45 protein-coding genes (2 of these 45 cut by a window edge) are annotated in these 57,671 nt (G+C 56.3%); 19 read left to right on the top strand and 26 right to left on the bottom strand.

Going from position 1 to position 57,671, the window contains the following annotated elements; translation table 11 throughout:
- The 9 genes from E6C51_RS11990 to E6C51_RS11950 all read right to left on the bottom strand — a co-directional run.
- On the bottom strand, positions 1–529 hold the 5' portion of the coding sequence (locus tag E6C51_RS11990; RefSeq protein WP_190236119.1) for an NAD-dependent epimerase/dehydratase family protein. The gene continues 389 nt to the left of window position 1, outside the view; only the first 529 of its 918 coding nucleotides appear in the window; it begins with the start codon at positions 527–529; its stop codon lies off the left edge, out of view.
- Entirely contained in the window at positions 529–1,506 is a 978-nt protein-coding gene (locus E6C51_RS11985) for a fumarylacetoacetate hydrolase family protein (RefSeq protein WP_190236118.1), read from the bottom strand. Before E6C51_RS11985 ends, E6C51_RS11990 begins: the two co-directional genes overlap by 1 nt.
- 54 nt (positions 1,507–1,560) lie before the next feature.
- On the bottom strand, positions 1,561–2,142 hold the full coding sequence (locus E6C51_RS11980; RefSeq protein WP_190236117.1) for a cupin domain-containing protein: 582 nt from the start codon (positions 2,140–2,142) through the stop codon (positions 1,561–1,563).
- The gene (locus E6C51_RS11975; protein WP_190236116.1) at positions 2,139–3,257 is read right to left on the bottom strand and encodes an MFS transporter; all 1,119 of its coding nucleotides are present in this window, start codon (positions 3,255–3,257) and stop codon (positions 2,139–2,141) included. The genes E6C51_RS11980 and E6C51_RS11975 overlap by 4 nt, the downstream gene beginning before the upstream one ends.
- Positions 3,258–3,331: 74 nt before the next feature.
- Complete coding sequence (locus tag E6C51_RS11970; RefSeq protein ID WP_190236115.1) at positions 3,332–4,459, bottom strand: FAD-dependent oxidoreductase; 1,128 nt, start codon at positions 4,457–4,459, stop codon at positions 3,332–3,334.
- Positions 4,456–4,833, bottom strand: coding sequence for a Rieske (2Fe-2S) protein (locus E6C51_RS11965; protein WP_190236114.1), 378 nt, complete (start codon positions 4,831–4,833; stop codon positions 4,456–4,458). Before E6C51_RS11965 ends, E6C51_RS11970 begins: the two co-directional genes overlap by 4 nt.
- Positions 4,834–4,836: 3 nt before the next feature.
- Positions 4,837–5,784 carry a VOC family protein gene (locus E6C51_RS11960; protein ID WP_190236113.1) on the bottom strand — a complete coding sequence of 316 codons (948 nt, stop codon included), beginning with the start codon at positions 5,782–5,784 and terminating at the stop codon, positions 4,837–4,839.
- A 30-nt stretch (positions 5,785–5,814) separates the two neighbouring features.
- Positions 5,815–6,465, bottom strand: a complete 651-nt coding sequence (locus tag E6C51_RS11955) for an EthD domain-containing protein (protein WP_190236112.1) — start codon at positions 6,463–6,465, stop codon at positions 5,815–5,817.
- On the bottom strand, positions 6,462–7,634 hold the full coding sequence (locus tag E6C51_RS11950; protein ID WP_190236111.1) for an alpha/beta hydrolase family protein: 1,173 nt from the start codon (positions 7,632–7,634) through the stop codon (positions 6,462–6,464). The genes E6C51_RS11955 and E6C51_RS11950 overlap by 4 nt, the downstream gene beginning before the upstream one ends.
- A 186-nt stretch (positions 7,635–7,820) precedes the next feature.
- On the opposite strand from E6C51_RS11950, the gene E6C51_RS11945 reads away from it, so the two are divergent.
- Both E6C51_RS11945 and E6C51_RS11940 read left to right on the top strand, forming a co-directional pair.
- A complete protein-coding gene (locus E6C51_RS11945) occupies positions 7,821–8,762 on the top strand; it encodes a LysR family transcriptional regulator (protein ID WP_190236110.1) in 942 nt (313 codons plus the stop codon).
- Positions 8,763–9,044: 282 nt separating this feature from the next.
- Entirely contained in the window at positions 9,045–9,932 is an 888-nt protein-coding gene (locus E6C51_RS11940; RefSeq protein WP_190236109.1) for a SphA family protein, read from the top strand.
- A gap of 297 nt (positions 9,933–10,229) precedes the next feature.
- On the opposite strand, the gene E6C51_RS11935 is transcribed toward E6C51_RS11940, so the two are convergent.
- Together E6C51_RS11935 and E6C51_RS11930 are read right to left on the bottom strand one after the other, a co-directional pair.
- Positions 10,230–12,017, bottom strand: a complete 1,788-nt coding sequence (locus tag E6C51_RS11935; RefSeq protein ID WP_190236108.1) for a CocE/NonD family hydrolase — start codon at positions 12,015–12,017, stop codon at positions 10,230–10,232.
- A 511-nt stretch (positions 12,018–12,528) separates the two neighbouring features.
- On the bottom strand, positions 12,529–13,434 hold the full coding sequence (locus E6C51_RS11930; RefSeq protein ID WP_190236107.1) for a LysR family transcriptional regulator: 906 nt from the start codon (positions 13,432–13,434) through the stop codon (positions 12,529–12,531).
- Positions 13,435–13,885: 451 nt separating this feature from the next.
- Between E6C51_RS11930 and E6C51_RS11925 the strand changes: the two genes are divergently transcribed.
- The 3 genes from E6C51_RS11925 to E6C51_RS11915 are packed head-to-tail and all read left to right on the top strand — an operon-like array spanning position 13,886 to position 17,011.
- A complete protein-coding gene (locus E6C51_RS11925; RefSeq protein WP_190236106.1) occupies positions 13,886–15,103 on the top strand; it encodes a hypothetical protein in 1,218 nt (405 codons plus the stop codon).
- Complete coding sequence (locus E6C51_RS11920) at positions 15,084–15,923, top strand: DUF4198 domain-containing protein (RefSeq protein WP_190236105.1); 840 nt, start codon at positions 15,084–15,086, stop codon at positions 15,921–15,923. The genes E6C51_RS11925 and E6C51_RS11920 overlap by 20 nt, the downstream gene beginning before the upstream one ends.
- A complete protein-coding gene (locus E6C51_RS11915; RefSeq protein WP_190236104.1) occupies positions 15,923–17,011 on the top strand; it encodes a HupE/UreJ family protein in 1,089 nt (362 codons plus the stop codon). Before E6C51_RS11920 ends, E6C51_RS11915 begins: the two co-directional genes overlap by 1 nt.
- A gap of 200 nt (positions 17,012–17,211) precedes the next feature.
- On the opposite strand, the gene E6C51_RS11910 is transcribed toward E6C51_RS11915, so the two are convergent.
- Genes E6C51_RS11910 through E6C51_RS11900 form a run of 3 tightly spaced genes read right to left on the bottom strand, consistent with a single transcriptional unit; the run spans position 17,212 to position 24,595 of the window.
- Positions 17,212–20,076 carry a patatin-like phospholipase family protein gene (locus tag E6C51_RS11910; RefSeq protein WP_190236103.1) on the bottom strand — a complete coding sequence of 955 codons (2,865 nt, stop codon included), beginning with the start codon at positions 20,074–20,076 and terminating at the stop codon, positions 17,212–17,214.
- A gap of 23 nt (positions 20,077–20,099) precedes the next feature.
- On the bottom strand, positions 20,100–21,998 hold the full coding sequence (locus E6C51_RS11905) for a GMC family oxidoreductase (protein ID WP_190236102.1): 1,899 nt from the start codon (positions 21,996–21,998) through the stop codon (positions 20,100–20,102).
- A 59-nt stretch (positions 21,999–22,057) separates the two neighbouring features.
- Positions 22,058–24,595 carry a c-type cytochrome gene (locus tag E6C51_RS11900; protein WP_190236101.1) on the bottom strand — a complete coding sequence of 846 codons (2,538 nt, stop codon included), beginning with the start codon at positions 24,593–24,595 and terminating at the stop codon, positions 22,058–22,060.
- A gap of 527 nt (positions 24,596–25,122) precedes the next feature.
- Between E6C51_RS11900 and E6C51_RS11895 the strand changes: the two genes are divergently transcribed.
- Complete coding sequence (locus E6C51_RS11895) at positions 25,123–27,198, top strand: carboxy terminal-processing peptidase (RefSeq protein ID WP_190236100.1); 2,076 nt, start codon at positions 25,123–25,125, stop codon at positions 27,196–27,198.
- 124 nt (positions 27,199–27,322) lie between these two features.
- Here the strand turns inward: E6C51_RS11895 and E6C51_RS11890 are convergent, their stop codons facing one another.
- Together E6C51_RS11890 and E6C51_RS11885 are read right to left on the bottom strand one after the other, a co-directional pair.
- Positions 27,323–29,161: an ABC transporter ATP-binding protein gene (locus E6C51_RS11890; protein ID WP_190236099.1), complete on the bottom strand. Its 1,839-nt coding sequence runs from the start codon at positions 29,159–29,161 to the stop codon at positions 27,323–27,325.
- Between the two features lie 21 nt (positions 29,162–29,182).
- A complete protein-coding gene (locus E6C51_RS11885) occupies positions 29,183–30,379 on the bottom strand; it encodes an aminotransferase class V-fold PLP-dependent enzyme (RefSeq protein WP_190236098.1) in 1,197 nt (398 codons plus the stop codon).
- 97 nt (positions 30,380–30,476) lie between these two features.
- Between E6C51_RS11885 and E6C51_RS11880 the strand changes: the two genes are divergently transcribed.
- A complete protein-coding gene (locus E6C51_RS11880) occupies positions 30,477–31,307 on the top strand; it encodes an IclR family transcriptional regulator (protein ID WP_190236097.1) in 831 nt (276 codons plus the stop codon).
- A gap of 11 nt (positions 31,308–31,318) precedes the next feature.
- On the opposite strand, the gene E6C51_RS11875 is transcribed toward E6C51_RS11880, so the two are convergent.
- The 9 genes from E6C51_RS11875 to E6C51_RS11835 all read right to left on the bottom strand — a co-directional run bounded on the left by E6C51_RS11875 (position 31,319) and on the right by E6C51_RS11835 (position 43,447).
- Complete coding sequence (locus E6C51_RS11875; RefSeq protein ID WP_190236096.1) at positions 31,319–31,816, bottom strand: RidA family protein; 498 nt, start codon at positions 31,814–31,816, stop codon at positions 31,319–31,321.
- 47 nt (positions 31,817–31,863) lie between these two features.
- A complete protein-coding gene (locus tag E6C51_RS11870) occupies positions 31,864–33,066 on the bottom strand; it encodes an amidohydrolase/deacetylase family metallohydrolase (protein ID WP_190236095.1) in 1,203 nt (400 codons plus the stop codon).
- Between the two features lie 2 nt (positions 33,067–33,068).
- The gene (locus E6C51_RS11865) at positions 33,069–33,953 is read right to left on the bottom strand and encodes an ABC transporter permease (RefSeq protein WP_190236094.1); all 885 of its coding nucleotides are present in this window, start codon (positions 33,951–33,953) and stop codon (positions 33,069–33,071) included.
- Positions 33,953–34,894: an ABC transporter permease gene (locus E6C51_RS11860; RefSeq protein WP_190236093.1), complete on the bottom strand. Its 942-nt coding sequence runs from the start codon at positions 34,892–34,894 to the stop codon at positions 33,953–33,955. Before E6C51_RS11860 ends, E6C51_RS11865 begins: the two co-directional genes overlap by 1 nt.
- Positions 34,895–34,936: 42 nt before the next feature.
- Positions 34,937–36,265, bottom strand: a complete 1,329-nt coding sequence (locus tag E6C51_RS11855; protein WP_190236092.1) for a GH1 family beta-glucosidase — start codon at positions 36,263–36,265, stop codon at positions 34,937–34,939.
- 85 nt (positions 36,266–36,350) lie between these two features.
- Complete coding sequence (locus tag E6C51_RS11850; protein WP_407920802.1) at positions 36,351–37,895, bottom strand: ABC transporter substrate-binding protein; 1,545 nt, start codon at positions 37,893–37,895, stop codon at positions 36,351–36,353.
- Between the two features lie 174 nt (positions 37,896–38,069).
- Positions 38,070–41,270 (bottom strand): efflux RND transporter permease subunit, encoded by a 3,201-nt coding sequence (locus E6C51_RS11845; RefSeq protein WP_190236091.1) that lies wholly within the window; start codon positions 41,268–41,270, stop codon positions 38,070–38,072.
- 141 nt (positions 41,271–41,411) lie between these two features.
- Complete coding sequence (locus E6C51_RS11840; protein WP_190236090.1) at positions 41,412–42,596, bottom strand: efflux RND transporter periplasmic adaptor subunit; 1,185 nt, start codon at positions 42,594–42,596, stop codon at positions 41,412–41,414.
- Positions 42,597–42,631: 35 nt separating this feature from the next.
- Positions 42,632–43,447 carry an alpha/beta hydrolase fold domain-containing protein gene (locus E6C51_RS11835; protein WP_190236089.1) on the bottom strand — a complete coding sequence of 272 codons (816 nt, stop codon included), beginning with the start codon at positions 43,445–43,447 and terminating at the stop codon, positions 42,632–42,634.
- A 392-nt stretch (positions 43,448–43,839) separates the two neighbouring features.
- On the opposite strand from E6C51_RS11835, the gene E6C51_RS11830 reads away from it, so the two are divergent.
- Positions 43,840–44,772 (top strand): LysR family transcriptional regulator, encoded by a 933-nt coding sequence (locus E6C51_RS11830; protein WP_190236088.1) that lies wholly within the window; start codon positions 43,840–43,842, stop codon positions 44,770–44,772.
- 73 nt (positions 44,773–44,845) lie between these two features.
- Here E6C51_RS11830 and E6C51_RS11825 read toward each other — a convergent pair whose 3' ends face one another.
- On the bottom strand, positions 44,846–45,757 hold the full coding sequence (locus E6C51_RS11825; RefSeq protein WP_146935448.1) for a LysR family transcriptional regulator: 912 nt from the start codon (positions 45,755–45,757) through the stop codon (positions 44,846–44,848).
- A 110-nt stretch (positions 45,758–45,867) separates the two neighbouring features.
- Between E6C51_RS11825 and E6C51_RS11820 the strand changes: the two genes are divergently transcribed.
- From E6C51_RS11820 to E6C51_RS11770, 11 genes are all read left to right on the top strand, one after another.
- Positions 45,868–46,950, top strand: a complete 1,083-nt coding sequence (locus tag E6C51_RS11820; RefSeq protein WP_190236087.1) for a 4-oxalomesaconate tautomerase — start codon at positions 45,868–45,870, stop codon at positions 46,948–46,950.
- A 45-nt stretch (positions 46,951–46,995) separates the two neighbouring features.
- Positions 46,996–47,994 carry an ABC transporter substrate-binding protein gene (locus E6C51_RS11815; RefSeq protein ID WP_190236086.1) on the top strand — a complete coding sequence of 333 codons (999 nt, stop codon included), beginning with the start codon at positions 46,996–46,998 and terminating at the stop codon, positions 47,992–47,994.
- Between the two features lie 17 nt (positions 47,995–48,011).
- Complete coding sequence (locus E6C51_RS11810) at positions 48,012–48,842, top strand: ABC transporter ATP-binding protein (protein WP_146935443.1); 831 nt, start codon at positions 48,012–48,014, stop codon at positions 48,840–48,842.
- Entirely contained in the window at positions 48,826–49,602 is a 777-nt protein-coding gene (locus E6C51_RS11805) for an ABC transporter permease (RefSeq protein WP_190236085.1), read from the top strand. The genes E6C51_RS11810 and E6C51_RS11805 overlap by 17 nt, the downstream gene beginning before the upstream one ends.
- Positions 49,603–49,922: 320 nt before the next feature.
- Entirely contained in the window at positions 49,923–51,146 is a 1,224-nt protein-coding gene (gene repA, locus E6C51_RS11800; protein WP_146935439.1) for a plasmid partitioning protein RepA, read from the top strand.
- A complete protein-coding gene (repB, locus tag E6C51_RS11795; protein ID WP_146935437.1) occupies positions 51,143–52,177 on the top strand; it encodes a plasmid partitioning protein RepB in 1,035 nt (344 codons plus the stop codon). The genes repA and repB overlap by 4 nt, the downstream gene beginning before the upstream one ends.
- 370 nt (positions 52,178–52,547) lie before the next feature.
- On the top strand, positions 52,548–53,024 hold the full coding sequence (locus tag E6C51_RS11790) for a MarR family winged helix-turn-helix transcriptional regulator (protein ID WP_190236084.1): 477 nt from the start codon (positions 52,548–52,550) through the stop codon (positions 53,022–53,024).
- Positions 53,021–54,436 (top strand): chloride channel protein, encoded by a 1,416-nt coding sequence (locus E6C51_RS11785; RefSeq protein WP_190236083.1) that lies wholly within the window; start codon positions 53,021–53,023, stop codon positions 54,434–54,436. Before E6C51_RS11790 ends, E6C51_RS11785 begins: the two co-directional genes overlap by 4 nt.
- Before the next feature lie 137 nt (positions 54,437–54,573).
- Positions 54,574–55,770 (top strand): HPP family protein, encoded by a 1,197-nt coding sequence (locus E6C51_RS11780; RefSeq protein ID WP_190236082.1) that lies wholly within the window; start codon positions 54,574–54,576, stop codon positions 55,768–55,770.
- Between the two features lie 296 nt (positions 55,771–56,066).
- Positions 56,067–57,239: a transporter substrate-binding domain-containing protein gene (locus tag E6C51_RS11775; RefSeq protein WP_190236081.1), complete on the top strand. Its 1,173-nt coding sequence runs from the start codon at positions 56,067–56,069 to the stop codon at positions 57,237–57,239.
- On the top strand, positions 57,236–57,671 hold the 5' portion of the coding sequence (locus tag E6C51_RS11770; RefSeq protein ID WP_190236080.1) for an ANTAR domain-containing response regulator. Its footprint extends 155 nt past the window's final position; only the first 436 of its 591 coding nucleotides appear in the window; the start codon lies at positions 57,236–57,238; its stop codon lies beyond the right edge, outside the window. The genes E6C51_RS11775 and E6C51_RS11770 overlap by 4 nt, the downstream gene beginning before the upstream one ends.

Raw genomic sequence — 57,671 nt, 5'->3', positions numbered from 1 at the left:
CGTTGATTGGTCGGGCGACAATGCCGGGAAATCGCAGGCTGATGGCCGAGAGCGCCCCGCGCCGTGTCATGTCGCAGAGGTATGTCTCCATCATCAGCTTATGAGCGCCATAGGTGAGAAGCGGCATAGGCTTTGTTTCCGCCGTCACCGTGTCTCCATTCAGGTTGCCGTATACTGCGATTGATGAGGCAAAGACGAAGCGGGCACCTGGACACGTTGCGGCGGCTGCGCGGGCCAGAGCCAAAGGGGCCAACAGATTGGCCTGATGGCCGAGATCCTGTTCCCGTTCGGCCAGACCGCCCGGAACACTTGCCAGATGGAAGACAAGATCGAAACCCGGTGCCATCAGCTGTTCGAGAAAGGCCTGATCGCCGAGATCACCGGCGATCGTTTCCAGGCCGGACGGAGCCTGTCCCGCAAAGACCAGGTCTGTCAGCACCAATCGCCGCGCTGTCGGGTATGCTTCAGCAAGCACAGCCGCAAGTCCCCGTCCCAGAAAACCGTCGGCACCCGTGACCAGAATACGCATCACGCCCGCACCACGCTTTGATCAACCACCCCAAAGGGCGCAAAGCCATCGGGCAGACGCGCCTCCATCCGCACGCGGTCGCCCCACGTCAGAAAGGGGGTGCGTGCAGCCCCTTGGTCCAGAAGCTCGATCACGCGAATTTCCGAAATGCAGGAAGAGCCTGCCGCCCGATCCGCATTGGAAACAGTGCCCGAGCCGATGATCGTGCCAGCCGTCAGCCGTCGGGTGCGAGCGCAATGAGCGATCAGGTCGCCGAAGGAGAAATGCATTTCGTCACCACGGGCACGTCCGACCTCACGACCGTTGATGTCGACATGCAGGGAGAGCTTGACGCGTCCACCTTCCCAGTGTGAGCCGAGTTCATCCGGCGTGATTGCGACGGGCGCAAAGGCGGTGGAGGGTTTGGCTTGCAGGAAGCCGAAGCCAGCGCGCATTTCGCGCGGACCAAGGGCGCGCAGCGACCAGTCGTTGATCTGCACCAGCAGGCGGATATGCGCTTTGGCCTGCTCAGCGGTGGTTCCCATCGGCACATCCGAGAGAATGATGCCGAACTCACCCTCCATGTCGATTAACAGCCCGTCATCGGAAAATTCGACATCGGCAAGCGGGCCACGAAAGTCGTCACTGGCACCTTGATAGATCAACGGGATTGTCTCAAATTCCGGATTGGGTGGATTGTCGAAGGCCTTGTCCATCAGCCGCCCGTGATTGAGAAATGCCGATGCATCCAGCCATTGCGGCGCGCGTGGCAAGGGTGCCAGGCAACGCTGCGGCTCGAAACGGGTCGCAAACGATTCTTCGCCTGCGTTCAGTCGATCATAGAGGCTGGCGAGCGGCTGAGAAACACGATCCCAGTCTTCAATGGCTGAGAGCAGCGTGTTTGCAATGCCGGTTGCTGGTATTGCCAGCGTCAGATCACGAGAGACGACCCACAATTGGCCGTCGCGGCTTCCGTCATGGTAGGTTGCGAACTTCATGGGATCCTTCCTTGGTTTCATTCGAGGCCAGCCAGGCCTTTGGGACATTGCACCTCATTGCTTGGCGAGGCTGGCAGCGAGTGCGGGATCGTAAGTGCCTGAGACAAGCACGAAGAGCATTCGGCACATCTTGCCCGATCGGTTCGCCCAGGCATGGTTGGTACCACGCTGGATCACCACCGAGCCGGGTTTCAGCAGAGCCTCGCCCTCGTCCAGCACCAGAGTCATTTCGCCCTCGATGACAATGCCGTAATCGATCGACTCCGTCCGGTGCATCAGCGGATGCGGTGAGCTTTCCTTGACCGTCGAAGCGGCCTTGTCACCGATTTGCTCGAACGCCTCGCCCATCTGTTTGGCCCCCGATTTCAGAAAATCCTCGGTGTCTGGCGGAATATCGACAAAGCGAATGCGGGTGCCGCCCCGCGGCGGTGGCAGCACAAGCGGGCCGAGCGTTGGGTCATCGTCATTGGCGACGCGCGCCGGGCTTTCAGCCGTAGACCAGACCTCATGGAATACGGTGCCCGGAATAGCGGCGACTTCCACGACGGTTGGCAATTCTCCAACCTCTGTGAGGATAGAGCGCCCGTCCTTGCTGTGTCCGGTAACAATACGGGTAATGGGAGGAAAGTTTGTCATGCGCTTTTCGCCTTGGTGAAGAAGCCGATGGAAATGATGCTGACCACGACAGCCGCGACGCCCAGCGCCGAATAGCCGAGGTTTTGCCCGAGCGCTCCGCCGACAATCGGCCCGAGTGCGGCGCCGACCATCAGCATGGCCGGTGTGCCGGCAACCGCGCGCCCGGTCGGGTCGAGTTTGGCCAGTCGCCCGAAGGCGAACGTATGGGTGAATATCTGGATGGAGACGAAAACTGCAGCGGCAGGTGCCCAGAGGGTAAAGACTGTCGCCGATGTGACGATGACCGCAAGAACCGCCTGAACCGCAGGTCCGATCTGGGTGATCAATGTGGCTGAAACACGGGTCTGAAGGAATGCCGCCGAGGGTGAAGGCAGAATGAAATTGACGAAGCCCAGTGCGATAAGAACGGCCAGAACATGATCGGATGAGAAGCCGCGCGTCTTGCCGATGACTTCCACGAAGGAAAACACCATCGACTGATTGAACGTCATGATACTGATGCCGAAGATCGTGAGCCAGGTTGCGCGGCTGAAGGGGCCGCTTTGATGCTCGACAGTTTTCACAGGATTGCGGAACAGAAGCGCGGAACTGATGGTGGCAACGGTCATGATGGCGGCGAACACCCGAAACAGGGACGGGCCGCCGTAGATGATCAGCAATTGCGGAATAGCGCCAAGCAGAATGATGGCCAAAAGGCCAAGCGCAATACCGGCCATCGCGAACAGGCGATGCGGGTTTTCGGCATGTCCCATTGTCCCATGGACCATGGAGAGCGCAACGCCAATGGAGAGACCCGCGATGAGGTGGAGGATGGCGAGCGGTACGAAGTCGGCCTGTGTCGAGGCAAGCAGGAAAGCCGCTGCCGCCACGCCAAAGCCGAAAGTTGCCGCCAGTCTCTGGTTCATTCTGTCAAAGCGTGGGGCGACCAAAGCGCTCGCACAGACCGCGCCGACAAGAAACAGGGTTGCCAACCCGCCCGCCTGCTGCGGGGTAAAACCGTAACGCTCGACCAGCGCGCCGACCCAGACGGGAAGCGCGATGAGATCCAACATCCCGGAGAAGTGGCCGATAACCAGGGCGGTTACCCCGGCCACTCCGAATTTTTGTCCTGACATTCCTGCTCCTCCAGCAAATTGCACGGCGGCAATCGGTGCGCGGTCTCCCGAACCGCAGCACCGCCGCATTTTTTTCAGATGGCTTCCGCCAGCGTTTTCATGGAAGCCTTCATGATCGCGGCATGCGCGTCGCGGCTGCCACCATTGATCTCGATATCGGCCAGTTGCCCGGAATTCTCGACCACCATCCGGCAGCGCTCCCAGCGCCGTGCTTCGAATGCGGCAAGGGCGGCACCCACGTCGCCGGTCTGGCCAAGTTCTTCGGCCAGAACCATGGCATCCTCTATGCCGATGCAGGCACCGGCTGCCAGATGCGGTGTGGTGGCATGCACGGCATCGCCGATCAGCACCACGCGACCCTTGAACCAGGGGCGTGGCAACAGCATCTGCTCAAGCGGGCGGTAGATGATGTGATGTTCGGCAGACAGTTCCGACGCGATCTTGCGGATGATTGGCGAGGAAAAGCGCTCAAGCAGGCTGCGCAAGTTTTCAACCAACGCTTCCGGCGCGACGAAATCGTTGGTGGGGCGGTCTTCGGTCAGAAACAGGTAGGCCTGATCCTTGTTGACGCCGTTCAGGCCGACCTTGAGATTAGGGCCCATCCACATGTTGACGGTATCAATGCTTTCGGGTCTTGGCAGCACGGCCCGCCAGACCGATTGGCCAATGAAGCGCGGTTTGGGAGCCTCGGGAAAGATATTACGACGCACCGCAGAATAGAGGCCATCCGCACCGACAACCAGATCGTAGGTATCCGAACTTCCGTCACCAAAGGTAACATGCACGCCATCGTCGCCCTGTACGATCTCGGTAAAGGTGAGCCCCAGGCGAACCTTCGTTGTGGACGCCCGCACGGCTTCGGAAAGAATCTTGGCCAGTGCCGGGCGCATGATGCCGCCCCCACCGGGGATGTCTGCTCCCGCCACGCGCGGGGTTGGCAGCGTGACAAGCACCGAGTCGTCCGGCCCGCGCAAATTCACGCCGTCGCTGACGAAGCCCTCTTCGAGAAACCGGTCGATCAGGCCGAGATCCCGCAGCACCCGAAGCGTTGATCCGTGCAGGCTGATGCCCGCGCCATAGGAGCGCCACCCGGCGTCGATCTCGACGAGATCGACTTCGAAGCCCTGCCGGGACAGTTGCAGCGCTGCGGTCATGCCAGCGAAACCGCCGCCGATGACAAGCACTTTCATATCAGAATTCATTTGATTTCCTCCTCTGCAGGCATGGCGACGAAAATCTCCTCCTCGTCGCTCAAGGCAATGTCTACGGCTGTCAGCCTTTGGCCTAGGCAAGGCCCAAGAACGCATTCGCCGGTCTCGATTTCGAAAAGCGCGCCATGCGAATGGCACGTCAGATGGGTCTTTTCACCATTCAGGTAGGCGTCGGTCTTCCAGGCCATCGGCGTGCCGGTGGAATAGTGCGGGCAGGCATCAAGCCAAGCATACAAAACCCCGTGCTGCCTGGTCAGGATGATCTTGCGGCGCATTCCATCAAAGGGGCCAAAGCCTTTTGCCTCGGCCTCGCCGATCTCATCGGACCGGCACAGATAGTTGAGCTTGCGCGTGCTGCTCTGCATCGCTCAGCGCTTCGCGCCGGGTGGCGGGCCTCCCGTCGGTGCCCATTTCTCGCGCATTTCGAACAAGACGATCTGGGAGTTTTCGGCATTCATCTGTGCTTCGCGCGCGATCCAGGTGTCGTCATGCTTGTCCATGTCGGCATCATATTCGAAGTGACAGCCGAGTGGACTGTTGAAGTACCAAAACCAGTTCGACCCGAATTTGTGGCGGCCAGGCCCCCAGAAACTCTGATAGCCCTTCTTTACGAAGCGCGTTCCCGCCACCATCAACTCGGTTGGGCCGCCCATATGGAAGGCGAGATGCTCGCAGCCCTTCATATATTCCGGCGTGCGGATGAAGAAGAGCGTGTGGTGGTCGTCATTCGCCTTCGGTCGCAGGAAAGGGCCTGCGCCGGTCAGGGTGTCGGTGATCACGAAACCAAGGCGGTCGCAGTAGAACCGGGTGGCAATTTCAATGTCGGGCACGAACAGCACGACATGGCTGAGCGTGCGCGGCAGCGCTGGCATTTCTTCCCAGACGCCGATTTCGTTCGGCTTGCGTTGCGCGGGCGCACCCGGCGCATTGATCTTTTCTGCTGGCATGATCAATTCGCGGCGGATTGTGACCTGAAACCTCAACTCGAAGCCATGGTCATCCTTCAGCTCAATCGAACCGTCAGCCAGCCGCGTCACCCGACGATCCTTGGAAAGCTCCGTTTCGATCGCGTCGAGATCCTCGCTCGAGCGCACACCATAGACCTGCTGGCGTAGCATGTTCGCCGTTGGCAAAGGTGCTGGCAGCGAGGGATCTGATTTGTGACGGATGATGATGCCTGTGCCGTCCAGCGTCTCAAACAGGCCGCCGTCCGCGGTCACGTCCGTCGGCTTCAGGCCGAAGGCTGTCAGGTATTCACAACAGGCGGCGACATCGTCGACACCAAAAACGAGATAATCAGGCCCGATGATGTTCATGGGACATTCCTTTCCATTAAAAGGTCTTGATCAGCCTGCGTGGAGAACGTGCTCATTGGCGACCACCAGGCAATAGCGTTTGTCGGAGGCAAGGCCCGCTTGGGCAGCATTGCGGCATGCTGTCGCGAAGGCGAGCGCCGTCGCCTCGTCCGGCAGCCAGAATTCATCGATCGCTTCAACCGGTCCCGGATAGAGTGGCAGGTTCCGACAGTGGCCGATGCTGCCGTGGCCAATACCGGCGAAGATTTTGGCATCCGGAGCCTTATTGAACCAGAACAGGAACAGTTTTACCGCTTTTGCGCGCATCTCCGGTGGCAGGATGACGTTTTCGGTGACAGGAAGGCCGAGGACGGAGGTTTCATCCACCATCCTGGCTTCGTCGGGCTGCAAATGCTCGAGATAGAAGGGCGTTTCGCGCGAGGATTTTGCCGCTGCCATGTCCGGAAACCAGACCTCGGTGACAAAATCCAGGCCGTATGCCAAGCCCTTGGGGCATTCGTCACCGCCAAAATAAATGCCGTCGAAAGCATGATTTTGGACGTAGCGGCGCGGTGCCTGAGACGGCTCGCGGGCAATGTAATCAAGCACCAGCCTGCCGTGATGGTCCTTCATATGGGTTCGATGTTCGTGAAGTGTCTGACCGAGACGCCGGCGGCCACAGATCAAGGTCTTGATCATCATTTCACCTGCTCCGCGACGATGCGTCCACCAAGGGTTTCAGCCACCCAGTCGGCGATGTATGCGCCCGCATTTGCCGAGTTATCGAAGCTCGAGTGCTGCACGCCGCCGGTGCGTTCATCAAAGATCTTCAGTTCACGCTTCGGGCTGTTGACCAGTTGATCAAAGGTGGTGTGCGCCCATTGAAGCGGGATCTGGCTGTCTTTCTCGCCATGTGTCACGAGGAAGGGCACGCGGATACGATCGAGGATTCCGTTGAGGTGGACGTTTTCGGCAATCTGCATGAACTCGTCCATATCCTTGGCTCCCCAGACCCACATGACGTGGCTCCAGTAGTGCGGGACCGGAAAATTACCCTCGCGGGCAAGGCGCTTCTTCTGCACGTCGCGCCAGTCGTGGTTGGCTCCCCAGACAACGCCGCAGGCAAACCGCGGTTCAAAGGCGACGGCGCGTGGACAGTAGTAGCCGCCAAGCGACACCCCTTCCATGCCAATGCGCTTGGGATCGACATCTGCGCGACCCTCCAGCCAGTCAACGACGCGGCTGGCCCAGTGCTCGCTATCGAAACGGGCGGTAAGCCCCTGCAGGCGAAGCGCCTCACCGGTGCCTGGCTGGTCCACGATCAACGACGCCACGCCGCGCTTGGCAAGCCAGGCAGGCAGACCAACCAGGAATTTCATCTCCTTGGTGCTGTCGAGGCCGTTGACCTGAACCAGCAGCGGTGCAGGGCCCTCGACGCCTTCCGCAGGCACGTAGAGCGCCGAAAGATGCGTGCCCTCATAGGGGATTTCCACCCGACGGCAGGAAGAGCCGGACAGCGTCAAACCCTTCTCGAAAGAGGCGAGAAACTGCTGGTAGAGGCTGACGCGCCCTTCTGAGCCATGCGCCAGCAGACGTTCGGCGGTGATCATGTAGTTGGCGGCGCGCAGCAGCTTGTCGCCAGCCGAAATCAACCTGCCCCTGGCTTCGTCCTCGTCGGCAAGGGAAACCAGCTTGTCCGCCATATGAATCCAGGTTTCGCGAAACGCCTGGGTGCCGGCAGCATCTGGTGCCTTGGCCGCATCCTGCAACGGGGCGCACATTTCCTCGATCTCTCCCATTCGGGCACCCATTTCGATCGATAGATTAACCGAGAGGTTCCAGACATAGTTGGTCGGAAAATACTTGAACATTGGGTCTCCTCGAGGTTGCCGATCGCGGCGTCAATTTCAAAAGGAGGAGATCGACCAAAGGCGCGGCCCGATAGGCCACGTGACGTCATTTCCTCCCGAGGAAAGATTTAACGAAAATCAAACTGTTTACAAAATTGCTTTGATGAATGATTTATATTTACGTCATAAATACCTGGGAGGAGACTTATGCGCTTCAAGAACCTTGATCTGAACCTGCTGGCGGCGCTTGATACGCTGATCCGTGTTCGCAATGTCAGCCGTGCTGCCGATGAAATGTTCATCACACAGTCCGCGATGAGCAATGCGCTTGGGCGACTGCGGGACTATTTTGACGATCCGCTTCTCATCCAGGTTGGCCGATCCATGGAACTGTCGCCCTTGGCCGCGTCCCTTGAACAGGCTGTGCGCGATATCATCGTCCGAATCGAGGCTGCCGTTGTTTCAACCCCGTCATTCTCTCCTGAGGCTTCAAGCCGGAGCTTCAGTTTCATCGTGTCCGACTATACCGTCCTCACCATCATGCCGCCTTTTCTCCAGCGGCTGGAAAAATTGGCTCCCGCCATCCAGATTGAGCTCAAGCCACAGCAGAACCATCCGCATCTGTTGCTGGAACGCGGTGAGGCTGACTTGCTGATTGCGCCTGAAGTGTTCTGTTCCACCAATCATCCGATGGAACCGCTGCTGGAAGACCGGCTTTGTTGCGTCGTCGATGCGGATGGGCCTTTCTCTGCCGGTGTCATTTCGCAGGCCGACTTTCTCTCCGCTGGCCATATCGTCATGCAGCCACCAAATGGCGGCGAAAGCTTCGCCCAACGCGCCTTTCATCATCTTGGTATCAAGATCAAGATCGAGGTCACGACCTATTTCTTCACCTCGCTTCCGCTGCTTGTTCGCGGCAGTCGAAGGATCGGTTTGGTGCAAAAGAGTTTGGCGCAGGTGCTGTCGAAAATTGATGGCATCAAGATCGTGGAACTGCCCTTTGCATTGCCCGCCCTGCGGCAATCGCTTCAGTGGCACAGTTATCGCACACGCGATCCGGCCCTCTCGTGGATTCGTGAGCAGATCCATGAGACGGTCCGCGAGCTCGCTGACGGTGGTGCTGCGCAAAGCCCGGATTCCGCGACCTGACAAATACTCTCCCCCTCAAGTATTTATTCTGCGAATAGCTCCTATTGCCAATGACCATTTTACATTTGTCAAGCGGCGGCTTAGTTCGGACCAAGGACTGTATCGGGTTTCTCAGGAAGATCTCGATCTGCCGGCGGTGAGGTGGCCGCCAAGGGGGAATAACAACAGACAATCTGGATGACCAGGCCCGCTTCCTGCGAGGATGAGGTCCCGTGCGCGTTTGCGAGCGGGAGCCTGCTGGTGCGGGTATCCTGGTCGTTGTTCATGTGAGGAGGATGGAGAATGAAATTCAGGACGTTCGGACTTGTCGCGATGCTCGCGACGACAGCGCTCTGTCAGGCGCAGGCGGCCGAAAACGGCAACACGCAGTATTCACCGGGAGCAGCGCAATTTTTTGCTGCGGGCATTCCTCCCTACCCGGGTCTCTACTTCCTTTCCCAGACAAACTATTTCTCTGCCGACAGGACCAATGATTCGAACGGCAACAGGGTGCCAGTTGATTTCAACGTCAAGGCATGGGCGGAAACCATGCGTTTTCTCTATGTCAGTGACATCGAAATCGGCGGCGCGCAGCTTTGGGGGCAGGTCGTCGTTCCGCTCGTGCATCTGGACCTGTCTGTGCCGTTCGGTAAAGATAGCGCCTTTGGACTTGCCGATATGACCACAACCTTAGGCTTGGCCTGGCATCCTGATAGATACAATTCTTTCGTCGTGGGTGTGGACCTGGCAATGCCAACCGGCAGGTATAACCCCTCCGACATCGCCAATATCGGCAACAACCACTGGTCGGTGCAGCCAACCGTCGGCTATCACTATTCGGACCCCCAAGGTCTGGAACTCGCAACGACGGCGCGTTTGATCTTCAACACGGAAAACCACGATACCGACTACACGAACGGTACGGAATTTGTGCTGGATTATGCCGTCGGCTGGAACCTGGACAAGTGGCGCATTGGTGCTGTGGGATACTATCTTCAGCAGATCGCCGATGACCGTGGTCCAGGGGTTGCGGCCGATGGGCATCGCGGCCGAGGATTTGCCCTTGGTCCATCGCTTACCTATTCCTTCAATCCGGGCTTGCAGGTCAGCGCGTCCTGGCAGCATGACATCGTGGCAGAAAACCGCCCGCAAGGCGATTCTGTCTGGGTCAATTTCGCCACAAAATTCTGAGAGGCCGGGCGCTTGATGATTTCAATCATCGAGCGCCCGATGTTTTTCAGTTGCCGCTTCATCACATCGTTACCACGCACGGTAAGCACGACCGCTCCTGCTGCATAATTCCTTGAATCCCAGTCGATTTAAGGAAGTATGCAGGCTCATGACCGGCAATCCCGGTTTCAGAAAGCTGATCGCTGGTCCCAGGGCAAAAATGCGAGAGCGATTTCCATCAATCATCTCCATTGGCGGCAAAGCGTTCCGAACCCGAAACAGGCCGCCAGAAGACGGCCCTCTCGCAAGATCATTCCGTTATTTGCCGTGGTGAGATGGTATGACTGGGAACAACAGATGGGAATCATACCCTTCCCCGGTGCGAATCCGGTGCCTGCCGCGATTGCGCGTCGGCAAATCCAGAATGGCTCCCGGCAATGTTCCGTGCGCAGGCGGCCCCACCGGATACCCCGCAAGTTCAACAACCAGACGTTCTCCGGCATGGACGACCATAGATGTTGGCCACAGAGACAGCTCTATCGGCACGCATTTGCCAGGCGTGAGTAATTCTTCACGCGCATGGGTGATGAAAGGTTCGGACGAGGTTGACCGCTCGGGATCGATAGCGCGTTGGGACACGCGCAAGCGGCCGAGCGGGCCGGTGTAGCTGAGCGTTCCAGGCAGCTTTCCATCATTTTCCAGCGACTTCACAAAGCCTCGCGCCGGTGGGCTGACAAGCGTAATGTGATGCAGACGCCGTCCGTCAGCCGATTCCTTGTAGAGGGCCGCAAAGATATCCATATCGTCGGCATCCGCTGCCTCGACCCACAGGTGAAGTTTGAGATAGCCGGTGATCTCGACCTCCTCCTCAAACACCTTGGTGAACTTGACGCATTGTGTCAGATCATCACCTGCGTATTCGGCGACAGATTGTGAGGCACTGGGCGTTTCCGTCAGGCTATAAGACTGTGCATCCAGATAGAGCTTGCGCCATTCCTGACGTTCCAGCGGCCAGGACGTCTCGGGCCGACCAACCAGATCTTCGCCACCCGGATCGAGAACCGACAGCCGCACCTTGGGTGTTTCCTCCCAATCATTATGGGCATTCTTGAGGTATCGGTCGAAAAACTTCCGAAGGTCGGCAATATTATCGGCATCAGCCAGATCAAGCCATTCTTGCGTGTTGTGAACACGCAGCCACTTGTGTTCAGAGGACATTTCGCGGAAAGCCTCCAGCGTTCCACGGGGATGGATCGCACTTGTAAAGCTTGCCACAACATAGGCGGGCACGGTGATCGCCTTGATGTCGGGGCGCTTATCCTCCCAATAGGCATTGTAGAGAGGGTAGCGCTGCGCCATTTTTGTCAGCGCTTCTCGATTGTTGCGGCCGAAGATGAAGGCGGCAATGTCTCTGTCATGGAATTTTGTATCCAGAATGCCACCGCGCATGACAACGTCACGATAACTGTCATTCAGACCTTCCCAAGGGGCAATTGCAGCAAGATGGGGCGGTTGAAGTGCCGCTGCTGCCCACTGGATCATGCCAAGCTGGGAATTGCCCGCCATGCCGACCTTGCCATTGGACCATTCCCGCTGTCCAAGCCACTCAATCACATCATAGACATTGCGGCCCGAGGCCGTGCCCATGAACACTTCGTCACCGCCGGAATTGGATGTACCCGCAGCATCAACAACGGCCACCGCATAACCTGCATCACACCATATGGCCGGATCCGGAGCCTCGAACGATTGCAACCCTGACAGAGTGCTCTGAGGCACACCAAACCGGGTTGCGTTGAAATTGAGATTCCACCAGCCGCCGCGCTTGCAATAAGGGGTGTAAGAGAGAATGATCGGCAGATCTCTCTGATGGGCCGGGCGGAAAATATCGCCATATAAAAGGGTGCCGTCGCGCAGAGGAATTGCAACATCCTGTTCAAACACGATGTCACACGCCAGCGGCAGCGCGCCTTCAACGTGGACATATCCTGTTTTCAGCTCGACTGTTTTGGTGTCGATATCAGGAATCGGTGGCTCGGACGCAGACATCGGGGTCGTGGGGTCAAAGATGACCTCAAGTCCGAGCGCATCAATAAATTTTTCCATAGCGAAGTTCCTCCATGCGATCAAAATGAGGAACAGAGAAAATATTACAGCGCCTCTCGCGATATACGGCGACAAAGGAGGCTGTAACACTTAAAATCAGCTGCATAATTTCCAAGCGGCAACGCGCACGACTGCGCCACAGAACGTGTTGGTTACTCTTGCCGATTAGTTACTCTGGCCGATTGGTTACTCTGGCCGATTGGTCTCTCTTCCCGGGCGCAAATGTGGCATGGACTTCGGCATTTACGAAATCGATTGTTTTTATAGCAGACATCCAAGATCTGGATGGATTGTGACACCCCATCATCTGGGTATCGGGGCGAGATGATATGAAGAGCGCGCGATCGAGCCGATCTGCACCGGATGAGGCCGATTACAGCGCCGTGCGTTTTAAAAACCGACAAATAAAGCTCTAACCTATTCAATTTTATGTATAACTTTCTCCTTAAATCCATTCCGATTGAAGGTGCAAGTTATGCAGACGAAGCGTCTACAGCCAAGGAATGGTGCTTTACAAAAGACTTGCTTCATCAAGAATTATCTTGCGGACCCACTCGGCGGCGGGATCGCTTTTGTGGACTTGCGACCATTGCAGCGCCTCTGTAAACGGAGGAAGTGGCACCGGTAGTTCAAATATTCGCAGCGGCATTGTGCGCGACGCCTGCATTGCCAGACGTTCACACATTGTCCCGATGCGGTTCGTTCCCACAATCAAATGTGGAACCACGGTAAAGCTCTGAACCGTGACTTCGATGCGCCGTTGCAGTCCATGCTCAACCATAAGCCAGTCTTCTATCGATGGCTTGTGCGAGCGGCCAAATTGCGTGGCGACATGGCCCATGGACATATATTGTCTAAATGACGGCGCGTCTGCGATTTCGGGATTATCCCGCCAGGCAACGCCCACCAATCTTTCCTCAAAGAGCGGTTCCTTATGGAATGATGATGAGAGGAAAACATTCGGAAAAATCAGGAAATCCACTTCACCACGGCGGATCAACTCGTCCGGCTTTTCATCAAACGGCAGCAGATCGAAGGTGATCTTCGGGGCCACGCGGGCTATGCGTGCCACAACGCGGCAAAACAGCATATGCATCGCGTAATCGGACAGAACGACACGGAAACAACGGTCTGAGACAGTGGGATCGAAGGTGTCTCGCGTTGCCAGCATGGCCTTGATATGCAACAGCGCCTCGCGCGTCGGCGTCGCCATCGCTTCGGCAAACGGGGTCGGGATCATCTGACGTCCCTGCATTCTAAACAAATCATCATCGAAATAGGCCCGCAGTCGGGCGAGAGCCGCACTCATGGCGGGCTGACTGAGGTTCAGCTTATTCGCAGCAACCGTGAGGTTGCGTTCGGCCAGCAGTTCATTGAGCGCTACAAGGAGATTGAGATCAAGGCCCTGGAATCGCATCTCGTGTCCCCCTTCGCGTTCTGCTTTCCCGTCTCCATCCATAGTATGGATGGATTATGTTTAAGTAATCGATTTTTTATATGAATGGCAACGCAGTTACGGAGGGATAGGGGCGGTGGGATAGGGACGGCGCTATCAAGCGCCCCGCCAAAGACTATGCCGCTTCTGTAACCGACCTGCACGCCCGATACGACCGCGCATTTTGCAGACGCAGAGCACCTGTCCCGAAGCGATGTGTTTAGGCCCTCCCCATTCCCTCATGTCACGCCGGAACACCAACGGACCGAGGTCGCGCGGCGCTGTATTTACTCCCAAAAATAAACCATAGCGAGAAGCAAATAAAAAGAGAATCTACCTTGAAGGGTGTTTTTGTTTCGGATAACTCTACATTTGCGTGTATTAAATATAAAAATACCGCATAAGATGCACTCTTATGTGTGTGGAGGCTGAAATGGGCAGGCATCTTTGGCAAATGGCGCAGCGGTTGGCGCGCGGTTTTCAGCATGGAAAGAAAATTTCCCCGGTGCCATGGCGGCAAGGGGTATTGGCGGGCTTGATAATGGCCTGTCTTGGGTGGGCTAATGTAGCGAATGCCTCAGACCATGCAGACCCCAGCAATCTGATGGGACCGGAAAGCAATATTACGGATCTTTTCTTCTTTCCCGATGGCGATCGGCTGGTGCTGATCTTCAATGTCCGCCGGGCCTTGAGTACAAAGCCGCCCTATGATCTTACGCCCTACACCTATGAGGTGAATCTTGATCTGACCACGCCGGTGTCCTTTGACAATCCAGCCGATGTTGCCCGTTATGGCGGCACGGTGACGGCTCCGGCAAAACTTCATGCCGACGCCAAGGTGCGCATCCGTCTCAACAATGACGCCGGACTTGATCGGATCGACTATGAGGGGTTGCAGAACACTGCCGATATTCGCACCAGCTTCGGTGTGCGGGACGATCCGTTCAATTTTCCGCGCTTTTACGGTGTCAATACCATCAGCATGGTCATGAGCCTTCCCCGCAGCGCCTTCCCGGCTGGGCAGAAGACGTTTATTTTGTGGGGCACCACCGCCAAGGACGGTATGCAGATCGACCATGTCGGGCGCTCCATCCGCACCCAATTGCCACGCTTTGGCTTTCTCAACACCATCGCTCCCAACCAGCAATTACCCGCGCTGATAGAGCACTCCATGCGTACGAATGATCTCTATAACTTTCTGAAAGGCAATAAGCAGTGGTGGTCTGGTGCGTTGGCCGACCTGATGGAAACGACGTTTCTCTTGCGCAAATATGACAACCAGCCGGATGTGATGATCTACACGGATCAATTCAAGGTCGGCTACCCGAATGGTCGGCTGCTGACCGATGACGTTGTGGCGCAGACCTGTGCGACAGGCGATTGTCTGCTGATGGATTTATCCTTCATCGAAGGAGGTTTCCCCCGTTCGACGACAAACGACAAACCATTCCTGTCTGAATTTCCTTATCTCGCCGAACCATGGCCCGAAAAGCCACCGGCACCACCACCAACCCGCTCGCTGACGCCCTATATCGTTGCGGCAGTTATCCTGTTGCTTTTGGCATCCTGGGCTGTGGTGCAAGGCTTGCGGTTTATCTTGCGTCACCTGTGGCAGGTGGTTCGGAATATCTATGCACTTGCGACAACGTGAGGATGAAAAAGGGCGCTGGCCAGCGGAGTGGGCAGCGCTGGCTTTTGGGCTGGCGCTGCTGCTTGCGGGACAGGTCTTTGCCCATGATTTCTGGATAGAGCCATCAAGCTTCACCCCCGGCGCAGGTACCGCCGTCGCCATTGATTTGAGAGTTGGCGAGGAGTTTGTCGGCGATTCCGTGCCGCGGCGGGCGCGGACAATAGACCGCTTTGAATTTTACACCGGAAGCAACACCCGGCAGCCGATCTCTGGTGCCGACGGACTATCCCCGGCGGGGACAATTGTGGCGGATGGCGGGCGCACAATGCTGATTGCCTATAGCGGGGCTGGCGGCACCGTTACCCTACCCGCTGATCGCTTCACAAGCTATCTTGAAAGCCACGGATTGGAATGGGTGATCCGTGAGCGAGCCACGCACTCCGAGACCCCGAATCCGGGGCTGGAAAATTTCTACCGCCATGCAAAAACCCTGCTTGGCGGGGCGGTGGCAGACCCCTCTTTGGGCAGCAAGGCGGTGGGGCAGACCCTGGAGATCCTCGTCGATGGCGATCCGACGCATGACCGCGCACCTTTGGTGACCGGGCGCGTGCTTTGGCACGGACGCCCCCTTGTCGGCGGCCTGCTGATTGCAAGAGCAAGTGCCGATCCACGCCACCCGCAAAGCATACGCACAGACACACAAGGCCGATTTTCGCTGACAGTTGACCATGGCGGCATCTGGTTGCTGCAAATCGTCTGGATGGAACGCACAGGCTGGTTCAGCAGCGAAGATTGGCAAAGCCATTGGTCGTCCCTCACATTCGAAAAGCCACACACTTGATGAAAAGCTATCTTCTCCTCTTTTTGCGCTCGTTGGCGCTCCTTTTGCCGATGCTGCTGCCTCAAGTGTCTGCCGCCCACGAAATCGGCGAAAGCCGCGTTGTCGTTGCGCTGAACGCCACATCCTGGACCGCGCTTGTCACCACCGCGCCCACCGCGCTCATCAACCGGCTGGAGTTGGCGGCAGGGATGCTTCCAAGCTGCGACCTTGATGAAGCGCGCGCGCTTGCAACCCTCAAACGGTTGCAGGGCGAACTCCCCTCCCATTTCCATATCACTCTTGATGCCGTGCCGGTGCCCATAACGGTAGACGTTGAGACGCTTGAAATCCCGGCGGATATCACGCGCCCTGCGTTTGTGGTGTTGAAGGTGCAAGGTGCAATGCCAGACCATGCCAAATCGATGATCTGGCAGTTTGATCTTTTGAAAAGTCGCTACACTCTGCAACTTGCTGAACGCACCCACTGGCTTGACGGAGATCAGCCGAGCGCAGCGATGCCGCTTGCTCCAGAGCAGGCGCAGACCGTGGTGCAACTGGTCAGCGAATATGTCCAGCTTGGCTTTACCCATATTATTCCCGGCGGCCCGGATCATGTGTTGTTCGTGCTGGGGCTGGTTCTTCTGACAACACGCTTAAGACCTTTGCTCACGCAAATCACCGCATTCACCGTGGCCCATTGCCTGACGCTCCTGCTGGCGCTGGAGGGTGTGATTGCACTGCCAGCCACAGTGGTTGAGCCCCTGATTGCGCTTTCAATCAGCTATGTGGCGATCGAGAATATTCTGGTGCGGCGGATGACACCCTGGCGGCCCGCACTGGTCTTCGGCTTTGGGCTGATGCACGGCCTTGGCTTTGCCGGTGTGCTGACTGAATTGGGGCTCCCAGCGCAAGACCGCCTTGCTGCGATCCTCGCGTTCAATATCGGTGTCGAAGCGGGCCAGCTCACCATTGTTGGTGTTGTGTGCGGGCTCGCGCTTTTCTGGTGGAAAGACAAGCCGTGGTACCGCACCCGCATCGTCTATCCAGCATCGCTTGCCATCGCCCTCATCGGCCTTTACTGGACGGCAGAGCGGATCATCGGGTTTTGATGGTGCGGAAATTCTTGTGACGATGTAACACTTTTACAGCACCGTGCGCCATATATGGCGCACAAAGGATGCTGTAACACTTTAAAGCTGCTGCATAATTTTCACCTTAAATCGATTCCGATTTAAGGAATTAAGCAGTATTCAAAATTCTGGCCAGAAAACAGATCACTGTTTTCGGGCCAGAACTGTGGTGTCAGTCTTTATTCGGCGGCCGTTGCGCCGTTTGACGCAGCGCGCATAGGCACCACCGTATCAGTCGCCTTGAGCTGCTGGGAAAGCGCGCTCAAAATCGCTTCCAGATCACCGCCTTGCACCGTTTTTGGTATGCCTGACAGCAATTCATCAACGATTTCAAACCCCAGAGAACGGTAGCTTTCAAACTGTGACTCATCAAACCACTGGTCGGCGGTCGGATCGTGCGGGAAGCGTTCGTCCTCATTGGCATAGGCCCGAATCCCGGCCTCTTCCGTGCCGTGATAGCTTGGCTTGATGTAGAGAATATAGCCATCCTCCCCGCCCCCGTCGGCATCGGCATAATGGATGTGACCGATGGTGCAATATGGGGCCGTGCTTGGCTTTTCGCCGGGGCGGATGCGGGGCTGTAATTGATCGAGATGAGGAAAAGTGATCGAAACACCGAGATCAATTTGAATCTTGCGCACCGCATTGCCGAGGTCGGCAAAGGTGAAATCCGGATCGCAGCCCGCGTCCGACAGAACGATCAATCGAACACGTCGCCTGACCATCTCGTAAAGACCGAGATTTTCGAAATGGCCACCGTCGGAGAGGTTGATATAGGCCCGATCAGAGGTAGTAAGGCCAAATGCTTCCTGAAGCCATGGAAGAATTGCCTGACGTGGCCCGCTCAAACGCCATGTATGGTTGCCTTGTAGCCCGGGGTTGCCAAGCCACCAGCCAAGCCGGATGTTGAACAGCGCAAACAGAAGCGTTATCGACGGTGACGAATTATAACCCATGTTGGGATTGGCCGCAGCCCCCGAAACGGCCATGGCCGTGCCAAGCGAAATGCCCCGTTTGCCGCCATAGAGCGCCGATGGCCGATAGGCACCGGTATAGCGCCCGGAATGGCCGCGCCAGGTGTTGCGCGGATTGAGATCGGCGGCTCCGGCATGGCGCGGCGTGATGACAAATGACATTGCCTTGCGCTGTTGCCACGCCTTGTTGCGGGTGGAAACCACATTGAGCGTACAATTGACCACATGGAAAAGGCGCGACACGCGGGGCGCATCCCGCTCCGCAGCCTGCGGCCAGATGGTGTTTATCAGCGGGTTGTCTTCAAGGTCGAAGCCGGTAAAGGGATTGGGCTTACGGTTGCGATGCGTGGCACCGAGATAGGCGCGCACCAGCCGGTTGCGATAAAGGTCATGCAGGGAAAACCGGTTGATGTTGACACTGCGTGAGACGACATAGGCCAGCGCCGCCGAAAGCACGAAGCCGCACAGAAGGTGTAGAAGCAACGCACCCTCTGACACAGGCGGGTCAACCTGTTGGCCAAACAACAGTGTATCAAGCTCTGTATTGGCATCGCTGATGGTGACAGGCGCTTTGATCGCATTTGCCAAGAGCAGATCCAGCAGCGATCCGCCCAAAAGCAGGTAATCGAGAACACCGGATAGCACGATCAGCAACAGGGCCAGAAACACCTGCCCACCAACGATCTGCAGAAGCTTGCGCACCCGCGCAAGTGAGCTGACCACCACCCCTCGCTCCGCCCCCTCGCCGCTACTGCCACTGCCGAGCAGGGCAATGCCTGCGGTTGCGGCAAGGCCGCCGCCCGTCAGGGACTGGTAAAGGTAGGTCGTATCCTCAAGCAGGGCATCCATCAGGCGTGAGCCGAGCAAACCAAGCACAACGGTCGCGGTTGCGCCGATGCCCGCCGCAACAAAAAGGCCTGCGGCGCGGGCAAGCCACTCGCGCTGCGCATCGGAGCGGGTTTCGCTGCTGGTGGCGGCAACATAAATGGTCTCAGCCGTGATCTGCGCCATCAGCAGCCACGGCGGGCCGAACACAACAAGCGCCAGAAGCCGCGCCGGGGCATAAAGCGTATTCACCAGAAGCATCAGCCCTGCGTAAACAACAGCGCCCCAGACAAGACCTGCCACCATCCACCGCGCCAGCCTGAGCCAAGGATTGTGAGGCTGATGAAGATGGGTGCGAAACGACAAGACGAAGCTTGTGAAAAACACACCGACACCGATGGCAAGCACAAGGGGTATCGAGGGCGCTCGCGCATCCCACCCTATCGGCAAAATGGCCCAGGTGGTGAGAAAAACACCGCCGAGAGCCGCCAGAACAAGATCAAATTTCACGAACCGTGTCTGGTTGCCGCCTTCGCCATTACCAAGGGAATAATTGGTGAGCGTGTAGCGCTGCCCAAGCAGCAAAAGCAGCGCTCCCGCACCCAACAGCGTCCATCGCGCGGCTGGACTATCGCTCAAGGGGCCGGTTGCCCCCACCCACGAGATCGATACCAGCACGATTTTGAGCAACAGAAGGGCCGTTGCAAGGGCTGAAATCACCAAAAGCCAAATCAACACCAGATTGCGCACCACAATGGCCGCAGCCGTCCAGGTGTCAACCGATGTCAGCCCCACCTGCGGTGTCAGATAGTTGCTGTCGCGGCGCAGATCCCGGATCGGCGGTGGCTCCACGTCTGGCCCCTCCGGTCGCTGGGTCAACTGTTGTTGCACCTCACGAAAGCTTTCGCGGCTGAGCCAGGCCGAGAGCCAACTGCCGATATAGCCACCCCCTGACACGGTGGAGAGATAGCGAAAACGCCCGAGAAGGGCGTCCTCGGGGTTGGCCGCCTGATTTGCCGATCTTTTCGGGTGCGTCGCCAAAGCCTGCAAGACACCGAGCGCAAAGGTTGCGCTGCGGATACCGCCGCCCGAGATGCACAGTGCCGAGCGGTTTAGCCCGTTCAGCCTTCGGTTCAGCGCCACGCCTTCAACATCATGGGAGATGACCTCACCCTCGATCTCGAAGGCCTCTTGCCGAAGCAGCGTTTCGGTGTCGATCGGTGTTCCGAGGAAGTCCTTGTCCATCACATCTTCCTTAAGGTTTCTGGTTACCCTCGGGCGCGGCCGGATTGCTGCAAGATAACGTCAGCCGCTTTTTCGCCGATCATGTAGACAGCACTAACGATGAAGAAGCCGGGAATGCGCGGAAAGACACTGGCATCCACCACCCGCAGGCCGCGCACCCCATGCACGGTGAAATCGCTGGCCAGCACGCCAAATTGGTCACGCGGTCCGATCGGGCATGTGCAGGAGGCATGATGGCCCCAGGCATTGTCGCGCACGAATTGGCGAAGCGCTTCGTCGCTTTGCACCTGCTCACCCGGCAGATGTTCTTTGACGATCAGGCCGAGCCTTTTCAAAGGTGCTGTCATGGTGCGAACAAATTTGATACCAGCGACGACGGAATCGAGATCGGCCCCGTTCTCGTCATTCCCTTCTTCGAAATAGCGAAACTCGATCTGGGGTCTGTCGCGTGGATCAGCAGAGCGCAATGTGACGGAGCCTGCCGTATTGACCGTATGGGCCTTGAGGATGGCCCAGGTGAGATAGTCCAGATGAGCTGGGAAAAGCGCTGAATAGCCGGGGAAGTAACCGCGAAACAGACCAAGCAGGCCGAAGCAGAACAGATCCGGCAGCGGGCGCTCCGGCAAAGAGCGTTTGATAACGGCAAGCACCGCACCATTCGTGGTATAGACACCACCGCGCCGTTTTTTCCACTCGTTATATTGGGGATCGCCCGCAGCAAATTTTGCCCCCTTCAGCACTTCCCAATTTTTGTTCATCTGGTTGACGACACCCACCTCGTAGCGATCCTGCATATTGCGGCCAACGCCGGGAAGATCGACACGCACGGGAATGCCGTGCTCCTCCAGATGCTCTTTCGGGCCGATGCCGGACAGCATCAAAAGTTGCGGCGTGTTAAATGCGCCTCCAGACAAGATCACTTCGCGGGAGCAGAGGATTTCGCGGCGTGGAGGCTCGGCATCGACCGGGTTATAGGCCGCACGATACAGGCGTTCTCCCTGCATCACCTCAACGCCAATGGCCTGACTATGATCATCAAACAGAACACGGGTCACCAGCGTATTCAAAAGAATCGTCAGCCGCTCAGGATAGCGCGCCTGAACCTCCAGCACACGCTCACGCGTCCCCAAACGCTGGTGGTTGCGATTGGACAGGGGTGGATAGCAAACACCCGTGGCGTTTTTGCGCACAAGGCGCCAATCGTTCGGATCTCCCTGACCTTGAACAGTCCAGTCAAATCCTTCTTCTCGGTTGGGTTGCGCCTTGCCTGCCTTGACGGCGCTGTCGAAGATCGTACTCACAAGCTCCCTGTCGCCAAGGGCCTCAAGCGGAATGGCCTTTTCTGTCCGCAGCCAGCCCTTCCATCCATGTCGTGTCGGGTTCCAGCCAAGCTTTGCCAGCCAGCGATAGAGAAAGAAGCGGTGGTGGCAATTTTCCATGCGCTCGAAAATCTTGCGCATGTTCTCGTGGTTCCAGCTATCGTCGCCGGTCAACTCGGCAATGCCATCCCAATCGGCATTGTGGGGGTAGACGAAGATCTGGGCATTGTGTGCAGTGCAGCCGCCGAGCGTTCCAGACCGCGGATAAAGCACGCCATCCTCTTCGGGAACGAATTTCGGATCGCGTTCCTGAAGTTTGCGGCTGGAATAGTGGCGCACGAAAAAGTCCCAGCGCATGGCAGTATTCTCAGACGCGAAGGGATGCATCACCGGCACATCATAATCATCCGGCAGGCGGTTTTCGCCCGGATAGGCGGGATCGCCGCCTTTCAACGTGCGTGGGTCGCCACCCGCTTCGATCAGCAGAACCGTCGCACCCGCTTCAGCCAGACGGGCAGCCAGTGTCCCTCCCCCGGCACCGGATCCCACAATGATATATTCGAATTTTTTGTCCAGCGCAGTGCTGGTATCTGTCCCCACCATGGACCCACCCTCGATGTTTTGGAAAATAAAAAAGCGGGGTGTTGCCACCCCGCTCGCACTCACAGGGTTTTCAGAAACGCGATCAGCGCTTCCTTATCGGCATTGCCAAGGCCGTCCGGAGCTGGCACGCCGCCAATGCTCGGCACAAGATCACTGCCAAAGTAATGGCCGCGATTGACCTCGAAATCTGCGCATTTGCTGAGCGACAGAAGTGGCCCCTTGAGGTTTGCAAACACCTTGATGGCATCCGCATCGCTGGCATTGGCACCCAGCGCCTTCAGGTCTGACTTGATCTTGAGGAGAAGCGAAACAAGCTTCGCATCCTGCTCGAGGTTCTGGATCTTATTGGCCTCATCGAGACGCAATTCGAGGTTTGAGAGGATGTTAACCGGCGTGCCCTTCGGAATTGGTCCGATCTTCACCCCGCCATCACCAAACAGCCAGGGCAGGTAGCGCTCCAGCGGGCCAATGAGCTTGGCCAAACCATTCGGCAGATAGCCTGCTGGCACTTCCAGATAAGAGGTCGCGTCTGTGCGATAGATTTCACCGACACCCTTGTTGCCAAGGAATTCGTCTTTCTTGCGCGTCTCGGGCCACAGCATCTGGCGTATACCCGCCTCAAAAGCGTTGACGCGATATTCGACCGTCGGGTTCGGGCTATAGGCCCCCATCTCATTGCCAACGCTGTTGTTGAGCAGATAAGGCGCTGTCGACCAGAGGCTGGCCAGATTTGCAGGACGGGTATAGCCGCGCCCACCCGCAGGCATGGCATAATCCATCTGCTCGCCGGTGAAAGGATCCTTGATCTTGATCGTGCCAACCGAGGGCAGGTCTTTATAGGACTGGGAGGTGAAATTATCCCAGATATTGCCCGCGATACCATTGGTGGCGAGCGGCGAGCAGGCATTGGTTTCCAGAAGGGTCACCGGCACGCGCATTTCGGTTGACAGATAATTGCCGTCGAGGAAGTCGGGACGCAGCGCGATTTCCGTCATGGCTTTTTTGTAAGCCGGGGTCTGGACATAGCCCCAATAGGCATTCCAGCGCTTCATATAGTCCGGCCCGACACTGTCACGCGGATCGACCCCTGCTGGGAAATCCGGCTGTTTGGACGAGTGGCAGGCAGCGCAGTTTTCCGCAAAGACGGTTTTGCCGCGGGCAAGTTGCGCCTCATCGGTTGACAGGAACTGCTTTCCTTCTGGCACATCCTTGAGCTTGTGCGGCGCACCGATGGAGTCATTGAGGAAGAACTGGGCAACAAACGGTGTCTGTTGTTCCGTCGCCTGCCAGTAGACGGAGTTTTTGCGACCATCTTCAATGCGGATCGGGCTGACGGATTTGCCGCCCAACAGCGGATTGAAGTGCAGCAACCATTCCTCACTGAACAGACCGATATTGATATAGACGCGGTTGAGCGCACCCAGCACACCCACCGAATCCGCGCCGTCTTTCAACACATGCGGCGTCCAGACCGTATCGGGTGCCTTGAAGGTTGAATCAAACGCCTCATAGCCGGGAAAATCCTTGAACTGCTTGTTATCAAGCCCGCCGCCAGCAAGCTTTTCCTTGCCAAGCCTGAGCCCAAGCTCTACCCGCTCCTTGGTCTGGTAGACCGCATTCATGGTGCGTGGGTTGTTGATATAATCGGTTGACACCAGCGAGGTATCCAGCGTGCCGGGCTTTGCCGTATGCACCAGCTGGAAGATGAAATTTTTCTGGTTGGCATCCCAGGAGAAGATACGGTCGATCCAGAAAAACTGTGCGCCGACCACCGAAGACAGGTTTTCCCACTTGGGATTGTTCGGATCGGCTGGCGAATTGGTCGGATCGGGACCGACATGACAGAAGCCGCAACCCATGCCAACACGGTAAGGCCGCACCAGATCCTTGCGGTTGTAATAGCTCGGATCATTGTAATAGCGTTCAGCATCCCATTCCTTGGCCGCCTTCTCATCAAAGGCTGGATTGGGAAACAGGCGCAAACCCACAATGCCCGTCGGCTCGCCATAAAACGAGCCAACCGGCAGGGTTTTGCCGGTTTTCGGATCGACCGTCTTGCCACGCCCGCCAATGGCAACGCCCTTGTATTTATCGGCATTGGCGAAAGGATCGGCTGCGCATTTTGAATCACGCACATCGAGCCACAGGCCAAAATGTTCGGGATCGGGTCCGGTTGGCTTGCTGAAGCAAGGCTCATTGACAAGCCCGAGATAATCCCAGCGATTGTCGCGCGTGGCTTTGAGGCCGGGATAGCTGGAAATCGTCTTCAGGAGGTCAAAACTGCCAAAGGAAGAATTGGTGAGGCCGTCCCACAACCGATCATTGCCGCCGGTCCAGACAATCCAGTTGTTGCGGCCTTTTACCTCGTCGGCTGACAGCTTCACGCCCTTGTAGCCGCCATCCATATTGGCAAAATAATCTTCATCGGCGGCCGGAAACGACTTGAGGTCGCGGCCAGCCAGCATGGCTTCGTCTTTAACCTGCCCCGGTTTTGGGCCTCCGCCGCCACCGCCCGTCAAAAGTGTTGCTGCGACGGCAACGCCCGCCACAACAACGACCGCGCCAGCGGTCCACCATAAGAACCTGCGTTTCGCCATTTTCGCCCCCTAAACACTTAAAAGGTGTATTAGAAAATAAATCCCTAATAGGTAGCGGTAACACTCGCGCAGGTAGATTTGCAATCACGCACTCTCTTTCAAGTGATATTTTTCCGCAATACACCCAAAAAGAGTACATCGCAAAGCATACATCACAAAACCGAATGCTTCTTAAGGTTGCGATTCTGAAGGCTTTCCGGTGAAGCCCTTGCAACGTCTCTTCATGGGGTGATCATCAAGCGCTTACACGCCAAATTGATCGGCCTGTTGCATGCCACTGGCCCCAACATCAGCGCGGGTGAATGGCGCGAACATAAAATAAACATATCCATTTGAGACGCGCGTAAAAGCTGAAGAACAATCATAATGACAGTTCACGGTCATTGAGGCTGCTCTGACAGGCGCGTTGCCATCCGCGGGATCAATTGACGGATGGGTGATGAGCTTTCCTTTTGCTGCCAAAAACCATATTTGTTTTGCCAACGTTCTTGCAGATAACCCGACACGATGAATTGGATTTAAGTGGAATGCGTAAATGTTATGGCTTGCTTGGTGTGTTTCTGGCGATCACCTCCTCGACATATGCGATGGCTGCGGCACCGCCGCAACCTTTGGCACCTCTGAAGGAACAAGGGCAAGCTGCTGAGCTGAGTGCAAAGTTTCTTGAGCGATTCAGCTATAGGCCCGTTCCGCTCGACGATGCCCTGTCTGCCAAAATTCTGGACCGATTTATCAAAGCGCTGGATCCGGACCGCATGATATTTCTTCAGGCGGACATTGATAAATTTATGGTCGATAGCACCAGGATTGATGACGCCATCAAGCAGGGAGACCTGCATATCCCGTTTTCGATTTTCAACGTGTATGAGCAGCGTATAAGCGAGCGGATGACGTATGCCCGCAGTCTTTTGGGGCAGAATTTTGATTTCAGCGTCAAGGAAGATTATCCCTTCCTGCGTGAGAAAAGCCCGTGGTTCAAATCTGAAGCCGAAATGAATGACCTTTGGCGCAAGCGCGTCAAAGGCGATTGGTTGCGCTTGAAGCTGACGGGCAAGGCTGACGCTGCCATTCGCGACACCCTCGACAAACGCTATCAAAGCTCGCTTGAGCGCATCTCCCAATATAAGAGCGAGGACGTCTTCCAGTCATTCATGGATGCGTTCACAAATTCTGTTGATCCGCATACGGATTATTTCGGCGCGCGCGCGTCCGCAGAATTCGATATTTCCATGAAGCTTTCGCTGGTCGGCATTGGTGCGGTGTTGCAGGAGCGCAATGACTATACCACGATCCGTGAGCTCATCGCCGGTGGCCCTGCACAATTATCGGGCAAGCTGGCGGTCGGAGATCGTATTGTCGGCGTTGGTCAAGGTGAAGACGGTCCGATCAAGGAAGTGGTCGGCATGCGTCTTGACGAGATCGTGCAATTGATCAGAGGTGCCAAGGATTCCGTCGTGCGGCTGGATATCTTGCCCGCAGAGGCAGGGCCGGAAGGCGGTCACCGTATCATCAGTCTGACGCGCGACAAAGTCAGCCTCGACAAGCAGGCCGCCAAGAAAACCATGCTGTCGGTCAAAGATGGTGATGTTACACGCAAGATCGGCGTGATCACGCTTCCAGCCTTTTATGAGGATTTCGAAGCGCGGATGAACGGCGACAAGGATTACAAAAGCGCAAGCCGCGATGTCGCCAAGCTTCTTGGGGAGCTGAAGCAGGAAAACGCCGATGGCGTGGTGATTGACCTGCGCAACAATGGTGGCGGTTCGCTGACCGAAGCGGTGGATTTGACTGGCCTGTTTATTGGTAAGGGTCCGGTTGTCCAACAACGTGGTGCCGATGGTGCGATCAAGGTGGAAAAGGACGATCTGCCCGCCCCCGTCTGGACTGGTCCTGTTGAGGTGTTGATCAATCGCGGCTCGGCTTCCGCTTCAGAGATTTTTGCTGCTGCGATTCAGGACTATGGGCGTGGCTTGATTATCGGCGAGCCCAGCTTCGGCAAAGGCACAGTACAAACCATGGTCAATCTTGATCAGGTGGCCAACAACAAAAAGCCGAAATTCGGCGAGCTGAAATTGACGATTGCTCAGTTCTTCCGTGTCAACGGCGGTACGACGCAGTTGCGGGGCGTGACGCCGGATATTGTTTTACCGGGCCTGTACGATCCCAAAACCTTCGGCGAAACGAGTTACCCAAATGCACTGCCATGGACACAGATCAAGCCTGTGAACTATACGCCCGTTGGCACGATTGCGGCGCGCTTGCCACAACTGCAACGCCTGCACGACGAGCGCGTGCGCAACGATGCCGATTTCCAACGGTTTGTTGAAGACATTGCGGAATTGAAGGCGCTTCGCGAAAAAGGCGTTGTGTCGCTCAACGAAACCGAACGCAAAAATGAGTTGGCTGCTCAGGCAAACCGCCTCAAGGAGCGAAAGAAACTCGATGACGGGCTGGAATTGGGCAATGATGATGGCATGCAATCGGACGAGCGCAGCCTGAGCGCTGATATTGCCCTTGAAACAGCGCGCAAGAATGCCAAGGACGTGCTGCTCAACGAAGCCGCCGCAATCCTTGCCGATGATGTCGGCTTGCAAAAGAAGTAAGAACAGATCGCACCAACAGGAAAAAACCGGGGTCATTGAAAATAACCCCGGTATTTCGCCCAGTCTTGTGCCCAGTCTTGTGATTGAAAGCCGCTCAATTCGCTACAAAACAGCTTGCAAACCTTCAAGCGTTTAAAACAAAATGCCCTTGCGCAACTTCCGTATAGGTGCGTGACGGCAGAATATGGTTGATTGAGCGGATCGGACTTTTCAGCTCTTCATTGTCCACAGATGCTCTGACGCGACGGCGATCAGGATCAGGGACCGGCACGGCGGCCATCAATTTTCGCGTATAGGGATGGGCGGGATTGCCAAAGACGGAGGCACGGGGGCCGATTTCGACAATTTCGCCCAGATACATCACCGCCACCCGATGGCTGACGCGCTCCACCACCGCCATGTCGTGGCTGATGAACAAAAACGCAAGGCCAAGGCTTTGTTGCAGATCCAGCATCAGGTTGACCACCTGCGCTTTCACCGACACATCCAGCGCCGAAACGCTTTCATCGGCAACAATCACTTTCGGCTCCAGCGCCAAAGCACGGGCAATACAGATGCGCTGACGCTGACCGCCGGAAAACTCATGTGGATAGCGCTTTGCCATGGCGGGTGACAGGCCCACCTTGGTCAGCAGATCGGCCACCACCTCTCTGGCTTGGGCGGCGGTGCCCATTTTATGTTCTAGATAGGGTTCTGCAATGGCAGCCCCCACCGTCATGCGCGGGTTGAGGCTGGCAAACGGGTCTTGAAAAATCATCTGCACGGATTTTCGCAAAAGCCGCATGTCATGCTTGGGCAAAGCGAGAATATCGCGCCCCTCGACCATGACTGAACCGCTGTTCGGCTCAATCAGGCGCAGAAGCGCCCGCCCCGTGGTCGATTTTCCGCAACCGGACTCGCCCACCAATGACAGGGTTTCTCCGGCCATGAGATCGAAAGACACGTTTTCGACCGCATGAACACGGCCGGTCAAGCGGCCAAACAGACCCGAGTGAATATCAAAACGCTTGACCAGATCCTTGACTTGCAACACCGGCACTGCATGCCTTTGCACCGTGTCGGCCACCTCTGTGGTTTCTCCGGCAACACCCGTTAAAGGATCAACAAAGGGAAAGCGCACGGGCCGGTTAAAAGCCTGAAGTGATCCCAGCACCGGCACCGCCCCCAACAGCGCGCGCGTATAGGGGTGCTGACCATGGCGGAAAATGTCTTTGGTCGTGCCCGTTTCCACCTGTTCGCCGCGATACATGACCACGGTGCGATCAGCAATTTCAGCCACCACACCCATGTCATGGGTGATGAACAAAACAGAGGTGCCCTCCTCATCCTGCAACAGCTTGATCAGATCGAGAATCTGCCCCTGAATGGTCACATCCAGCGCTGTGGTCGGCTCATCGGCAATCAAAAGTTTTGGCTTCAATGCCAGCGCCATGGCAATCATCACCCGTTGGCGCATACCGCCAGACAATTGATGCGGATAATCATCAAAACGGCTTGCGGCTGACGGAATGCGCACCTTATCCAACAGCCGAATGGTCTCGGCTCGCGCCTCCGCCACACTCATCGCTGTGTGGCAAAGCAGTGCTTCGGAAATCTGATCCCCCAACGTAAACAGCGGATTGAGGCTGGTCATGGGCTCTTGAAAGATCATGGCCACGTCCGCACCGCGGACTTTGCGCATCTCCGTTTCCGGCAGGGCCAAGAGATCACGCCCCTCCAGCAGCACACGCCCCGCCACGCGGCTCATGGCCGGTGGCAGAAGCCGCATGATCGACAGCGAGGTCACGCTTTTTCCAGACCCACTTTCACCGACAATGGCCACGGTTTCCGCAGGCTTGACGGAAAAGGACACATCCCGAACCACGGATTTCCACTGCCCATCCACCAGAAACGAGGTGGTCAGGTTTTCAACAGTAAGAACGGGAGCCGGGAGTGCGGGTGATACGGTCTGGGGAAGGGTCATGGAACACCTCTTTCGATAAGATCAGTCAGGCCAGCGCAGCAGGGCATCAAAGCGATGGCGGCCCCATTCCTCGTGCGGGGTGTCCAGCACCTCGTTGGAGGCCTGTGCTTTCTCCAGTTCTTCGATCAGGCGCTGGCGCACAATGAGCTCCTGCCCCGGATGCAAATTGCAGGGATCGAGATAGAAATAATGATGCTCGGCCTCATGATCACGCACGATGATCGGAGGTGTGCCGCGCGCCAGTGCTCCGGCCAGATCATAGGCGCTGATGTGTGCTTCTTGCGCGGACAAGATCACCCGTAAGCGATCCAGCGGGTTTTTGGTCGGGTCTGGCTCAATCAGCGCGGTGACACCGGGGCGACCGTCCAGCGCCTCTTTCCAGAGGTGCAGGTAGCCGGTTTCACGCGCCCGCACCGCAGCGTGGTCACGCTTTTCCCACGCCTCCAGCGCCGCCATGACGCCAAAGATGCTTTCCTTGCCCACCTTCATGCCCCGGCCAATGCCTTTGTTTTGCAGATAGGCGTGGCGCACCAGATCTTTTCGCCCGGCCACAATGCCAGATGTTGGACCGCCCAGAAACTTATGGCCGGAGTAGACAACAATGTCGGCCCCCTGATCGAGGAAAGTCCGCAGATCATACTCGGAGGCGGCATCGACAATCAACGGCACACCGCGCGCATGGGCAATCTCGACAAATTCCATCAAATGCAAAAGACCGTAATGCACCACATGATGGGAGACGACATAGACGGCAGCGGCTGTGTTTTCAGTGATGGCGTTTTCCATATGGTAGCGATGGGCAGAGGTTGCCTGCCCCAGCACCACGACTTTGCCACCTGCGATGCGGATCGATTGCTCAACCGGTGCGCCATAATCAACCAGATGGCCCATTTGCACCAGAACTTCGTTCTTGGGCGTGGTCACATCGGGCAGCTTTTCAATGGCCAGAAGATTGGGGCCGGTGATGGTGCCAGCCACGGCAAGACTGAGGCCAGCGGCACAGGATGCGGTGACAAAGCCAGCCTCGGCCCCGGTCAGCCGGGCAATGATGGCGCTGGCCTTGCGCTGAAGATCGTTCATTTCCACAAATTGCGGCAAAATGGCTGTCATGGCGGCAATGGCCTCCGGCACCACAATGGATGCACCAAGGCTGGTCATGGTGCCAGACACATTGATCACCGGGCGTAGACCATTTTCTACTCGAATATCGTTTGTCATCTGCGTTTCCATTTTTATGGGCAAAGCCCCTGAATTCTACAATCGACAGCTATGCCATTATAATGTAATAGGCAGCCATTCGGTGAAGGATATGTCGATGACGACCAAAGCAAGTGCGGCACAATTGCCAAATAATAGCCAGCCGGTTGCGCAAACTGCGACACCTGAGCGGCGCTCGCGGGTCAGCGGCATGGACCGCGCCTTGCAGGTGCTGGATCACCTTTACAACACCGGCGCGCCCGTGGGGCCTTATGCGATTGCCAAGGCGGTTGGTGCGCCACTCTCCACCATTTACACCATTATTGATGATCTGGTGGATAAGAACATGCTGACCCGCGATGGCGATGGTGCCATCTGGCTTGGGCCGCGGCTCTATCATTACGGCCTTGCCTATTCTCGCTCGCTCGATTTCATCGGTATTGCCACGCAGGAAATGCATGATCTGTGCCGCGAAGCGGGAGAAACCGTGCAGCTGTGCGGGCGCGACAACGATCATATGCTGGTTCTGGCCATGGCCGAAGGGCCAAGCCATTTTCAGGTCGCCTCGCGCGTTGGCACCCGTGTTCCGCTCAACTGGACCGCTTCTGGCCGCCTGCTGGTGGGTCATCTGAATGAGAAAGACCGTCTGGAGCTTTTCCGCCATTGCGCCCGCTCCTCGCCAACCGGCCGTGCCGAGATTGATGCGCAAACGCTGTCCAATGCGGCCGCCCAAGCGTTTCAGAATCGCTTGTCTATTCAGGCGGGTGAGTCCGATTATGCGGTTGCCTGCATTGCCTCGCCGATTTGCGACCGCGACGGTGCCTGTGTGGCCACCATCTCGATTGTCTTGCCGGAGCAGAAAGCCTTTTCTGAAGGCAACCCCTATGCGGGCCATGTGCAGGCCTCGGCAGAGCGGATTGAAAAGCGCATGGGCTGGCGCAGCCACTGAAAAGGTTTTCGTCATTCGTGCAGCGCCACGATGGCTTCAATCTCAACGGTGATATTGCCCGGCAGGGAGCCAAAGCCAACGGCGGAGCGGGCGTGCTCACCGGCAGGCCCAAACACCTGCATAAACAGGTCCGAACAACCATTAATCACCTGCGGGTGATCGCGAAACTCCGGCGTGGCATTGACCATGCCCAGCAGTTTGACAACCTTGCGCACCCGCGCAAGATCGCCCAGCGCATCATGCATCACGGCAATCAGGTTGATGCCGGTCAAGCGCGCATGGCGATAGGCATCGTCTATTCCAACGTCATTGCCCACCTTGCCGGAGTAGAGAAAGCCATCGGCTTCACGCGGCCCCTGCCCTGATAGAAACAGCAGACTGCCCTCGCGCACATGGGTGACAAAGTTGGCAACCGGCGGCGGCGAAGGTGGCAGAGCAATGCCCAAAGCCGCCAGCCGCTCATAAGGTGATTGTGAGAGGTCATGGGTTGAAATCGAAGTCTTGCTCACGCGGTTTCCAATTCTGATCTCGTGAAATGTATTTTTTGATCGTGTGTTCAGCGCCAGGAATAGCCATGGCTGTGGCGCACCAGTTTTCGCGCACGCGGAATATAGCGGCTGGCGGCAATGGCTTCGCGGCCAATCACCGCATGGCGTGGCTCAAACAGTTTGGTCAGGCGCGAGACATCCCCATTGGAATCGGTTGCTTCCAGATCAGAATCGACCAGATCGAAAATGGTAAAATCGGCACGCGCACCCACCGCCAGCCTGTCCTGCATCGAAAGCCGAATAACGGAGGCTGGCGCGTGGGTGACGGCCTCAACCACCTTGTCAAACGGCATGCCAACGGAGAGCAGCTTGGACATGGTGGTGGCCAGATCCCAGACCGGGAAGTTCATTGAATGCCCATGCAGGTCGGTGGAAATGGAATAGGGCAGCAAGCCGCGCTTGATGGCGGCTTCCGCCACCTTGAACGAGAAGGATGCTCCGCCATGGCCAATATCCAGCCGGATGCCCTCGCCTGCGCAGCGCTCAGCCAGATTATAGAGGTCTTCATCCTCCATAATGCTCGACCCCGCCTTGCCGTTGAAACAATGGGTGACAACGTCGCCGGGACCCAAAATCTCCAGCACTTCATCGTAGAGAGCCGGTGGCTCACCCACATGCACCATCATTGGAATTTTCAGGATTTTGGCGATTTTCTTGCCAAGCTTGACCGGGGTCACGCCCCAAGACCCGGTGATCACATGGCTTGCCCGCACCTTGAGGCCAACGATATGCTCGCTGTTTTCGGCATAGCATTCCAGAATGCGATCAAGGTCAATATCCTTGATGTCGCGCAGCTCCGGCACCCGGTTGCAGGCCACAAGACCAATGGAGCCAAGGTTCAAAAACGCCTTGATCCGCTCGCGCGATGGCTCAATGATATATTCGCGAAAGCCATGAAAATTGGCTTCGCCTGCCGAGCCTGCATCCACCAGCGTGGTCACGCCACGCTCGGCCCCGCATTCGGATGGACGGATCGAAATATCCGTACCGCCATGCCAGATATGCACATGCAGATCGACCCAGCCGGGTGAAATCCATGCGCCTTTGCCGTCAATCACCTCAACATCTTCCGTGATAGCAAGCTCCGGGCCAAGCTTGGTGATTGTGCCGTCCGCACCAATCAGAATATCGATGGCGGTGGTGGGCGTATCCGCGCCAAAGGCCATGGGACGGATGTTTTTCAAAAGCAGCGGTGTCAGGCCATTTGGCATGATCAAATATCCTTTTGCAGTCTGGGATCGAGCATATCGCGCAGGCCGTCGCCGACGATCTGCAAAGACATGACGGAAAGAATGATGGCAAAGCCGGGAAACAGCGTCATCCAGTCGGCCTGATCGACATATTGCCGACCGCTGGAAATCATCGTGCCCCAGGTTGGGATTTCGGGGCTGACACCAACACCGAGGAAGGACAGACCGGCCTCGGCCAGCATGGCGGAGGCAAACAGGAATGTTGCCTGCACCAGAATGGGCGAGATGAGATTGAGAAGCACGTGCCGCAGCATGATATGCGTGGTCGAAATCCCAAGCGCTCTGGCCGCTTCAATATAGGGAAGCTCGCGAATGACCAGCGTTGAGCCTCTGACAATGCGCGCAAGCCTTGGCGCATAGACCACCGACAGCGCAATAATCACAGTGGTGAGCGAAGGACCAAGGGCCGCTACCAGCGCAATGGCCAGAAGAATATCGGGAAAGGCCATCATCGCATCTATCAGGCGGGCAATGGGCGCATCCAGCTTTTGGAAAAAGCCCGCCAGCAGGCCAAGCGTCACACCAATCAGTGTGGACAGCACAACCACGGACGCCCCGACCAACAAAGACAGGCGGCCCGCATAAATGGTGCGGGAAAACACGTCGCGCCCGAATTCGTCGGTGCCAAACCAATGAACATCACTTGGCGGCTTCAACCGGTTGATGATGGAGAGTTTGTAGGGCGAATACGGCGCAATCCACGGTGCCAGCACGGCCAAAAGCACGAAGATGGTCAAAATACCAAGCCCGATTGCGACGGTCTTACGGCGTAAAAAGCGGCGCAAGAAACGTCTTGTCTCGGTCTCATTGCGGGGTGCGATGGTCTCTGAAGATAGGGGCTGGCTCATCAGTAACGTACCCTCGGATCAATCAGCAGATAGAGCATGTCGATTGCGAAATTCACCAGCACATAGAGACCGGCAATCACCAAAAGTGCGCCTTGAATCACCGGATAATCGCGGCGCAAAACCGCCGATACCACCAAACTGCCAATGCCCGGCAGACCAAACACGGTCTCGGTGACAACCGCACCGGAAATCAGCACCGCCGCCGTCAGACCAACCACGGTCAAAATCGGGATCAGCGCATTTTTCAGCGCATGGCGCAGCACCACGCGCCGTTCCATCAGGCCTTTGGCCCTTGCGGTACGCACAAAATCGTCGCCCAGCACATCCAGCATGGAGGCACGGGTAAAGCGCAAAATCAGCGATGACGACACCAGCCCCAGTGCGAAAGCCGGCAAGGTCAGGTGATACATACGATCCGTAAAGCTGGCCCCCGGACCGCCATAGCCGGACACTGGAAACAGATGCAATTTCACGGCAAAAAACTGCATGAGGATCAACCCAAGCCAGAAGCTGGGCACGCTTGCCGCCAGCATCGCGATGGTTGTTGCCGCCTGATCAATCAAGGATCCGCGCCGATAGGCGGCATAAATGCCAATCGGCAGAGCCAAAACACAAGCAATCAGCAGCGAAAACACGGTGAGGAAAAAGGTAGGTTCTGCCCGTTGCATCAGGGCTTGCCCCACCGGCATGTCGAGAAAAATCGATTGACCAAGATTGCCTTGCAACAATGCACCGATATAGAGGACATATTGGCTGATCAGGGATTGATCGAGGCCAAGCCGTGATCGCAGATCGGCAATGTCTTGGGCGGAGGCATCTGGCCCCAGCATGACGGCAGCCGGATCACCCGGTGTGACGCGCACAATGATGAAAACAATCGTCACCACCAGAAACATCACCACGATCATGCCGAGGATGCGCTTGAGGATATAGCTGATCATAATTGGCCCTCTTGCAATTGGCGGGCAGGGAGCGACATGAGATCAAACGGCATTGGCTTTGATCACTTCGCTCAGCCAATGATAGGACTGTTTGGGAATGCGCTGAAGGGTGGGATAATCGACATAGACCAGCCCGAAACGCTTGGAATAGCCCCGGCCCCATTCAAAATTATCCATCAGCGACCAAGCAAAATAGCCGCGAATATCATGGCCTTCATCCAGCGCATCCAAAAGCGCATTGAGATAGCCGTTGAAATAGGCAATGCGGTCATTGTCGATCACGCGGCGGTCGGGGCCAAGCGCATCGGGATAGGATGCCCCGTTTTCGGTGATGTAAATCGTCGGCTTGCCATAACGCGCGCTGGTATCGCGGATTTGTTCCAGAAAGGCCGCCGGATCGACCACCCAATTGACGTCGGTGAGCGGCCCCATGCCAGTGGGTGGGGCTGTTTCAGCAACACCAAATGTGGTGTTTTTATTGGGGCCAACAAACACGGGATTGTAGTGATTAAGCCCGAAGAAATCCATTTTCTGAGAAATCGCGGCCATATCATCTTGCTGAATATAGGGCTCCATGTCCTTTGCAATCGGCTCTGGATAGGTGCCAAGCCACAGCGGATCGACCATCACTCTGCGCCACAGGCAAGCGCCCAAAATCCTCGCCTCTTCATGGGCGGCATCATCATAATGGGGACGCACTGGTCCCAGTGAGACGATATTGCCCACTTCCGCTTGCGGCGCTTCTGCGCGCACTGCCGAGACGGTGTAGCCGTGGGCGAGATTGAGTGTGTGGATGGCCTGAAGACTGGAGGGATAATCCTGCTTGCCGGGGGCATGACGCCCGACATTATAGGCCACCCACGGAATAACGTTCGGCTCATTGATCGGCGCAAAGCGCTTGACCCGATCACCGAAATGGCGGGCGACAACGGCAGCGTAATCGGCAAAGATCTTGGCGGTATCGCGATTGCGCCAGCCGCCCTTGTCTTCAACCGTGACCGGCATGTCCCAATGATGCAGGCAAATCCACGGCTCTATGCCCTCATGCAGGCAAAGATCGATAACACGGTCGTAGAAATCCAATCCCCGCTGATTGATCTGGCCGCTGCCGGTTGGGAAAATGCGGGGCCAGGCGGTGGACAGCCGATAGGCCTTCACCCCAAGCCCGCGCATCAGGGCGATATCCTCCGGGTAGCGGTGATAATGGTCGCAGGCAATATCCGCCGTATCGCCATTGGTGGTGCGGCCCGGTGTGTGGCTATAGACATCCCACACGCTTTGGCCACGGCCATCGGCATGGACAGCACCTTCCGTTTGAAAGGCAGACGCCGCCACACCCCAGAGAAAATCAGAGGGAAAAGATCTCGACATGATGTTCAACTTCGCTCAAGCGCAAATACAAAGACGGAGAGCATCGGACTGAAACCAGGTTTGGTCCGATGCTTTGACGTGGCGGCTATTTCTTGGCGGTGCTGACGTTCCAGAAATAAGGCCATGGCGACGGATGGAAACCTTCCAGTGTCTTGGCTTTGGCCGACAGCGCATTGAAATCGCCGACCTTGAACACCGGTGCATCCTCGTAAAACACCTTCTGAATTTCGGCGAAAAGCTTCTGGCGCTTGGCCGGATCAGGCTCGGCAATGAAGGGCTCGACGGCCTTGGTCTTTTCAGGTGTTGACCACCAGCCGGGATAGCTGTCTGACATCCAGCCATTCAGCACAGGCTCTGGCGGGAAAGGGCCGTGGGTGATGAAAATATCCCAAAGGGCGGGGTCAGCACGACGCGTGGTCAGCGTTGCCCAATCGTAGATTTGCAGATCAACTTTAAAGCCTGCGGCTTTGAGATATTCAGCGGCCACCTGCGCCATCTTGTAGTGGAATTCATATTGGCGGCTGGTGAGAATGCGAACCGGCTTGCCGTCATAGCCCGCTTCCTTCATCAGCTTGGCGGCCGCTTCCGGATCACCGCTGCCGTAGCGCTGAATGCCTTCCTTGGTGTGCCAGACATAGCCCTCAGGATAGAGCGCACCATCGACAGCAAAGAATTTTGGATTGCCAAAGGCGGCCAGCAACATATCTTCCGGGTTCAAGGCCACCTGAATGGCATGACGCAAGGTTTTGCTGGTCATCATGCCCTGTTTGGTGTTCATCACAAAAACAGGCGCGCCATAGGGCTTCAAAACCACCGGCTCGGACGCCTTTGATCCCTCAAGGCGATCATAACCTTCGGGTGCAAGCGAGTCGGTATAATCGAACTGGCCGGAAATGGCCCCTTCCAACCGGGTGTTTGCATCCGGCACCGGCACAAAGCGGATTTCATCCAGAATGGCTTTGCGCGCACCGCCAAAACCATTGGGTGCTTCTTTGCGCGGCGTATAGCCATCGAAACGCACAAGCTGGATATATTGATCGGGCTTGCGCTCTTTCAGCATATAGGGACCGGTGCCAATGAATTTGGTCAGCGGATCGGCAATGGTCGATTTGGGAATGATAACCGCGGCGGAATTGTTAAACGCCAGCAGCGACATCAGCGGCGCATAGGGCTTTTTCAGCGTGATGCGAATGGCATTGTCGCCTTCAGCACTCACTTTATCGATGTACGGTGCCACCTGCTTGCCGCGCGAGGCAATTGCCATCCAGCGCTCAATCGAGGCAACCACATCTGCCGATGTCATCACGGTGCCATCATGAAATTTCACGCCGCTGCGCAAAGCAATGTCATAGGTTTTGCCATCGTCGCTAATTTTGGGCATGGTCTCTGCCAACAGCGGAATGACATTCCACTTGGCATCAAAGGTAAACAGCGTTTCAAAAATATGCTGGGTGGTCATGCCAACCAGATCGGCGGTGGAGGCCATGGGGTCCAGCGTTGGCGGCTCACCAATAGTGGCAACGTTGATAATGCCACCCTTATCCTGCGCCACAGCATGCCCCGGCACCATGGCAAGCCCCGGCAATAATGCAAATGCCAGCGTTGCCAGCAATCCCAATTTGCGTCTCATGACGTCCCCCTTTTTATTGTTCCGTAGTTATGAAATAGCATACGCAACTAAAGAGTAACGAAACCTGCCGATCTGTCAATGGGCTGTTTTGCTGCATGGTAAAACGGCAATAGCCTGTCAGCTCATAGGAACTGACAGGCTTTTGCCAATGCTCAACGGTTTGGAAGCAGGTCTCTACTCTGCTGCACTGCGATGAGCTTCCACCAGATCCTCACCCGGCATGTCCTGATTATGGTGCACCAAAGGCCGATTGCCGGTAACCCGCCGCAGAAGCACATAAAACACCGGCGTCATGAAGATGCCAAAGAAGGTCACCCCAATCATGCCGCAGAACACCGCAAGCCCCATGGCAGAGCGCATCTCGGCACCGGCGCCTGTGGACACCACCAGTGGCACGACGCCCATGATGAAGGCCATGGAGGTCATCAGAATGGGTCGCAGGCGAAGGCGGCTGGCCTCGATTGCGGCCCGCACCGGCGTTCTGCCTTCAAACTCAAGCTCGCGGGCAAATTCGACAATCAGGATCGCATTCTTTGCCGACAACCCGACCAGCACCATCAGGCCGATCTGGGTGAAGATGTTGTTGTCGCCGCCGGTGTACCAAACACCGGCCAGAGCCGCGAGAACTCCCATAGGCACAATCATGATAATGGCGATCGGCAGGGTCAGGCTTTCATATTGGGCCGCCAAAACCAGATAGACCAGCAGCAGTGCAAGCGGAAAGACGATCAGGCTCGAATTGCCCGCCAAAATCTGCTGATAGGTCAAGTCGGTCCATTCAAAGGTGATGCCGTTGGGCAACGTTTCCTTGGCAATCCGCTCAATGGCTGCCTGTGCCTGACCGGAGGAAAAACCGGAAGCCGGGCCGCCATTGATATCAGCTGCGAGAAAGCCATTGTAGCGCGTGGTCCGCTCCGGCCCGGCGGTGCTATCCACCTGGAGCAGGGCCGCAAGCGGGATCATCTGCCCGGTTTTAGAGCGCACCTGCAACTGGCCAATATCATCCGGCTTTGCCCGGAATGCGGCATCCGCCTGCACCCGCACACTGTAGGTGCGGCCAAAGGCGTTGAAGTCATTGACATAGAGCGAACCCAGATAAATTTGCAGGGTTTCAAACACATCCGTCACCGACACACCCAGCTGTTCGGCTTTAGAGCGATCCAGATCGGCATAGAGCTGCGGCACATTGATCTGGAAGCTGGAGAAAAGCCCCGCCAGCTCAGGTGTCTGATAGGCCTTCGCAAGGAATGCCTTGGTGGCAGCATCCAGCGCTTTGTAGCCAAGGCCAGCACGATCTTCGATTTGCAATTTGAAACCGCCGGTGGAGCCAAGACCATTGACGGGCGGCGGTGGGAACATGGCAATAAACGCATCCTGAATGCCAGCAAATTTCTGGTTCAATTGCATGGCAATAGCGCCACCGGAAAGCTCAGGCGTTGTGCGCTTGTCGAAATCATCGAGAACCGCAAACACGATGCCGGAGTTCGAGCCAATGGTGAAACCATTGATCGATAGGCCCGGAAAGGCGATGGCATGGGCAACACCCGGCTGCTTCATGGCAATATCGCTCATGCGCTTGATCACGTCTTCGGTGCGATCAAGGGTGGCACCATCCGGCAATTGGGCAAAGCCAATCAGATATTGCTTGTCCTGCGCCGGAACGAAGCCGCCCGGCACCGCATTGAACACCGAGTAAGTGGCTGCAATCAGTGCCAGATAAACCACCATCACCAAGGATTTGCGTGAAAGCAAACCACCAACGCCACGGCCATAGCTGTTTGACGCCGCACCAAAGGCGCGGTTGAAGCCTCGGAAGAACCAGCCAAAAACCCGGTCCATACCGCGCGTCAGCCAATCCTTGGGCGCATGATGGTCTTTGAGCAACAGGGCGGCCAATGCTGGCGAAAGCGTCAGCGAGTTGATGGCGGAAATGACCGTTGAGATCGCGATGGTCAATGCGAACTGGCGATAGAACTGGCCAGACAGCCCACTGATAAAGGCAAGCGGCACAAACACCGCCACCAACACCAGCGCAATGGCGATGATGGGGCCAGAGACTTCGCGCATGGCCCGATAGGTTGCCTCACGCGGTTTTAATCCGCTCTCAATATTGCGCTCAACATTTTCAACCACCACAATGGCATCATCGACCACAATGCCAATGGCCAGCACCAGACCAAACAGCGTCAATGCATTGATCGAAAATCCAAAGGCATACATCACCGCAAATGTGCCAATGATGGAAACCGGCACCGCAATCAGCGGAATGATCGACGCCCGCCAGGTTTGCAAAAACAGGATGACGACGAGAACCACCAGAGCCACGGCTTCCAGCAGCGTATCGATCACCTTTTCGATAGAAGCACGCACAAACTTGGTGGTGTCGTAGACGATTTCAAATTTCACGCCCTCAGGCATGGCAAGCTGCAACTCCGCCATTGTGGCGTGAACATTATCGGCAATCTCGATAGCATTTGAACCCGGAGCCTGGAGCACAGCAATGGCAACAGCAGGCTTGCCATCAAGCAGGGAGCGCAGAGTGTAATCGGCAGCCCCCAACTCAACGCGGGCCACATCTTTCAGACGGGTGATCTGCCCCTGATCGCCGGTCTTGATGATAATCTCGCCAAACTCTTCAGGCGTACGAAGGCGCCCTTGTGCATTGACGTTCAGCTGGAGCTCGACCCCTTTGGGGCTTGGCGATGCGCCGATAATACCGGCGGCTGCCTGCACATTTTGCTCGCGAATGGCGTTGGTGATGTCGCTGGCCGCAAGCCCGTGTTCGGCGGCCTTTTGTGGATCAATCCACACCCGCATGGCATAATCGCCAGCGCCAAACACCTGTACCTGTCCCACGCCCTGAAGCCGGGCCAGACGGTCCTTGATGTTCAAGGTGGCGTAATTGCGCAAATACGTCACATCATAGCGATCCGAGGTCGAGACAAGATTGACCACCATGATAAAGTCGGGCGAGCTTTTGACGGTGGTAACACCCAGTGCGCGCACTTCGGCTGGCAAGCGCGGTTCGGCCTGCGACACCCGGTTTTGCACCAATTGCTGGGCCTTGTCCGGGTCGGTGCCAAGCTTGAAGGTCACCGTCAGCGTCAACACGCCATCGGACGTGGCCTGACTGTTCATATAGAGCATGTCTTCAACGCCGTTGATCTGCTCTTCCAAAGGTGTCGCCACCGTCTCGGCAATCACAACGGGGTTTGCACCGGGGTAGACGGCACGCACCACGATGGAAGGCGGCACAACTTCGGGATATTCCGAAATTGGCAGCGAGCGCATGCCAATCAGACCAGCGACCACGATGAGTATCGACAGCACCCCGGCAAACACCGGTCGGTCGACAAAAAAGCGGGAAATGTTCATATCAATGCCCTCTCCAGGGAAAATTGAGGCGCAGAAAACCATCGCCAAGGGAGGGGTTCTCCCGGCGGATAAACTGCATTTTGGATAAAAGAGCGAAGCGCTAACCTCGCGCCGAAAATCCTATTCGACGCAAGGCTGCTATTATTTTATGGCAGCAACGGTTTCTTGTTGTTGCGGAGCAACCAGCGCGCCGGGGCGCACACGCTGCAATCCATTGACAACAATCCGATCGCCGTCCGAGAGGCCACTCAAAACAATTCGTTCATTGCCTGCGCTGCCGCCCAGCTCGACCGGACGATAGACAATCTTGTTATCCGCACCGACCACAAAGACAAATTTCTTGTCCTGATCCGTTCCAATCGCCTTTTCGCTCACCAGAATGCGCTTGTCTGGCTGGGGTTCCCCCATGCGGATGCGCACAAACTGCCCCGGAATCAGCCGCCCTTGTGGGTTATCAATCACGGCACGTACCGGAATCGTTCCGCTGGCGGCATCCACCTGATTGCCAATCATCTGCAATTTGCCAGCAATGGGTGTGCCATTGTCTGCAAGTGTGCCGATTTCAACCGGGATCTGATAGATGGGGGGCAGAGAACTCTCGGTCGGTGCCAGCTTGGAAAGCGCACGGGCGACAATTTCCTCGCTGGCATTAAAACTCGCATAGATCGGATCAACCGAGACCAATGTTGTCAGGGCCGCAGAGGCCGAGCCGCCAGCCACAAGATTGCCAGCCGTGATGGCCACCTTGCCAATCCGGCCAGAGACTGGCGCGCGCACCTGGGTATAATCGAGCTCAAGCTGCGCAGAGCGCAGCGCCGCTTGGGCTGTTTTCAGGCCCGCTTCAGCCTCGGTCACGGCATTTTGACGCTGATCCAGATCGCTTTGTGAAATGGTGCGATTGTCAGACAGTCTACGGCCACGCTCCAGTTCGGTTTTCGCGAGCGCTACCTTGGCCTGTGCCGATGCCACCTGCCCTGCCGCTTGAGCCACACTTGCCTCATAGGGCGCTGGATCAATGGTAAAAAGCAGATCGCCAGCCTTGACCAAAGCCCCTTCCCGAAAAGCCACAGACAGGATGGCACCGCCCACACGCGGGCGAATATCAACCCGGTCAACAGCTTCGAGCCGTCCCGAAAACTGTTGCCAAAGGGTCACGTCACGGCTTTTAGCCACCGCAACCGTAACCGGAATTGCCGCAGGAGCGGCAGCTTCAACTGCTTGCGCTTTCGGATTGGACAGGTTTACAAGCAGTGTCGCTCCAAAAATGGACGCAACAAGGCCCAGGCCAGTGCCCGCAAGGGCCCAGCGTTTCATACGCACGATCATGGTCAAACTCCCTGCGGCTTGGATGCCGCGCAAAATCACGGTGTTTTCAGAGCATGTCTCTGAGCGCCAAGATCGCGGATAAAATGCGCGAACTGGCTTTTTACAAAATCATCCCAGCTTGGGATCTGTCGGGTTTTTCCACCATAGACAGATGGCCAACCGGTCCCGGCGGGAAGAACACGCGGGCGCACGTCAACGCCTGCATCTTTCAAGCGGTCAGCATAGATCATTGTCTCATCCAGCAGCGGATCATCCTCGGATGAGAACAACAGGGCCGGTGCTATGCCCGCCAACCGCGAACACACCGACGGAGCAGCATAAGGATGGCAAATGCCGCCGCTGAGATAGTGGCTCCAGCCATCGGCCCAACAGTTGCGCATCCCCGTTTCATCGGCTTTGCGAAAGGATAGCGTGCCCATGAGCGGATCAAGCAGAGGTGAAACCAACACCTGACCGTCCAGTTCATTGGCAAGCTGGTCGCGTGCTTTAAGGCTCACGGCTGCGGCGATGTTACCGCCAGCCTCTTCGCCTCCAACCAGCAGAAGGGATTTGCGATCCCCAAAACCGGCACGCTTTTTTGCCATATACGAAAATATCGAAAACCCCACCTCAAGCGGTTTTGGAAAAACCGAACCGAGAACGTTATAATCGGGCACGACCACAATCGCCCCCGTCTCTGCAAGGCATTTTGCCATGACACACTCGCCAAGACCCGTCTGACGAAATGCACCACCGCGAAAATAGATCACAACCGGCGGCCCCTTGCCGTAGTCCTCACCCTGATAAACCCGCACAGAAACAGAACCCACGCTCGGTTTGTCCAGCACCATATCCTTGATCTCAACACTCACGGAATATCACTCCGCAGACTGAGCAATCAGAACATAGCTCCAAAGGAGCATGGCCGATGCAGGCAAATAACGGGCGGTACGCATTTCAAAAGCCTTTCGTCTGTGGCGGCTGCACATGTCTGAATGTGACATTTCATAAAAACCGGATTCTCAGTCAAACACTAGAACCTGGCACCGGTTCATGTAAGCCCCCTCGAGCCGACAAAAACCGGCTGCACGGATTATGCACAGCCCGACCATGGATGACCTCTGCGCCCGTCAGCAGCGTCATCACGTTTCGTCTTCCTTGAAAGCAATTTACTTTATTCGTATTAAGGAACAAGTATGACATATACGAGCACACTGTTCGAAATTTCGAACAATAATGCATTGCAAAATTGAAGAGCGATGAAATGGACCAATTATCTGCCATGCGCGCCTTTGTCCGGGTTGTGGATATGGGCAATTTCACGCGCGCATCAGAGGCTCTGAGCCTGCCGAAAGCGACAGTCACCAATCTCATTCAGGGACTGGAGGCGCATTTGCGCACCAAACTGCTGAACCGCACCACGCGGCGCGTTATGGTGACTACCGATGGTGCGCTTTATTACGAAAGAGCAAAGCAGATTATCATGGAGCTGGACGAGCTGGACCTCAGCCTGTCCAACTCTCATTCACAGCCGAGCGGGCGCCTGCGTGTTGAAATGGCAGGAGCCTTTGCCGATTGGCTGGTGATACCGGCCCTACACGATTTCCATGGAAAATTCCCCGACATCCGCGTGGACCTTGGTGTTGGTGACCGCACAGTTGATTATCTGGCAGAAAATGTTGATTGCGCTTTGCGGGCCGGCGTTCCGAGTGATCAGTCACTGATTGCGCGGCGGATCACAGAGGTGTCGATGATTGCCTGCGCGTCGCCGCGCTATGTGGAACAAAACGGCATGCCTCAACATCCCAGCGACCTGGAAAAAAGCCACCACTGTGTCGGCTATTTTCTGACGCAAAACAATCGGGGCCTGACGATCGATTTTAAAAAGAACGATGAGCATATCGAAATTAACGGGCGCTACAATGTGGCTGTCAATGATGCACGAAGCTATCTGAACGCGGCATTGTGTGGCCATGGAGTAGCCACCATGCCGCACTTCATGATAAAGGAAGCCCTTGAGAAGGAAGAGCTTTTGCAGGTTTTGCCGGAGTGGCATATCGAGGCCATGCCACTTTATATCGTCTACCCACCAAACCGGCATTTGAGCAATAAAGTCAGAGTGTTCGTTGATTGGCTGGTGCGGTTGCTGACCGATAAAAACCTTGACCGGACAGACACTGCGAACGCCGCCTCCTAAAACTGGATTTGCTACCTTCGGACGCATTTCGCGCCCGCCATGGCAGCACTTCTGGCTTGAGATACCGCGCGACTTATCGCGATGATACCGGCTCGGCCCAGGTGCCGATCAGCATACTCATAAACCGTTCCGCTGCGGGAGACAGAGTTCCGCCGCGCCGACGCACAATGCCAATTGTTCGCGAGATCTCAGGATTGCGAATAGGTCGCGTAACAAGAAACGGATGATCCTCCTGTGGCGTTGCAAGCTTTGGCAAAACAGAAATCCCCAGCCCTGCTTCCACGAGCCCCAGGGATGTCGAGAGATGCGTCACCTCAAAGGACCACCGCAACTTCAGGTTTGACTTGGCAAGGGCCGCATCGAGAAGCGTTCGATTGCCGCTTGAGCGGTGTACTGTGATCAACTGATAGGGCGCCAGATCACCCCACTGGATTTCACTCTTGGCGGCCAGAGGATGATCCTTGCGCGCGGCCAACACAAATGGATCTTCGATAAGCCGCTCAAACATCAGGTCCGGATCCGAAAACCCCATGATATTGATACCGAATTCCACTTCCCCACGGGCGACAGCCTGTAGGCCGTCGGTGGCTGGCAAATCCAGAATACGGAAACGGATATTGGGATATTCGAGACTGAACTGCTTGATAACCTTTGGTAAAAAATAGAACGCGGCAGTTGGCAAGCAGGCGATGGTGACCAGGCCGCTGCGTTGCGATCCGACATCACGGACCGAAAACAGCGACGTGTCGAACTCCTCCAGCATACGCCGAACCAGAGGGATCAACTCTGCCCCAAGAGCCGTTGTTGAAACATGGCGCGTTGTGCGCTCCAGCAGGGGTGCACCAATGACCTGCTCCAGCTTTTGAATACGTCGGCTGAGCGCCGGCTGCGACAGATTCAGCGCATCGGCAGCACGATGAAAGTTTTCCAACTCAACCACAGAGAGAAAAGCTCTGAGATCAAGGATTTCACAATTAATGCTCATAGCGCATCATTCCATCTAAAATTTGCATTTCACATATTAATCATTTTGCCGCTAATTGCAACAAACCAGCAGATTAATATCTAAATCACATCAGTATTTGGCAGGCATCCATGAACGATCTGATCTCCATACCTTGTGTTTTGATGCGCGGCGGCACGTCGAAAGGGCCGTTTTTTCTCGCATCCGACCTGCCTGCCTCGCCAAAAGAGCGTGACCATATTCTGCTCTCGGTGATGGGTTCTGGCCATCCTCTGCAAATCGATGGTATCGGCGGTGGCAATCCTGTTACCAGCAAGGTCGCCATCGTTGGCCCTGCAACCGTGGCAGGAGCCGATGTTGACTATCTCTTCGCGCAGGTCCGCGTCGATCAGCAAATGGTGGATACCTCGCCCAACTGTGGTAATATGCTGGCAGCCGTTGGCCCCTTTGCCATTGAAGCTGGCCTTGTGGCCGCATCCGGTGCCATGACGCGGGTGCGCATTCACAATGTCAATACCGGCAAGCTGATCGAGGCAGAAGTTCCGACCCCACACGGCGAGGTAGCCTATCTCGGTGACGCTTCTATCGATGGCGTTCCCGGTCATGCCGCTCCCATTGCACTGGCATTTCTGGATGCTGCCGGTGCCAGAACGGGAAAGCTGTTTCCGACAGGCAATCCGCGCGACACCATCAACGGGATCGATGTTACCTGCATTGATTGCGCCATGCCGATGATGATTCTTGATGCAGACGCCATGGGCGTCAGCGGCTATGAAAGCGCAAGCGACCTCAATGCCAACACAGACCTTCTCGCGCGGATTGAAGCACTGCGGCTGGAAGCCGGACGGAAGATGGGCATGGGCGATGTCAGCAATCAGGTAACACCCAAGCCGGTGCTGATTGCGAAGCCCAAAGCAGGCGGCGATCTCACTGTTCGCTATTTCATGCCACATCAATGTCATCCCTCTTTGGCGACGACAGGAGCCGTTGGCATTGCAACAGCCTGTGTGACACCGGATACGGTCGCTTATGAATTGACAGGTGGTCGTGAGCCGCCTGCAGTTCTGGCGCTTGAGCACCCCAGCGGTTGCCTCAATGTGAAGCTTGAAACCCGCGACGGCAAGATGATTGCAGGCATTTTGCGCACCGCGCGGCGCCTGTTTGAAGGCAGAGTGTTTGCCAAACCTTTTGCGCAAGTTGATCGCGCAGCTTAATTTGAAGTGGTTGCCGGGAGGGCACCACGTAATATGGAGGAATACATGCGTAAATTCTTACTCGCTCTTGCGGCAACGGTGGCTTTCGCAGCAACGGCCCAGGCCGAACCCGTTCGGATCAGCGTCGGCTCCTACAATCTCAACAATCTTCCTTTCCCGGTTGCCGCAGGCCTTGGTCTTTACAAGAAGCAGGGCCTGGATGTGACGGTTGAAAATTTTGCATCGGGCGGCTCAAAAACCCTTCAGGCACTGGTTGCAGGCTCGACCGATATTGCCGTCGGATTCTACGATCATACCATCCAGATGCAGTCGCAGAACAAGGATGTCGTCGGCTTTGTGGAGCTTGCCCGCAACTCGGGTCTGGTTCTGGCAGGCGGCATGAAAACAACCTTCGACCCTGCCAAGCCTGAAACAATCAAAGGTGCCAAAATCGGCATTACCGCGCCTGGCTCTTCCTCTGACTTCTTCGTTCGCTATTATTTGCAGCGCCACAACATTCCCGCAGATTCCGTATCTCTGATCGGTGTTGGCTCTGGATCTTCCGCCGTTGCCGCTCTCGAACAGGGCAAGGTTGATCTGCTGGTCAACTACGACCCAGCCGCAACCTTCATTGTTGCCAAAGGCGTCGGCAAGATCCTGATTGATGCACGCAGCGACGAAGGTGCCAAGGAGATTTACGGCGGCATCTATCCAACGTCCGTGCTTTATGCAACGCAGAGCTATATCGACACCAATCCCGAAACCATCCAGAAGGTCACCAACGCCACTGTTGAAGCGTTGAAATGGATGAATTCGCATTCTCCGGAAGAAATCGTTGCAACCCTGCCGAAAGAATTCATTTCCGGCGACAAGGAAACCTACACGCAGGCTGTGGCCAACGCCAAGGCCATTTTCTCCACCGATGGCAAGTTCAACACCACGGACATCGAAACCCCATTGGCTGTGCTGAAGAGCTTCAATGAGAAAGTCGCCGCCAAGAAAATTGACCTGAGCAAGACATACACGAACGCCTTCGTCGACAAGGCGCAGGCCGTAGCGAACTGACAAAAAGGGAGGAGGCCATGGCTTTGGCTGCCGTAAAATCATCAACGCCAAGCGTTGAGCGAAATAAACCGAAAGCGATGGTTTCCATCGACGCGGTCACCATGTCCTTCGGTGCCTATGTGGCGGTGCAGGATGTCAATCTCACCGTGGCCGATGGCGAATTTCTCGCCATCGTCGGCCCGACGGGCTGCGGCAAGAGCACCATTCTGAACGCCATTGCCGGGCTTCTCAAGCCTGCAAAAGGCACTGTGACGATCGACGGCACACAAGTGACGGGTGTTCAAAATGACATCGGCTACCTGTTTCAGCAGGATGCGTTGCTGCCTTGGAAAACCGCCATTGAAAATGTCGAGCTTGGTCTGATGTTTCGCGGCGTCGGCGCCGAAGAGCGGCGTGAAAAATCCATGACTTGGCTTGCCAAGGTCGGACTTCGCGGGTTTGAGCAGCGCTATCCACACCAGCTCTCCGGCGGGCAGCGCAAGCGTGTGCAAATGGCGCAAGCACTGATTACCGGCCCAAAGGTCATCTTGATGGACGAGCCTTTCTCGGCGCTCGACATCCACACCCGCCATCTGATGCAGAACGAGCTTCTGCGCCTTTGGCAGGAAGAACGCCGCGCTGTCGTGATGATTACCCATGACCTCGAAGAGGCCATCGCGTTGGGTGACCGCGTCACCATTTTGGCCGCCGGTCCACGCTCACGGGTCATCGAAAGCTTCCCGGTTGATCTGGAACGGCCACGCGACGTGGCGGAAATCAAACTTGATCCTCGCTTCATGGATCTCTATCGCAACATCTGGGCGTCGCTGCGCGGCGAAGTGGAGAAAAGCTATGAACACCGCGACTGAACGCTCAATCCAGCTGGCTTTGCTGGTTTTCATTCTCGGCGGATGGCAATTGGGTGTCGGCGCCGGTGTTATCGACGTGTTTTTCTTTCCGGCACCAGTCGACATCTTCCACCAGATCATCTCCTGGATCACGGATGTCAGTTTCTACCATCACGTCTCGATCACCCTGACAGAAACCGTTCTGGGCTACATCATCGGCACTGGCCTCGGTGTCGCAGCCGGTGTCTGGCTGGGCCTCAGCCGCAGCACGGCGCGCATTCTGGACCCATTTATCAAGGGGCTAAACGCCATTCCGCGCGTGGTTCTGGCTCCCATCTTCGTGCTCTGGCTGGGTCTTGGCCTGTGGTCCAAGGTGGCGCTTGCGGTCACACTGGTGTTCTTCATCACCTTCTTCAACGCCATGCAGGGCGTGCGCGAAGTCAATCCGGTGGTGCTGGCCAATGCCAAAATTCTGGGTGCAAAGCGCTCCGATCTTTTGCGCCACGTCTACTTCCCGGCGGCCGCCAGCTGGATTCTGTCGTCCTTGCGCACATCTGTCGGCTTTGCCGTGGTTGGTGCCATCATTGGCGAATATCTCGGCTCGTCCGCAGGCCTTGGCTATCTGATCGCGCAGGCCGAAGGCAATTTCGATGCGGTTGGCGTTTTCGCAGGCATTATCATTCTGGCCATCTTCGTTTTGATCATCGACCTGATCCTCGATGTTGTCGAAAGCCGTTTGATCAAGTGGCGGCCAAACGCAGCCGACGGACGGGCAACCTGAACCGTTCTTGCCGCACAAGTTTGAAAATGGCACCTTCGAGGTGCCATTTTTTTGCCCATTTACGCCTCTGGTGGATCAGATTGCCCATCCTTCGCCCAAAGATCAGGCCATTCATCGTTTGATAACTTTACAGCGCCTCTCACCAAATATGGCGCACGGCGCTGTAACACTTTTAAGCTGCTGCATAATTTTCACCTTAAATCGATTCCGATTTAAGGTGAAAATTATGCAGTAAAATTCTGGACTGCTTGTGAGAATCATGCTTTAGCTTCTGTCGGGCAACAGTCGGCAAACCGGGATTTGCCCGCCAAGAGGGAATTATGGCGATAGAACAGCAATTGGAAACAGGGATTGGCTCCAAAGAGGATGCCGGAAGCAAGATTGCGCGCCATGCCGCCCTCCTCTCTGGTCAGTTGCAGCAGCTTCGCATGCGGATGTATCCGCCGAAATCGGAGAAAATGCTCCGCCCATTTCTGACCAATGAAGTATCCAAGCTGACGTCCATACCTGATTCCACCTTGAAGCTGATGTCCAGCGAAGGTCGCGGCCCAATTCCAAGCAGGCTGGAAAACAATCATCGCGTCTATACGCTCAAGCAGATCAATGAGTTACGTGAGCTGTTTGCCAAGCAGAAACCAGCCGAAGCTCTGCGGTTTCTTCCACGTCGGCGTGAAGGCGAGCATTTGCAGGTTCTCGCTATCGCCAATTTTAAAGGCGGCAGCGCCAAAACCACGACTTGCGTTCATCTGGCCCATTATCTCGCCCTTCAAGGCTATCGCGTTCTGGCGCTCGATCTCGACCCGCAGGCATCCTTGTCTGCCCTGTTTGGTGCTCAGCCAGAGGTGGATGTTGGCGCCAATGAGACCATCTATGCCGCCTTGCGCTATGATGAAGCCGAGCGCCGACCATTGCGTGATATCATCCGCAAGACCTATTTCGACGGTGTTGATCTCATTCCCGGCAATCTGGAAGTGATGGAATATGAGCACGAGACGCCGCGGGTGCTTGCCAATAAAACAGCCTCCGGCGCTATCTTTTTCGAGCGTCTCAAGCTGGCCTTGAGCGAGGTTGAAGACGACTACGACATTGTCATTCTTGATACGCCGCCTTCGCTCGGTTTCTTGACGCTCAGCGCCATTTATGCAGCAACCAGCATGATCATCACGGTGCATCCCGCCATGCTGGACGTTGCCTCGATGAGCCAGTTTTTGTTGATGATGGGCGATTTGATCAATGTTCTCAACGAGAGCGGTGCCCAGCTTGATCAGGATTTCATTCGCTATCTCGTCACCCGGCACAATCCGAACGACGCCCCGCAATCACAGGTGGTTGCCATGATGCGTCACCTGTTTGGCACGGATGTATTGCTACCGACCGCAATTGAAAGCACCGCCGTGGAAGCAGCCGGGCTTGCCAAGCGCTCCATTTATGAATTGGAGATGGGGCAATTGGGGCGTGATACCCATAAGCGCGCCCGTGAAGCCGTCGATGCGGTGAATGAGGCGATTGTCAGTTTGATCACCAAAAGTTGGGGCCGCGAATGAGCAAATCACCGCGCAAATCGATTGTTGCAAGTTTTGGGCTGCTGTCGGCCGAGCTGGAGAGCAAACTGGCGGCTGAGAAAGAACAAAACCCCACCCCTGCCCCGCCAACAGCAAATCGGGTTGGTGCCGGTGTCATTGGTGCGGCCCATAGAGCCATTGACGATATCAGGACGGAACGGGACCGACTGAAAGCACTGGTGGAATCGGGTGGTGCTGTCGTTCGTCAAATCGATCCATCCCTGATCGACCCCTCCCCTTATCCGGACAGACTTCCCGACGACGATGATTCCGATTTCGAGATGTTCAAGCGCTCGATTGAGACTGATGGTCAAAAGGTGCCGATCCAGATCCGCAAGCATCCCGGCACTGCGGGCCGCTACCAGATTGTCTACGGCCATCGCCGCTGGCTTGCAGCCAAGCAGCTTGGGCGTCCGGTTGGCGCAATCGAAGTGGAGATTTCTGATCTCGATCTCGTGGTCGCGCAAGGTATTGAGAATGCCAGCCGACAAGACCTGACCTGGATTGAGCGTGCCTTGTTTGCCTCGCGCATGGATGACGCAGGCATTAAGCCTCGGGATATTTATGCAGCACTTTCCATCGAGGATGCCGAACTGGCGCGGATGCGCAGTGTCTATCGTGCGCTTCCCTCCGACGTGATCGAAGCCATCGGCCGTGCGCCCAAGATTGGGCGCCCCCGCTGGCTGGAATTGGCCAAGGCGGTTGTACAACAACCAGCCGTGCTAGACGTGCTGAGATCTGTGTTATCAACCCAAATGAGTGTGGCCGAGAGTTCAGACCAAAGATTTCAGCGCGTGTTGAACGCTGTGAGGCCAAAAGCGGATTCGAAGCCCAGCACCCAAGTGCTTTCCGATGGCCATGGCAAAAAGCTGGCTGAATTCAGCGCATCGGCCAAAGAATTTCGCCTATCCGCAGAGGGTGATCTGGGCAGTGAATTCCTGAAATTTCTGGAAAGTGAATTGCCAGACCTGGCTGCCCGCTTTTCGCAACACCGCCATGCCATGAAATCCTGACAGGTGGCAGGGTTTTCATCTTTTCGCAAAGGACGCTGATCAAAAGAAAAAGGCCCCCAAACGTTTCCGTCGTGGAAGCCCTTCTCGAACTGTAGCAAGCAGAGAATCGCATTTCCTCGAATCATAGTCAAGGGTTTTGGCACCGCTTTGGTGAGCGTCTTTCTATGGCTTGGAAAGACATGATTGTTGGAGATTTGCAAACTACATATTACAGCGCCTACTGCATATTTCAAAGCCCAAGACCTCATTGTCGCGGCGCGTGCATCCGTGTTTGGAATGCGGTTTTATGCACGCGAAGGCACGTTTGATCGATCTGGACAATGGACAGCTCATAATATATCGGTTCCAATTGAATTGGAGCCGATATATTATGATAGAGACTGATCTTTCGACCTCTGAAGCACAAGCCATCATGGATTCCCTTCGCCGCATTGTGCAGGCGTTGCGACGCGCCTCCACACAATACGAAGGCTTCACCAGTGCGCAGATCTTTGTATTGAGAACGCTTGAGACTTGCGAAGGCGCATCAGTCAATGACCTCGCCGCATTGACCCACACGCACCAAAGCACGGCCTCGGAAATGGTAGCAAAGCTTGAGGCTAATGGCTTGCTTGAGCGCCGAACGGCCAAGGACGACCGGCGCAGGGTTGAACTTTATCTCTCGGCGGCCGGGCGCAAAGTTGTTCGCGATCAAGCACGGACACCGCAGGAAGAACTCATTGACGCCATCGCCGCGCTGAGCAGCGAAAACCGCACGGCCTTGGCGCAAGGACTGAAAGCGCTAACCGAGGCTGCCAACTTGAGCGAGGCGGTGCCACAACTTTTCTTTGAAGGGAGCAACCCATGAGTTTCCATGATGTGGAAAAAGCCTCGACGACAGCGGGTCTGCCGCTATCCGCTGGCCTTGCACCCTTGATCGAAAATGCCGCGGTAGAGAAACACCCGCGTGCCTTGGATGCGCGCAGCCTGCTGATTTGTGCTCTTTGCATGGCCGTGGCCGCTGTGGTGACGGTTGTTGCCCGCCTTCTCGTCTCTCTGATTGGCTTTGTCACCAATCTCGCCTTTTATGGGCGTATTTCAGGTGATCTGGTATCCCCAGCGGGTCATCATCTTGGCCTATGGGTTGTGCTTGTGCCGATTGTCGGCTCGGTCATCGTCGGCTTCATGGCAAAATACGGGGCCAAAGCTATTCGCGGACATGGCATTCCAGAGGCCATGGAGCAAATCCTCACCAATGAGAGCCGCATTCCTGTTCGCATGACATTTCTAAAACCCTTGTCGGCGGCAATTTCCATTGGCACGGGCGGACCTTTTGGGGCAGAAGGCCCTATCATCGCCACGGGCGGCGCGCTTGGCTCCCTGTTTGGGCAATTTATTCATGTTTCGGCGCATGAGCGAAAAGTGCTGCTGGCCGCAGGTGCCGCAGGCGGCATGACAGCCATTTTTGCCACACCTTTTGCCGCCGTGTTGCTGGCTATCGAATTGCTGGTCTTCGAATTCCGCCCCCGCTCCTTTGTGCCGCTTATTCTGTCTGTGTTGGTTGCAATGGCAATGCGCCCTTTGCTTTTTGGTGTCGCACCCGTTTTCAATGTGCCCATTTTGCCACCGGCCACACCGGACATGCTCATGACCTATGCGCTGGAAGGGCTGGCGCTTGGGGTCTTCTCGATTCTCATGACAAAATCCGTCTATCACATTGAGGATCTGTTTGAGAAACTCCCCATTCATTGGATGTGGTGGCCAGCCATAGGCGGGCTTGTTGTGGGCATCATCGGGTTTATCGCGCCCAATACCATGGGCGTGGGCTACGACAATATTGATCGCATACTCAGTGGCCAGTTCGTGGGCACGGCTCTCGGTGTTTTCTGCTTGCTGAAATTTGTGTCGTGGTCTGTTGCACTTGGCAGTGGCACATCTGGCGGCACGCTTGCGCCAATTTTTACAATTGGTGGCGCGCTCGGCGTGTTGCTTGGCCAAGGACTTGGCGCAATCGGGCTGGCTGTGGATTTGCGCATGGCAGCGCTTGTTGGCATGGCCGCAAGTTTTGCCGGAGCGTCGCGCGCGCTCTTTGCGTCAATTCTGTTTGCCATGGAAATCACCGGACAGTTCAACACCCTGCTGCCGTTGATCACCGGTTGCGTTGCGGCCTTTCTGGTCTCTGCGTTTGCCATGAAAACCACGATCATGACCGAAAAATTGTCGCGGCGCGGAACCCATGTTCCCGGAGAATATGTCCCCGCCTCTGCTCCCCATCGCTGAAAGCCCCCTCCCCTGCCATCAAAACGACCGGGGAGTGGACAGGCCATCATTATTACCTTTGAAAACACGCTCTTGCGAAATGCCATAACCATGAGACATGTCTGAAGTTTGCAGACGTTTTAAAAGAGGAACAGGCCTTGCAGATTTTACGCTCATTTGGCCCCGTCGTGGCCCGCACCTCCGCGGTGGAAGCGGCTCGGGCGGGCTTCGGCGCACTCCTTGGTCTGGGACTGGTCGGGCTGTTTTTGCTATCCCCCAGTGTCGATTTAAGGCTGGGTCTATATCTTGTTGCACCCTTTGGTGCCACGTCGGTTTTGCTGTTCGCGGTCCCCAATAGCCCTCTTGCCCAGCCCTGGTCTGCCATTGTCGGAAACACCTCTGCGGCCCTGGTTGGTGTGGCTGTTTCCATGATGGTCAACGATCCTGCTTTGCGGATTGCCCTTGCGGTCGGGCTTGCCATTACCGCCATGATGACGCTTCGGGCGGTTCATCCTCCCGCAGGAGCCGTCGCCATGACAGCGGCAATGAGTCCTGCCGCCGTTCATGATCTCGGCTTCTGGTTCGCGCTGACACCTGTTGCCGCCGGAACCGCAGCTCTTGTTCTGGTCGCAATTGTCTATGCCAAGTTGACCGGTCGGCACTATCCATTCAGACAATTCGATGCTCCAAACCAGCATGGAACACAAGATGCCGCACCGTTGAAAAGGCTGGGTCTTTCCGAACAGGAATTGACAACCCTTCTCGATCGCTACCGGCAGACATTCAATCTGGGTGTCGAAGACCTTGCGCGTCTGATTGGTGCGGCTGAAATGCAGGCCGCAACCCACCACGCCAGCCCGACAACCGCCGCCGATATCATGTCTCGAAACCTGATTACGGTGAAGACAGACACGCCGCTCAGTGAAGTGGCAGACCTGTTCAGGCGTCACAGGTTCACCTCTTTGCCCGTGGTCGGAGAACACTCGAAATTTCTGGGCGTTATCTTTCAAATCCACCTCATCAGCCGTGCGCGCGAAGACGCTTTGCGTCTCGACCGGGGCTTTTTGCCAGCCCTGAAAAGGCTTGTTGACCGCGAAAGAGAAAAGCCGGTTTTGGCCGCCGATATCATGAGCGTTACAATTCCTAGGGCCATCACCTCAACGCCGATGAGTGTGCTGATGCCTATGATGAGCGAAGGGGATGTGGATGCCGTTCCCGTGCTGGAATATGACAAAATTGTCGGGATCGTCACAAGAACAGACCTCATTGCCGCCATGGCGCGCCGGATTTCGCGCGGTGACGCTGAGGTCTCAGCAGAAAATGTTGATAGCCCTCAACCGGGGCAAACGCCCTGACGATAAGACATGTCCCTGCACAAAACACTTTCGCGATGCGGTCACGTTATCGAGAGGGTCAAAATATAGGCACAAAAAATTATTGACTAAAAACTAATCCAAATGTAGCGTTGGTCTCAACATGGCATTGGTGCCAATGGCAAAAAAGCCCCGATTTCCGTCTGCCGACGGATCGGGGCTTTTTGTTTGCAAAGATCAGCATCCATCTGCGGTTCAGCTGCACATGGGGGAGCGCAAAGGACAGGTGATTGCATGGCGCAGTTTGCTGTGAACTGGGACAATCGGAAACCGGCGACATGAGCAGGACAACTGTTCCCGTCTCTCTTCTTTACTCCACCACCGGTACCTATGGCGCGCTGGGGCGCGAGGCCATGGAGGGTGCCATGACCGCCATCGCCCAGATCAATTGCAACGCTGATATTGCATTTCAGATCGAGCCGGTGATTGCTGATCCCGGCGGCAACGCCGAACGCTATGCAAGTTTTGCCGAAACGGCTGTGCGTCAGCAAGGCTGTCGCCATATCATCGGTTCCATCACCTCATGGAGCCGTAAAGAAATCCTGCCCGTGGTGGAGCGCCATGGGGCATTGCTATGGTATGCCTTTCCCTATGAGGGCTATGAGGCCAGCGACAGTGTGATCTATCTGGGGGCCTGTCCCAATCAGCATTTATTACCCTTGTTCGCTCATGTCCTGGCGCGGTTTGGGTGCCGCCCCTTCATCGTTGGCTCCAATTATATCTGGGGCTGGGAGATCAGCCGGATTGCGCGGGAAATCACCGAACTGGCCGGCGGCGAAGTGGTGTCTGAGCGCTTTGTGCCGCTTGGCGCAACCGATATCGACCATTTGATCGATGAAATCCGCCGCAAGAAACCCGATTTCATTTTGAGCAATCTGGTGGGGCAATCGGCCGTGGCCTTTTTGCAGGCCTATGATGGCCTTCGCCGCGAAGATCCTGATTTTGCACCTGAGATGCGCCCCATTGTCGCGTGCAATCTGTGCGAAACCGACCTTACCGATTTGAGTGAAACGGCAAAGGCTGGCCATATTGCCACATCGGTCTATTTCGATGGACTGGAAACCCCGGAAAATGCCGCCTTCAAAGCCCAGATCGCAAAACGTTATGGGACCGAGCGCTGCCTCACCACCCCCTTTGTGTCGGCCTATACGGCGGTGTGCGTGCTGGCCGATTGCATGATGGATGCTGGCACCGACGCGCCGGAGGCCATTCGCACCATGGCCACAGCCCGCACCTTTGAGACACCCATCGGCAGTTTGCGGATTGATCCGAAGACTCACCATGCGGCTCTAAGGCCCCATATCGGGGTTTCCACAGCAAGCGGGGCATACCACGTGTTTCAGCAGGCCAGCGAGGCGGTAAGCGCCGACCCCTATCTGCTGCGCTCTCACCACCGGGAGATGTCCGCAACACTGCCGCGACCATCCCGCAGCTTCACGGTGATCAAATGACTGGCCCGAACCGTCCGGATCTCACCTGCTGGCATGCGGTGATTCTGCACCGCGATCACCCTTCCGTTGATGCGCTGAAACGACAGCTCGAGGCCCTGCATATTCGGGTCACTGTGGTCTGGCCACAGCTCGATGAATCTCATGCCAGTGCCAATGTGGTGTTTTTTGATGCCGACATGGGTCATGACGGCCAGTTTCCCTGGCCAGCCGGATTTGCCCCGATGCCGATGATTGCGCTGATTGGCTCGGAAACGCCGGGGCGCATTGCCTGGGCGCTGTCCCAAGGCTCCAACGCCCATGTGTTGAAGCCGGTGGGATCGACAGGGGCCTACAGTGCTCTGTTGATTGCCGCCCATGCCTATGAAGGCGCGAGAGCGCAGGCCGAAGATATTCGCGTGCTTGAAACGCGGCTGCGGCAGCGCCCCATCGTTG

The organism is Gillisella terrae, assembly GCF_004801395.1.
In the GTDB taxonomy this organism is placed as follows: Bacteria; Pseudomonadota; Alphaproteobacteria; order Rhizobiales; family Rhizobiaceae; genus Allorhizobium; species Allorhizobium terrae.
This window is presented reverse-complemented; position numbering and strand designations above follow the sequence as displayed.

Excerpts from the sequence above, each read along its gene's own strand:
- E6C51_RS11985 (WP_190236118.1), bottom strand. The coding sequence starts at position 1,506 with ATGAAGTTCGCAACCTACCATGACGGAAGCCGCGACGGCCAATTGTGG.
- E6C51_RS11980 (WP_190236117.1), bottom strand. The coding sequence starts at position 2,142 with ATGACAAACTTTCCTCCCATTACCCGTATTGTTACCGGACACAGCAAG.
- E6C51_RS11975 (WP_190236116.1), bottom strand. The coding sequence starts at position 3,257 with ATGTCAGGACAAAAATTCGGAGTGGCCGGGGTAACCGCCCTGGTTATC.
- E6C51_RS11970 (WP_190236115.1), bottom strand. The coding sequence starts at position 4,459 with ATGAATTCTGATATGAAAGTGCTTGTCATCGGCGGCGGTTTCGCTGGC.
- E6C51_RS11965 (WP_190236114.1), bottom strand. The coding sequence starts at position 4,833 with ATGCAGAGCAGCACGCGCAAGCTCAACTATCTGTGCCGGTCCGATGAG.
- E6C51_RS11960 (WP_190236113.1), bottom strand. The coding sequence starts at position 5,784 with ATGAACATCATCGGGCCTGATTATCTCGTTTTTGGTGTCGACGATGTC.
- E6C51_RS11955 (WP_190236112.1), bottom strand. The coding sequence starts at position 6,465 with ATGATGATCAAGACCTTGATCTGTGGCCGCCGGCGTCTCGGTCAGACA.
- E6C51_RS11950 (WP_190236111.1), bottom strand. The coding sequence starts at position 7,634 with ATGTTCAAGTATTTTCCGACCAACTATGTCTGGAACCTCTCGGTTAAT.
- E6C51_RS11945 (WP_190236110.1), top strand. The coding sequence starts at position 7,821 with ATGCGCTTCAAGAACCTTGATCTGAACCTGCTGGCGGCGCTTGATACG.
- E6C51_RS11940 (WP_190236109.1), top strand. The coding sequence starts at position 9,045 with ATGAAATTCAGGACGTTCGGACTTGTCGCGATGCTCGCGACGACAGCG.
- E6C51_RS11935 (WP_190236108.1), bottom strand. The coding sequence starts at position 12,017 with ATGGAAAAATTTATTGATGCGCTCGGACTTGAGGTCATCTTTGACCCC.
- E6C51_RS11930 (WP_190236107.1), bottom strand. The coding sequence starts at position 13,434 with ATGCGATTCCAGGGCCTTGATCTCAATCTCCTTGTAGCGCTCAATGAA.
- E6C51_RS11925 (WP_190236106.1), top strand. The coding sequence starts at position 13,886 with ATGGGCAGGCATCTTTGGCAAATGGCGCAGCGGTTGGCGCGCGGTTTT.
- E6C51_RS11920 (WP_190236105.1), top strand. The coding sequence starts at position 15,084 with ATGCACTTGCGACAACGTGAGGATGAAAAAGGGCGCTGGCCAGCGGAG.
- E6C51_RS11915 (WP_190236104.1), top strand. The coding sequence starts at position 15,923 with ATGAAAAGCTATCTTCTCCTCTTTTTGCGCTCGTTGGCGCTCCTTTTG.
- E6C51_RS11910 (WP_190236103.1), bottom strand. The coding sequence starts at position 20,076 with ATGGACAAGGACTTCCTCGGAACACCGATCGACACCGAAACGCTGCTT.
- E6C51_RS11905 (WP_190236102.1), bottom strand. The coding sequence starts at position 21,998 with ATGGTGGGGACAGATACCAGCACTGCGCTGGACAAAAAATTCGAATAT.
- E6C51_RS11900 (WP_190236101.1), bottom strand. The coding sequence starts at position 24,595 with ATGGCGAAACGCAGGTTCTTATGGTGGACCGCTGGCGCGGTCGTTGTT.
- E6C51_RS11895 (WP_190236100.1), top strand. The coding sequence starts at position 25,123 with ATGCGTAAATGTTATGGCTTGCTTGGTGTGTTTCTGGCGATCACCTCC.
- E6C51_RS11890 (WP_190236099.1), bottom strand. The coding sequence starts at position 29,161 with ATGACCCTTCCCCAGACCGTATCACCCGCACTCCCGGCTCCCGTTCTT.
- E6C51_RS11885 (WP_190236098.1), bottom strand. The coding sequence starts at position 30,379 with ATGACAAACGATATTCGAGTAGAAAATGGTCTACGCCCGGTGATCAAT.
- E6C51_RS11880 (WP_190236097.1), top strand. The coding sequence starts at position 30,477 with ATGACGACCAAAGCAAGTGCGGCACAATTGCCAAATAATAGCCAGCCG.
- E6C51_RS11870 (WP_190236095.1), bottom strand. The coding sequence starts at position 33,066 with ATGCCAAATGGCCTGACACCGCTGCTTTTGAAAAACATCCGTCCCATG.
- E6C51_RS11865 (WP_190236094.1), bottom strand. The coding sequence starts at position 33,953 with ATGAGCCAGCCCCTATCTTCAGAGACCATCGCACCCCGCAATGAGACC.
- E6C51_RS11860 (WP_190236093.1), bottom strand. The coding sequence starts at position 34,894 with ATGATCAGCTATATCCTCAAGCGCATCCTCGGCATGATCGTGGTGATG.
- E6C51_RS11855 (WP_190236092.1), bottom strand. The coding sequence starts at position 36,265 with ATGTCGAGATCTTTTCCCTCTGATTTTCTCTGGGGTGTGGCGGCGTCT.
- E6C51_RS11850 (WP_407920802.1), bottom strand. The coding sequence starts at position 37,895 with ATGAGACGCAAATTGGGATTGCTGGCAACGCTGGCATTTGCATTATTG.
- E6C51_RS11845 (WP_190236091.1), bottom strand. The coding sequence starts at position 41,270 with ATGAACATTTCCCGCTTTTTTGTCGACCGACCGGTGTTTGCCGGGGTG.
- E6C51_RS11840 (WP_190236090.1), bottom strand. The coding sequence starts at position 42,596 with ATGATCGTGCGTATGAAACGCTGGGCCCTTGCGGGCACTGGCCTGGGC.
- E6C51_RS11830 (WP_190236088.1), top strand. The coding sequence starts at position 43,840 with ATGGACCAATTATCTGCCATGCGCGCCTTTGTCCGGGTTGTGGATATG.
- E6C51_RS11825 (WP_146935448.1), bottom strand. The coding sequence starts at position 45,757 with ATGAGCATTAATTGTGAAATCCTTGATCTCAGAGCTTTTCTCTCTGTG.
- E6C51_RS11820 (WP_190236087.1), top strand. The coding sequence starts at position 45,868 with ATGAACGATCTGATCTCCATACCTTGTGTTTTGATGCGCGGCGGCACG.
- E6C51_RS11815 (WP_190236086.1), top strand. The coding sequence starts at position 46,996 with ATGCGTAAATTCTTACTCGCTCTTGCGGCAACGGTGGCTTTCGCAGCA.
- E6C51_RS11810 (WP_146935443.1), top strand. The coding sequence starts at position 48,012 with ATGGCTTTGGCTGCCGTAAAATCATCAACGCCAAGCGTTGAGCGAAAT.
- E6C51_RS11805 (WP_190236085.1), top strand. The coding sequence starts at position 48,826 with ATGAACACCGCGACTGAACGCTCAATCCAGCTGGCTTTGCTGGTTTTC.
- repA (WP_146935439.1), top strand. The coding sequence starts at position 49,923 with ATGGCGATAGAACAGCAATTGGAAACAGGGATTGGCTCCAAAGAGGAT.
- repB (WP_146935437.1), top strand. The coding sequence starts at position 51,143 with ATGAGCAAATCACCGCGCAAATCGATTGTTGCAAGTTTTGGGCTGCTG.
- E6C51_RS11790 (WP_190236084.1), top strand. The coding sequence starts at position 52,548 with ATGATAGAGACTGATCTTTCGACCTCTGAAGCACAAGCCATCATGGAT.
- E6C51_RS11785 (WP_190236083.1), top strand. The coding sequence starts at position 53,021 with ATGAGTTTCCATGATGTGGAAAAAGCCTCGACGACAGCGGGTCTGCCG.
- E6C51_RS11775 (WP_190236081.1), top strand. The coding sequence starts at position 56,067 with ATGAGCAGGACAACTGTTCCCGTCTCTCTTCTTTACTCCACCACCGGT.